Annotated in this window: 54 protein-coding genes (2 of these 54 running past the window's edge); 33 read left to right on the forward strand and 21 right to left on the reverse strand. The window is 69.4% G+C overall.

Going from position 1 to position 55,495, the window contains the following annotated elements; all coding sequences use genetic code 11:
• The 4 genes in view from GGQ63_RS02560 to uvrC are tightly spaced (at most 7 nt apart) and all read left to right on the forward strand, a layout consistent with a single transcriptional unit that may run on beyond the window.
• Positions 1 to 109: the 3' portion of a type II toxin-antitoxin system Phd/YefM family antitoxin gene (locus tag GGQ63_RS02560; RefSeq protein ID WP_183852154.1), read on the forward strand. It extends 134 nt beyond the left edge of the window; 109 of the gene's 243 nt are visible here — the last part of the coding sequence; its start codon lies off the left edge, out of view; the stop codon is at positions 107 to 109.
• A 5-nt stretch (positions 110 to 114) separates the two neighbouring features.
• Complete coding sequence (locus tag GGQ63_RS02565) at positions 115 to 564, forward strand: PIN domain-containing protein (protein WP_183852156.1); 450 nt, start codon at positions 115 to 117, stop codon at positions 562 to 564.
• A gap of 7 nt (positions 565 to 571) precedes the next feature.
• On the forward strand, positions 572 to 1,324 hold the full coding sequence (locus GGQ63_RS02570) for an SDR family oxidoreductase (protein WP_246429565.1): 753 nt from the start codon (positions 572 to 574) through the stop codon (positions 1,322 to 1,324).
• Positions 1,321 to 3,273 carry an excinuclease ABC subunit UvrC gene (gene uvrC / locus GGQ63_RS02575; protein ID WP_425502040.1) on the forward strand — a complete coding sequence of 651 codons (1,953 nt, stop codon included), beginning with the start codon at positions 1,321 to 1,323 and terminating at the stop codon, positions 3,271 to 3,273. Before GGQ63_RS02570 ends, uvrC begins: the two co-directional genes overlap by 4 nt.
• 404 nt (positions 3,274 to 3,677) lie before the next feature.
• Here the strand turns inward: uvrC and GGQ63_RS02580 are convergent, their stop codons facing one another.
• The gene (locus GGQ63_RS02580) at positions 3,678 to 4,040 is read right to left on the reverse strand and encodes a diacylglycerol kinase (RefSeq protein ID WP_183852160.1); all 363 of its coding nucleotides are present in this window, start codon (positions 4,038 to 4,040) and stop codon (positions 3,678 to 3,680) included.
• Between the two features lie 188 nt (positions 4,041 to 4,228).
• Between GGQ63_RS02580 and pgsA the strand changes: the two genes are divergently transcribed.
• The 3 genes from pgsA to GGQ63_RS02595 are packed head-to-tail and all read left to right on the forward strand — an operon-like array spanning position 4,229 to position 5,594.
• Positions 4,229 to 4,840, forward strand: coding sequence for a CDP-diacylglycerol--glycerol-3-phosphate 3-phosphatidyltransferase (pgsA, locus tag GGQ63_RS02585; RefSeq protein WP_183852162.1), 612 nt, complete (start codon positions 4,229 to 4,231; stop codon positions 4,838 to 4,840).
• A complete protein-coding gene (moaD, locus tag GGQ63_RS02590) occupies positions 4,837 to 5,088 on the forward strand; it encodes a molybdopterin converting factor subunit 1 (RefSeq protein WP_183852164.1) in 252 nt (83 codons plus the stop codon). The genes pgsA and moaD overlap by 4 nt, the downstream gene beginning before the upstream one ends.
• Before the next feature lie 20 nt (positions 5,089 to 5,108).
• Complete coding sequence (locus GGQ63_RS02595) at positions 5,109 to 5,594, forward strand: molybdenum cofactor biosynthesis protein MoaE (protein ID WP_183852166.1); 486 nt, start codon at positions 5,109 to 5,111, stop codon at positions 5,592 to 5,594.
• A 41-nt stretch (positions 5,595 to 5,635) separates the two neighbouring features.
• Here the strand turns inward: GGQ63_RS02595 and ndk are convergent, their stop codons facing one another.
• Positions 5,636 to 6,058, reverse strand: coding sequence for a nucleoside-diphosphate kinase (gene ndk / locus GGQ63_RS02600; protein WP_183852168.1), 423 nt, complete (start codon positions 6,056 to 6,058; stop codon positions 5,636 to 5,638).
• A 156-nt stretch (positions 6,059 to 6,214) separates the two neighbouring features.
• On the opposite strand from ndk, the gene GGQ63_RS02605 reads away from it, so the two are divergent.
• The 4 genes from GGQ63_RS02605 to GGQ63_RS02620 all read left to right on the forward strand — a co-directional run bounded on the left by GGQ63_RS02605 (position 6,215) and on the right by GGQ63_RS02620 (position 10,605).
• Positions 6,215 to 6,730, forward strand: a complete 516-nt coding sequence (locus GGQ63_RS02605; RefSeq protein WP_183852170.1) for a DinB family protein — start codon at positions 6,215 to 6,217, stop codon at positions 6,728 to 6,730.
• A 158-nt stretch (positions 6,731 to 6,888) separates the two neighbouring features.
• Positions 6,889 to 7,701 carry a DUF4344 domain-containing metallopeptidase gene (locus GGQ63_RS02610; RefSeq protein ID WP_183852172.1) on the forward strand — a complete coding sequence of 271 codons (813 nt, stop codon included), beginning with the start codon at positions 6,889 to 6,891 and terminating at the stop codon, positions 7,699 to 7,701.
• A 67-nt stretch (positions 7,702 to 7,768) separates the two neighbouring features.
• Positions 7,769 to 9,652 (forward strand): ABC-F family ATP-binding cassette domain-containing protein, encoded by a 1,884-nt coding sequence (locus tag GGQ63_RS02615; RefSeq protein WP_183852174.1) that lies wholly within the window; start codon positions 7,769 to 7,771, stop codon positions 9,650 to 9,652.
• A 125-nt stretch (positions 9,653 to 9,777) separates the two neighbouring features.
• Positions 9,778 to 10,605, forward strand: a complete 828-nt coding sequence (locus tag GGQ63_RS02620) for an FkbM family methyltransferase (RefSeq protein ID WP_183852176.1) — start codon at positions 9,778 to 9,780, stop codon at positions 10,603 to 10,605.
• A gap of 14 nt (positions 10,606 to 10,619) precedes the next feature.
• On the opposite strand, the gene GGQ63_RS02625 is transcribed toward GGQ63_RS02620, so the two are convergent.
• Positions 10,620 to 11,069: a DNA polymerase III subunit chi gene (locus GGQ63_RS02625; RefSeq protein ID WP_183852178.1), complete on the reverse strand. Its 450-nt coding sequence runs from the start codon at positions 11,067 to 11,069 to the stop codon at positions 10,620 to 10,622.
• A 90-nt stretch (positions 11,070 to 11,159) separates the two neighbouring features.
• On the opposite strand from GGQ63_RS02625, the gene GGQ63_RS02630 reads away from it, so the two are divergent.
• The 4 genes from GGQ63_RS02630 to GGQ63_RS02645 all read left to right on the forward strand — a co-directional run bounded on the left by GGQ63_RS02630 (position 11,160) and on the right by GGQ63_RS02645 (position 14,675).
• Positions 11,160 to 11,921 (forward strand): glycosyltransferase family 25 protein, encoded by a 762-nt coding sequence (locus GGQ63_RS02630; protein WP_183852181.1) that lies wholly within the window; start codon positions 11,160 to 11,162, stop codon positions 11,919 to 11,921.
• Positions 11,918 to 12,748: a glycosyltransferase family 25 protein gene (locus tag GGQ63_RS02635; RefSeq protein ID WP_183852183.1), complete on the forward strand. Its 831-nt coding sequence runs from the start codon at positions 11,918 to 11,920 to the stop codon at positions 12,746 to 12,748. The genes GGQ63_RS02630 and GGQ63_RS02635 overlap by 4 nt, the downstream gene beginning before the upstream one ends.
• 401 nt (positions 12,749 to 13,149) lie before the next feature.
• Positions 13,150 to 13,932 (forward strand): hypothetical protein, encoded by a 783-nt coding sequence (locus tag GGQ63_RS02640; RefSeq protein WP_183852186.1) that lies wholly within the window; start codon positions 13,150 to 13,152, stop codon positions 13,930 to 13,932.
• Positions 13,929 to 14,675 carry a glycosyltransferase family 25 protein gene (locus tag GGQ63_RS02645; RefSeq protein ID WP_183852188.1) on the forward strand — a complete coding sequence of 249 codons (747 nt, stop codon included), beginning with the start codon at positions 13,929 to 13,931 and terminating at the stop codon, positions 14,673 to 14,675. The genes GGQ63_RS02640 and GGQ63_RS02645 overlap by 4 nt, the downstream gene beginning before the upstream one ends.
• Here GGQ63_RS02645 and GGQ63_RS02650 read toward each other — a convergent pair.
• Positions 14,663 to 16,201 (reverse strand): leucyl aminopeptidase, encoded by a 1,539-nt coding sequence (locus tag GGQ63_RS02650; RefSeq protein WP_183852190.1) that lies wholly within the window; start codon positions 16,199 to 16,201, stop codon positions 14,663 to 14,665. The genes GGQ63_RS02645 and GGQ63_RS02650 overlap by 13 nt on opposite strands.
• 243 nt (positions 16,202 to 16,444) lie before the next feature.
• Between GGQ63_RS02650 and lptF the strand changes: the two genes are divergently transcribed.
• The 6 genes from lptF to rsmA all read left to right on the forward strand — a co-directional run bounded on the left by lptF (position 16,445) and on the right by rsmA (position 24,049).
• Positions 16,445 to 17,602, forward strand: a complete 1,158-nt coding sequence (lptF, locus tag GGQ63_RS02655) for an LPS export ABC transporter permease LptF (RefSeq protein WP_183852192.1) — start codon at positions 16,445 to 16,447, stop codon at positions 17,600 to 17,602.
• Between the two features lie 3 nt (positions 17,603 to 17,605).
• The gene (gene lptG / locus GGQ63_RS02660) at positions 17,606 to 18,709 is read left to right on the forward strand and encodes an LPS export ABC transporter permease LptG (RefSeq protein WP_183852194.1); all 1,104 of its coding nucleotides are present in this window, start codon (positions 17,606 to 17,608) and stop codon (positions 18,707 to 18,709) included.
• 65 nt (positions 18,710 to 18,774) lie between these two features.
• The gene (locus GGQ63_RS02665; protein WP_183852196.1) at positions 18,775 to 21,105 is read left to right on the forward strand and encodes an LPS-assembly protein LptD; all 2,331 of its coding nucleotides are present in this window, start codon (positions 18,775 to 18,777) and stop codon (positions 21,103 to 21,105) included.
• 102 nt (positions 21,106 to 21,207) lie between these two features.
• Positions 21,208 to 22,137 (forward strand): SurA N-terminal domain-containing protein, encoded by a 930-nt coding sequence (locus GGQ63_RS02670; protein WP_183852198.1) that lies wholly within the window; start codon positions 21,208 to 21,210, stop codon positions 22,135 to 22,137.
• Positions 22,138 to 22,145: 8 nt separating this feature from the next.
• Positions 22,146 to 23,189 (forward strand): 4-hydroxythreonine-4-phosphate dehydrogenase PdxA, encoded by a 1,044-nt coding sequence (gene pdxA / locus GGQ63_RS02675; protein WP_183852200.1) that lies wholly within the window; start codon positions 22,146 to 22,148, stop codon positions 23,187 to 23,189.
• Positions 23,186 to 24,049, forward strand: a complete 864-nt coding sequence (gene rsmA / locus GGQ63_RS02680; protein WP_183852202.1) for a 16S rRNA (adenine(1518)-N(6)/adenine(1519)-N(6))-dimethyltransferase RsmA — start codon at positions 23,186 to 23,188, stop codon at positions 24,047 to 24,049. The genes pdxA and rsmA overlap by 4 nt, the downstream gene beginning before the upstream one ends.
• Before the next feature lie 31 nt (positions 24,050 to 24,080).
• Here rsmA and gmk read toward each other — a convergent pair whose 3' ends face one another.
• The 7 genes from gmk to fabD all read right to left on the reverse strand — a co-directional run bounded on the left by gmk (position 24,081) and on the right by fabD (position 30,577).
• Complete coding sequence (gene gmk / locus GGQ63_RS02685) at positions 24,081 to 24,734, reverse strand: guanylate kinase (protein WP_425502041.1); 654 nt, start codon at positions 24,732 to 24,734, stop codon at positions 24,081 to 24,083.
• Positions 24,731 to 25,618, reverse strand: coding sequence for a YicC/YloC family endoribonuclease (locus GGQ63_RS02690; protein WP_183852204.1), 888 nt, complete (start codon positions 25,616 to 25,618; stop codon positions 24,731 to 24,733). Before GGQ63_RS02690 ends, gmk begins: the two co-directional genes overlap by 4 nt.
• A 105-nt stretch (positions 25,619 to 25,723) precedes the next feature.
• A complete protein-coding gene (gene mltG / locus GGQ63_RS02695) occupies positions 25,724 to 26,905 on the reverse strand; it encodes an endolytic transglycosylase MltG (RefSeq protein ID WP_183852206.1) in 1,182 nt (393 codons plus the stop codon).
• A 130-nt stretch (positions 26,906 to 27,035) separates the two neighbouring features.
• Complete coding sequence (fabF, locus tag GGQ63_RS02700) at positions 27,036 to 28,298, reverse strand: beta-ketoacyl-ACP synthase II (protein WP_183852208.1); 1,263 nt, start codon at positions 28,296 to 28,298, stop codon at positions 27,036 to 27,038.
• A gap of 89 nt (positions 28,299 to 28,387) precedes the next feature.
• The gene (locus GGQ63_RS02705; protein ID WP_183852210.1) at positions 28,388 to 28,624 is read right to left on the reverse strand and encodes an acyl carrier protein; all 237 of its coding nucleotides are present in this window, start codon (positions 28,622 to 28,624) and stop codon (positions 28,388 to 28,390) included.
• Positions 28,625 to 28,881: 257 nt separating this feature from the next.
• Complete coding sequence (fabG, locus tag GGQ63_RS02710; protein WP_183852212.1) at positions 28,882 to 29,619, reverse strand: 3-oxoacyl-[acyl-carrier-protein] reductase; 738 nt, start codon at positions 29,617 to 29,619, stop codon at positions 28,882 to 28,884.
• 16 nt (positions 29,620 to 29,635) lie between these two features.
• Complete coding sequence (gene fabD / locus GGQ63_RS02715; RefSeq protein WP_183852214.1) at positions 29,636 to 30,577, reverse strand: ACP S-malonyltransferase; 942 nt, start codon at positions 30,575 to 30,577, stop codon at positions 29,636 to 29,638.
• Positions 30,578 to 30,759: 182 nt separating this feature from the next.
• On the opposite strand from fabD, the gene GGQ63_RS02720 reads away from it, so the two are divergent.
• From GGQ63_RS02720 to GGQ63_RS02745, 6 genes are all read left to right on the forward strand, one after another.
• Positions 30,760 to 31,374 carry a DJ-1/PfpI family protein gene (locus GGQ63_RS02720; RefSeq protein WP_183852217.1) on the forward strand — a complete coding sequence of 205 codons (615 nt, stop codon included), beginning with the start codon at positions 30,760 to 30,762 and terminating at the stop codon, positions 31,372 to 31,374.
• A 793-nt stretch (positions 31,375 to 32,167) separates the two neighbouring features.
• A complete protein-coding gene (gene rpsF / locus GGQ63_RS02725; RefSeq protein ID WP_183852219.1) occupies positions 32,168 to 32,635 on the forward strand; it encodes a 30S ribosomal protein S6 in 468 nt (155 codons plus the stop codon).
• A 2-nt stretch (positions 32,636 to 32,637) separates the two neighbouring features.
• Positions 32,638 to 32,889: a 30S ribosomal protein S18 gene (gene rpsR / locus GGQ63_RS02730; RefSeq protein WP_183852220.1), complete on the forward strand. Its 252-nt coding sequence runs from the start codon at positions 32,638 to 32,640 to the stop codon at positions 32,887 to 32,889.
• A 127-nt stretch (positions 32,890 to 33,016) separates the two neighbouring features.
• A complete protein-coding gene (locus GGQ63_RS02735) occupies positions 33,017 to 33,958 on the forward strand; it encodes a DUF2232 domain-containing protein (protein WP_183852223.1) in 942 nt (313 codons plus the stop codon).
• An 18-nt stretch (positions 33,959 to 33,976) separates the two neighbouring features.
• Entirely contained in the window at positions 33,977 to 34,534 is a 558-nt protein-coding gene (gene rplI, locus GGQ63_RS02740) for a 50S ribosomal protein L9 (protein WP_183852225.1), read from the forward strand.
• 202 nt (positions 34,535 to 34,736) lie between these two features.
• The gene (locus GGQ63_RS02745) at positions 34,737 to 35,999 is read left to right on the forward strand and encodes a cyclopropane fatty acid synthase (RefSeq protein ID WP_183852227.1); all 1,263 of its coding nucleotides are present in this window, start codon (positions 34,737 to 34,739) and stop codon (positions 35,997 to 35,999) included.
• Between the two features lie 3 nt (positions 36,000 to 36,002).
• Here the strand turns inward: GGQ63_RS02745 and GGQ63_RS02750 are convergent, their stop codons facing one another.
• Together GGQ63_RS02750 and GGQ63_RS02755 are read right to left on the reverse strand one after the other, a co-directional pair.
• On the reverse strand, positions 36,003 to 37,217 hold the full coding sequence (locus tag GGQ63_RS02750; RefSeq protein ID WP_183852229.1) for a DUF1501 domain-containing protein: 1,215 nt from the start codon (positions 37,215 to 37,217) through the stop codon (positions 36,003 to 36,005).
• A gap of 2 nt (positions 37,218 to 37,219) precedes the next feature.
• Positions 37,220 to 38,590: a DUF1800 domain-containing protein gene (locus tag GGQ63_RS02755; protein WP_183852231.1), complete on the reverse strand. Its 1,371-nt coding sequence runs from the start codon at positions 38,588 to 38,590 to the stop codon at positions 37,220 to 37,222.
• A 235-nt stretch (positions 38,591 to 38,825) separates the two neighbouring features.
• On the opposite strand from GGQ63_RS02755, the gene GGQ63_RS02760 reads away from it, so the two are divergent.
• Entirely contained in the window at positions 38,826 to 40,310 is a 1,485-nt protein-coding gene (locus tag GGQ63_RS02760) for a replicative DNA helicase (protein ID WP_183852633.1), read from the forward strand.
• Here the strand turns inward: GGQ63_RS02760 and GGQ63_RS02765 are convergent.
• A complete protein-coding gene (locus GGQ63_RS02765; RefSeq protein WP_183852233.1) occupies positions 40,301 to 41,014 on the reverse strand; it encodes a ribonuclease activity regulator RraA in 714 nt (237 codons plus the stop codon). The two genes, GGQ63_RS02760 and GGQ63_RS02765, sit on opposite strands and share 10 nt — an antisense overlap.
• Positions 41,015 to 42,279: 1,265 nt before the next feature.
• Here GGQ63_RS02765 and GGQ63_RS02770 point away from each other — a divergent pair.
• Positions 42,280 to 43,419 carry a porin gene (locus GGQ63_RS02770; RefSeq protein WP_183852235.1) on the forward strand — a complete coding sequence of 380 codons (1,140 nt, stop codon included), beginning with the start codon at positions 42,280 to 42,282 and terminating at the stop codon, positions 43,417 to 43,419.
• Between the two features lie 123 nt (positions 43,420 to 43,542).
• On the opposite strand, the gene GGQ63_RS02775 is transcribed toward GGQ63_RS02770, so the two are convergent.
• Complete coding sequence (locus tag GGQ63_RS02775) at positions 43,543 to 44,979, reverse strand: aldehyde dehydrogenase family protein (protein ID WP_183852237.1); 1,437 nt, start codon at positions 44,977 to 44,979, stop codon at positions 43,543 to 43,545.
• 166 nt (positions 44,980 to 45,145) lie between these two features.
• Positions 45,146 to 45,907, reverse strand: a complete 762-nt coding sequence (locus GGQ63_RS02780) for a FadR/GntR family transcriptional regulator (RefSeq protein WP_183852239.1) — start codon at positions 45,905 to 45,907, stop codon at positions 45,146 to 45,148.
• A 257-nt stretch (positions 45,908 to 46,164) separates the two neighbouring features.
• On the opposite strand from GGQ63_RS02780, the gene GGQ63_RS02785 reads away from it, so the two are divergent.
• Positions 46,165 to 47,961: an IlvD/Edd family dehydratase gene (locus GGQ63_RS02785; RefSeq protein ID WP_183852241.1), complete on the forward strand. Its 1,797-nt coding sequence runs from the start codon at positions 46,165 to 46,167 to the stop codon at positions 47,959 to 47,961.
• 21 nt (positions 47,962 to 47,982) lie between these two features.
• Positions 47,983 to 48,276 (forward strand): hypothetical protein, encoded by a 294-nt coding sequence (locus GGQ63_RS02790; protein ID WP_183852243.1) that lies wholly within the window; start codon positions 47,983 to 47,985, stop codon positions 48,274 to 48,276.
• 15 nt (positions 48,277 to 48,291) lie between these two features.
• Here GGQ63_RS02790 and GGQ63_RS02795 read toward each other — a convergent pair whose 3' ends face one another.
• Both GGQ63_RS02795 and GGQ63_RS02800 read right to left on the reverse strand, forming a co-directional pair.
• On the reverse strand, positions 48,292 to 48,948 hold the full coding sequence (locus GGQ63_RS02795; RefSeq protein WP_183852244.1) for a sulfotransferase family 2 domain-containing protein: 657 nt from the start codon (positions 48,946 to 48,948) through the stop codon (positions 48,292 to 48,294).
• Positions 48,949 to 49,097: 149 nt separating this feature from the next.
• Positions 49,098 to 50,174, reverse strand: coding sequence for an NAD(P)-dependent alcohol dehydrogenase (locus GGQ63_RS02800; RefSeq protein WP_183852246.1), 1,077 nt, complete (start codon positions 50,172 to 50,174; stop codon positions 49,098 to 49,100).
• A gap of 220 nt (positions 50,175 to 50,394) precedes the next feature.
• Between GGQ63_RS02800 and GGQ63_RS02805 the strand changes: the two genes are divergently transcribed.
• Positions 50,395 to 52,710, forward strand: a complete 2,316-nt coding sequence (locus GGQ63_RS02805; RefSeq protein ID WP_183852248.1) for a heavy metal translocating P-type ATPase — start codon at positions 50,395 to 50,397, stop codon at positions 52,708 to 52,710.
• An 81-nt stretch (positions 52,711 to 52,791) separates the two neighbouring features.
• Positions 52,792 to 53,175 (forward strand): DUF2147 domain-containing protein, encoded by a 384-nt coding sequence (locus GGQ63_RS02810; RefSeq protein ID WP_183852251.1) that lies wholly within the window; start codon positions 52,792 to 52,794, stop codon positions 53,173 to 53,175.
• 21 nt (positions 53,176 to 53,196) lie between these two features.
• On the opposite strand, the gene GGQ63_RS02815 is transcribed toward GGQ63_RS02810, so the two are convergent.
• The 3 genes in view from GGQ63_RS02815 to GGQ63_RS02825 are tightly spaced (at most 2 nt apart) and all read right to left on the reverse strand, a layout consistent with a single transcriptional unit that may run on beyond the window.
• Entirely contained in the window at positions 53,197 to 54,393 is a 1,197-nt protein-coding gene (locus tag GGQ63_RS02815) for an SAM-dependent methyltransferase (protein ID WP_183852635.1), read from the reverse strand.
• 2 nt (positions 54,394 to 54,395) lie between these two features.
• Positions 54,396 to 55,196: a DUF1365 domain-containing protein gene (locus GGQ63_RS02820; protein ID WP_183852253.1), complete on the reverse strand. Its 801-nt coding sequence runs from the start codon at positions 55,194 to 55,196 to the stop codon at positions 54,396 to 54,398.
• Positions 55,193 to 55,495 carry the 3' end of an NAD(P)/FAD-dependent oxidoreductase gene (locus GGQ63_RS02825; RefSeq protein WP_183852255.1) on the reverse strand. It continues 1,038 nt past the right edge of the window, so 303 of the gene's 1,341 nt are visible here — the last part of the coding sequence; its start codon lies off the right edge, out of view; it ends in the stop codon at positions 55,193 to 55,195. The genes GGQ63_RS02820 and GGQ63_RS02825 overlap by 4 nt, the downstream gene beginning before the upstream one ends.

Consider the following 55,495-nt stretch of genomic DNA (forward strand, 5'->3'; position numbering starts at 1 on the left):
GCAGCTCAACCGAGCCGCCACCTTCGGCGCGCTGCTCGGTTCCTTCCCCGACGGCACCGGTGAATTCGTGATACGCGACGACCGGCCTGCGCGCTCGACAGAGCTCTAGCGCCCGTGTTTCTCGTCGATACGGACGTGCTGTCGGCATCTTCTCCGATCCAGGGCGACCCGACCCGGATCGCCCGGCTCTGGCTCGTTCAAAACGCACCACGGATCTACCTCTCGGCCGTCACGGTGATGGAACTGGACAGCGGGATCGCCAAGGCCCGGCGGCTCGGCCAGGGCCGCAAGGCCGGCGAGCTTGCGGCCTGGACCGAGCGGCTCTTGGCCCTCCACGCGGATCGGATTCTGCCCGTATCGCTCGATGTCGCCCGGCTCGCCGGCGCCCTCATCGACGCGGCGCGCGCTGCCGGCCATTCCCCGGGGCTGGCCGATGTTCTGATCGCCGCCACGGGCGAAGCTCACGGCCTCAGGATCGCGACGCGGAACACGCGCCACTTCGAGCCGCTCGGCCTCGGACACCGTCTGATCAATCCCTTCGAGGCCGCACGCGATGAGGAATGACGACGCCATGAAGGTCGCCCTCGTCACCGGGGGCGCGCGGCGGATCGGGCGGGCGATCGTCGAGGCGCTCGCCGAGGCCGGCTGGGCGGTGGCGATCCACTGCAACAGCGCCCGCGACGAGGCCGAGGCGCTCGCGGAAGCGATCCGCGGGGCCGGCGGCCGGGCGGCGGTGGTCGTCGCCGATCTCGCCGATCCGCAGGCCGTTCGGGCGCTCGTGCCGGCCGCGGCCGCGGCGCTCGGCCCGGTCACCCTCCTCGTCAACAACGCCTCGCTCTTCCTGCCGGACGGCATCGGCACGCTCGATCCGTCCGTCTGGCGGCGCCAGATGGCGGTCAATCTCGACGCCCCGGTCTTCCTCGCCGACGCGCTCGCCACGGCTCTGCCGGCGGGCGAGACGGCGAATGTCGTCAACATCCTCGACCAGCGCGTCCTGAAGACGACGCCGCTCTTCCTCTCCTATCAGCTCTCGAAATCGGCGCTCTTCACGGCGACGCGGGTGCTCGCCCAGGCGCTCGCACCACGCGTCAGGGTGAACGGCATCGGCCCCGGGCCGACGCTCGCCTCCGTGCGGCAGGCGCCGGAGGATTTCGCCCGCCAGAGCGCCGCCGTGCCGCTCGGCCGCGGGCCGGACCTTTCCGAATTCGGCCGGACGATCCTATATCTCGTCGGCACGCCGTCCGTGACGGGCCAGATGATCGCGATCGACGGCGGCCAGCACCTTGCCTGGCAAACGCCCGACATCGTAGGCATTCCCGAGTGAACGACATACCCGACCCGATCGAAACCGACGATTCCTCCTCCGGCGTTGAGGCGGGTTCCCCCGCCTCCGCGACGCCGCGCGGCCGCGGCCCGGCCGTCATCGCCGATTTCGTCAAGCGCCTGCCCAACGCGCCCGGCGTCTACCGCATGTTCGACGCCGAGGAGAACGTCCTCTATGTCGGCAAGGCGCGGAACCTCAAGAAGCGCGTCGCCAACTACGTCAAGGTCGGCCAGTCGAACCGCATCGCCCGCATGGTCCAGGCAACCGCGACGATGGAGTTCGTGACGACCCGGACGGAGACCGAGGCGCTCCTCCTCGAGGCCAATCTTATCAAGAGGTTACGGCCACGATTTAATGTCTTGCTGCGAGACGACAAATCGTTCCCCTATATCCTGATCACGGGCGATCACGAGGCGCCGCAGCTCGTCAAGCATCGCGGCGCGCGCAGCCGCAAGGGCGACTATTTCGGCCCCTTCGCCTCGGCGGGCGCGGTGAACCGCACCGTGACTGCGATGCAGCGCGCCTTCCTCATCCGCACCTGCACCGACAGCGTCTACGAGACGCGCACGCGCCCCTGCCTGCTGCACCAGATCAAGCGCTGCTCGGCACCCTGCACCGGCGAGATCGCGCTCGACGACTATGCCGAGCTGGTGCGCGAGGCGAAGGGCTTCCTCTCCGGCAAGTCGACCGCGATCCGCGGCCAGCTCGCGGCCGAGATGGAGGCCGCCGCGGCCGAGCTCGATTTCGAGCGCGCCGCCATCTACCGCGACCGCATCGCCGCGATGAGCCACGTCCAGGGCCATCAGGGAATCAACCCGCAGGGCGTCGAGGAGGCCGACGTCTTCGCCGTGCATCAGGCGGGCGGCCAGACCTGCATTCAGGTGTTCTTCTTCCGCACCGGACAGAACTGGGGCAACCACGCCTATTTCCCGCGCGCCGACAAGAGCCTGTCGGCGGCCGAGGTGCTCGGCGCCTTCCTCGTCCAGTTCTACGAGGACAAGCCCTGCCCCCGCCTCGTGCTCCTGTCCGAAACGGTCGAGGAGGAGGAGCTGATCGGCGAGGCGCTGTCCGAGCGCGCGGGCTATCGCGTCGAGATCGCCGTGCCGAAGCGCGGCGAGAAGAAGGATCTCGTCGATCACGCCCTCACCAATGCACGCGACGCACTCGGCCGCCACCTCGCCGAGACCTCGAGCCAGATCCGGCTGCTCGACGGGCTCGCCGAGGTGTTCGGGCTGGAGGCGCCGCCGCGCCGGATCGAGGTCTACGACAACAGCCACATCATGGGCACCAATGCGGTCGGGGCGATGATCGTCGCCGGGCCGCAGGGCTTTGCCAAGAACCACTACCGGAAATTCAACATCCGCTCGGAAGACCTTGTTCCGGGTGATGATTTCGGGATGATGCGCGAAGTCCTGACGCGCCGCTTCTCGCGCCTCGTTCGCGAGGCCGGGCCGCGCAGCGAGGCCCCGCGCGACGAGAACGGCTTCGGCCCCTGGCCCGATCTCGTGCTGATCGACGGCGGCAAGGGCCAGCTCGCCGCGGCGCGCGAGGTGATCGCGGCGCTCGGGCTCGAGGACGACGTGCCGCTCGTCGGCGTCGCCAAGGGGCCGGACCGCGACGCCGGCCGCGAGGTGTTCCACCGCATCGGCGCCGACCCCTTCATGCTGCAGCCCCGCGATCCGGTGCTCTATTTCGTCCAGCGCCTGCGCGACGAGGCGCACCGCTTCGCGATCGGCTCCCACCGGGCGAAGCGCAAGGCCGACATGGCGCGCAATCCGCTCGACGAGATCGCCGGCATCGGCCCGACGCGAAAGCGCGCCCTGCTCGCCCATTTCGGCACGGCGAAGGCGGTCAGCCGCGCGAGCCTCGGCGATCTCGCCGGCGTTCCGGGCGTTTCGGAACAGATGGCGCGCGCCATCTACGACCATTTCCACGAGAGCACGCCGTGACGCCCGACCCGGCGACGGGCGACCCGAAGGCCGCCGGAACGACGGCCGGGGACGAGCCGGCCGAGCGCTTCGCCGCGCTCGCGCTGGCTTTCGCGGACGAGCCTGGGGTGGCCCGCACCCGCGCCTTCGGCTGCGAGGCGCTGACGGTCGGGGCAAAGATCTTCGCGATGGTCGCCCGCGGGCGGCTCGTGGTGAAGCTGCCGAAGGAGGAGGTCGACCGCCTGATCGAGACGGGCGCTGCCGGGCGCTTCGATCCCGGTCACGGCCGCCCGATGCGCGAATGGGCCGACATCCGGTCGGAGGACGCCGACTGGGCCGCCCTCGCCAACCGCGCCCACCACTTCGTTGCGGCGGGGTCGGGCGGGCGCCGTCCGCAGGCGTCCGCCGGACGAGACGCGCTCGCGCTAACGGCCGAGCGTCGCGACGGAGACGGCGATGACGTAGATCGCTGTGCCGGAGAGGCCGAAGAACACGGCCGCCGAGCCGAGATCCTTGGCATGGCGGGCGAACTCCGCATAGGCGGGCGAGAGATGGTCGACGAGCACCTCGATCGCCGTGTTGAGCGCCTCGAGCGCGAGGACGAAGGCCGAAAGCACCACGAAGCCGGCGATCCACGGCCAGCCGGCGCCGATCAGGACCAGCCAGACGAGGCCCGCGGCGAGCGCGCCGAGCTCCATCCGCGCCGCGATCTCGCTGCGGAACAGATAGATAACGCCGGCAGCGGACCATCGGCTCGCCGCGAAGAAATGGCTGATCCATGACGGCATGAAACGGTTTCCCCCGGTATGTCCTCGTCGCGGCGACCACCGCGGCACGGGCGCAGGCTCGCTGGATTCTGTTTTCGACAGCAAGTTCATGGCGAAGTCGCAATCGAGGGGTTTACTATCCAGCCGATTCCGAATTCCGGTTCCCATGGTGCGCGGCGATTAGCGCCTCCCGCCTTCAGGAGTGTGACATGACCGAGCTCCAGAGCTTCGGCACGCCGGGCGCCCAGCGCGCCCTCCTCCTGTCGCTGCCGAACATCCTCACCTATGCGCGCATCGTCGCCGTCCCGATCGTCGTCTTCTGCATCGTCGGCGGGCAGGAAGGATGGCGGCTCGCCGGCTTCCTCATATTCGTCGCGGCGAGCGTGACGGATTACTTCGACGGCTGGCTGGCGCGGCTGTGGCAGCAGCAGAGCTCGATCGGCCGCATGCTCGATCCGATCGCCGACAAGCTGCTCGTCGCCGCCTCGCTGCTCGCCCTCGTCTATGAGCGGACCATCGGCGGGGTGACGATCTGGGCGGCGGTGATCATCCTGTCGCGCGAGATCCTCGTCTCGGGCCTGCGCGAGTATCTCGCCGAGCTGCGCGTCAGCGTGCCGGTCACCCGGCTCGCCAAGTGGAAGACGACGATCCAGCTCGTCGCCGTCGCGCTCCTCGTCGCGGGGCCGGCGGGCGACCGGCTGTTCGCCTATACGACCGACACCGGCCTCGGCCTGCTCTGGATCTCGGCGATCGTCACGCTCTATACGGGCTACGATTATTTCCGGGCCGGGCTCGGCCACATCCTCGAGGAGAAGCCGTGAGGCTCGTCTATTTCGCCTGGGTGCGGGAGCGGATCGGCCGTCCCGAGGAAATCGTCGAACCGCCGGAGGGCGTCGAGACGGTGAGCGATCTGCTGCGCTGGCTCAGGACGCGCGGCGAGGAATACGAACACGCGCTCGAACATCCCGCGACGATCCGCGTCGCGCTCGACCAGACCCATGCCGACCACGACATGCCGATCGGCGGCAGCCGCGAGATCGCGCTGTTCCCGCCGATGACCGGCGGCTGACGGCCGATCGGGAGCCGCCGATGGCCTGCCGCATCCATGTCGCCGTCAGCGCGGCGCCGTTCGATCAGGCCGCCGAGCTGGCGGCGATCACCGCGGGCCGCACCGATATCGGCGCCGTCGTCACCTTCACCGGCCTCTGCCGCGACGAGGACGGCCGCCTCGCGGCGCTCGAACTCGAGCATTATCCGGGCATGGCGGAGGCGGAACTCGGCCGCATCGCCGCGCAGGCGGCGGAGCGCTGGCCGGTCCAGGCGCTGACGATCGTCCATCGCCACGGGCGCATGGAGCCCGGCGCGCCGATCGTGCTCGTCGCCGCGGCCTCGCCGCATCGCCATGCGGCGTTCGCGGTGGCGGAGTTCGTGATGGATTTCCTGAAAACCCATGCGCCCTTCTGGAAGAAGGAGCACGGCCGCGCCGGGGACACGGGGTGGGTCGCGGCGAAGGATGCCGACGACGATGCGGCGTCGCGCTGGCGGGAGGCCGGCGTCGAGGACGCCGGCCGCTAGGCGACCCGCCGCTCAGCCGCGGCGGGAAAAAGTGCGAGGCCTCAGCCGACGAGCTCGACGCCCGAGAACCAGTAGGCGATCTCCTGCGCGGCCGTCTCCGGCGCGTCCGAGCCGTGCACCGAGTTCTCGCCGATCGACACGGCGAATTCCTTGCGGATCGTGCCTTCGGCGGCGTTCGCCGGGTTGGTCGCGCCCATCACTTCGCGGTTCTTGAGGATGGCGTTCTCGCCCTCGAGCACCTGCACCACGGTCGGGCCGGAGGTCATCGTCTCGACCAGCTCGCCGAAGAAGGGCCGATCCTTGTGGACGGCGTAGAAGCCCTCGGCCTGCGCCTTCGACATCCACACGCGCTTCGAAGCGACGACGCGCAGGCCGGCCTCTTCGAGCTTGGCCGTGATCTTGCCGGTGAGGTTGCGCTTCGTCGCGTCCGGCTTGATCATCGAAAAGGTGCGTTCGATCGCCATGTCTTGCTCGCTTCCTTGATTGGTCGGGAAAGGTGGCGGACCGTATAGCGGCGGCGCATGACGGCGGCAAGGCGGAGGCCGGCCCCGCGCGCCGGGGCTTGCCCGACCGTGCCCCGCCCGGGCACCCTCGCGCGCATCGGATGACGGGAGGATGCCGTGACCAACCCCTTCGTGATGCTCGCGGGCTACAATGCCTGGGCCAACCGCCGCCTCTATGCCGCCGCCGGGGCGCTCGACGACGCCGACTACCGCGCCGACCGCGGTGCCTTCTTCGGCTCGCTGCACGGCACGCTCAGCCATCTCCTCGTCACCGACCGGATCTGGATGCGCCGCTTCACCGGCGACGGGCCGCTCCATCTCACCCTCGACGAACAGCCCTACAGCGCCCTCGCCGCTCTCGCCGAGGCGCGCTTCGCCGAGGACGCCCGCATCCTCGCCTTCGCCGAGGGGCTCGACGCGACCCGGCTCGCCGGCCTCTTCACCTACCGCACCGTCACCAATCCGCGCGACATCACCCAGCCGCTCGCCCCCGCCCTCTTCCACCTCTTCAACCACCAGACCCATCACCGCGGCCAGGCGCACGCCGTCCTGACGGCGATCGGCGGCCGCGACGCCGCGCCCTCGCTCGATCTCCTCGCCTATCAGCGCGAGACCGGCATCGGCATGAGCTGACCGCCGGCGCCCTCCCTCCGGCGACGGAAGCTCTCGATTCACCACGGCGCCATTCATCCGGGGACGTGTGAAGAAGGTCTCTTGTCTCCCTTCTCGCGGCAGCGCAGCATGACGATATTCCCGCATCGTTCTGCCGCCTCCGGCGTTTGTGAGTCGCCATGCTTCGCGCTGCCTTCACAGCTCTTCTCCTCGGCACCGTGCCTGCGGCGGCGGTGCCGGTCGATGCGCTTTCCGAATCGCGAAGGATGACGCAGGCCGAGATGGCGGAGACGGTCGATTTCATGGTCGGCAACGCCGTCTTCGCGCTGCTGCAGGCGGCCGGCCACATGGCGGCCGATGTCTTCCGCCTGCCCGTGGACGGCGAACGCGGCGCGGATGATTTCGCCACCTTCACCCTGCTCGAACCACGCTCGGCGGCGGGCGACCAGACCCTCGTGAATGCGATCGACACCTGGTATCTGTCGGACCGGCTGACCGCCTCGAACGATGGCTCGTCCGTGCCGATCGGGCCGCACGCGCTCGACCTCACCCGCGCCAACGCGATCACCTGCCGGATGGTCGGCGCCGATCCGCAGGGCTTTTCCGACATCGCCGACGCCGTCGCCCTTGCACCGGCGGCGCGGGACCGTTGCGTCGCCGACTATGCGCGCGACCGCGCCGCCTTCGACGCGATCCTCGCGCCCTTCCGCCGGCCCGCGGCAGCCGCGAAGTCGGCCGTGCGGACGGTCTACGACCCCGCTCCCGACGACCTTGAGCTCGAGGCGACGGTGCTCTCCGACAACCGGGTGCTCGAGGAAGTCGGCGATCGCCTCGCCGACCACTACCTCCTGCCGGACGGTGTCACCGTCCGCGCCGCGCCCTGCGGCAGCCCGACGGCGGAATGGAAGGCCGGGGAGAAGGAGCTCGTGCTCTGCTACGAGCTCTCCGCCATCCATGCCGCCCTGATCATCGACGACATCAGGCAGCGCTGAAGGGCGATCGCGGATCGGCCTCTCCGGCCTCTTGCCTCGCCCGCCCGGCCGGGGCACATCAGCGGCCATGCTCCACGTCAACGACGTCACCTATCGCATCGCCGGACGGACCCTGCTCGAAGGCGCGACCCTCGCTCTGCCCGACGGGGCGAAGGCCGGCTTCGTCGGCCGCAACGGCACCGGCAAGACGACGCTCTTCAGGCTGATCACCGGCGACATCGCCGCGGAGAGCGGCACGATCGTGCTGCCGAAAGGCGTGCGCATCGGCCAGGTGGCGCAGGAGGCGCCGGCGACCGAGGACAGCCTCCTCGATACCGTGCTCGCCGCGGACCGCGAGCGCGCGGCGCTGCTCGCCGAGGCCGAGCGGGCGACCGACCCCGAGCGGATCGCGGCGATCCAGATCCGCCTCGCCGACATCGAGGCGCATTCGGCGGAGGCGCGTGCCGGGGCGATCCTCTACGGCCTCGGCTTCGATGCGGCGGCGCAGCGCCGGCCCTGCTCCTCCTTCTCGGGCGGCTGGCGGATGCGCGTCGCGCTCGCCGCCGTGCTCTTCTCCGCCCCCGACCTCCTGCTGCTCGACGAGCCGACCAACTATCTCGATCTCGAAGGGACGCTCTGGCTCGAGACCTATCTCGCCCGCTATCCGCACACCGTCTTCCTGATCAGCCACGACCGCGACCTGCTCGACCGGGCGGTCGGCATGATCGTCCATCTCGACCAGGGCAAGCTCACCACCTATCGCGGCGGCTACGAATCCTTCGACCGCCAGCGGCGCGAGCGGCAGGCGCAGCAGATGAAGGCGCGCGAGAAGCAGGAGGAGCAGCGCAAGCATCTGCAGGCCTTCGTCGACCGCTTCCGCGCCAAGGCCTCGAAGGCCCGGCAGGCGCAGTCGCGCGTCAAGATGCTCGAGAAGCTGCAGCCGATCGCGGCGCTGGTCGACGATGCCGTCACCCCCTTCGCCTTCCCCGATCCGAAGCGGATGCTGGCGCCGCCGCTGATCGCGCTCGACGGCATCGCGGTCGGCTATGCGCCCGAAGCCCCGGTGCTGCGCCGGATCGACCTCAGGATCGACACCGACGACCGCATCGCGCTCCTGGGCGCCAACGGCAACGGCAAGTCGACCTTCGCCAAGCTGATCTCCGGCCGCCTGCCGCCCCTTTCGGGCACGATGCGGCGGGACGAACGGATGGAGATCGCCTATTTCGCGCAGCATCAGCTCGACGAGCTCGATCCGAACGGCTCGGCCGTCGATCATGTCCGGCCGCTGATGCCGGACCGGCCGGAGGCACAGGTCCGCGCGCGGGTCGGCGCGATGGGCTTCCCGACCGCCAAGATGGACACGCCCGCCAAGGACCTGTCGGGCGGCGAGAAGGCGCGGCTGCTGCTCGGCCTCGCCACCTTCGGCGGGGCGAATCTCCTGATCCTCGACGAGCCGACCAACCATCTCGACATCGACAGCCGCGAGGCGCTCGTCCACGCCCTCAACGATTACAAGGGCGCCGTGATCCTGATCAGCCACGACCGCCATCTGGTCGAAGCGACCGTCGACCGCCTGTTGCTGGTCGCGGACGGCGCCGTCCGCGCCTTCGACGGCGACATGGAGGATTACCGCCGGCTGATCCTGTCCGGCGGGTCCGAGGAGACGCGCGAGGCCCGTGAGGCCGAGAGCCGCGCCTCGGCGCAGGATCGCCGCCGCGACGCGGCGCAGCGCCGGGCGGAACTCGCCCCCTTGCGCAAGCGCATCCGCGGCCTCGAAGACGAGATGGAGAAGCTGCGCGTCGCGATCGCCAGGGCCGACACGATCCTCGCCGACGGTGATCTTTATCTGCGCGATCCGGCAAAGGCGACCGCGACGGCGAAGGCCCGCGCCGAAGCCGAGCGCCGTCTCGCCGCGGCGGAGGAGTCCTGGCTCGAGCTTTCGGCCGAATACGAGGCCGCCGAGGCCGGCTGACCTCCGTCCGTCCCTCTCGCCCCCGAAGCCGGAGGGGCGGCGAACGCCCCGCAGGAAGGGCGGCGAAGGTTGCACGGAGGCGGCTCTTCGCGCAGGATGACGCCGCCGCGCACCGGGGGACGCCATTGAAAATCCACGCCTTGAAGGCGCTCGAAGAGGCATTCCAGGATGCCAAGCGCCGGTTCGTCTACCAGCCGCTCGCCCGCTCTGCCAAGCTCGACCGCTACCGCACGGTGCCATTCGACATCGTCGTCAAGACGTTCTCCGACCACCGGATGGCGTTCGACCCGAACGATTTCATGGGTCGGACGCTTATGGATCAGGGTCACTGGCAGCGCGACGACCTGGACTGGGTGGTCGAGCGACTGGGGAGCGGACCGCGCGGCCGCGTCTTCCTCGATGTCGGCGCCCATGTCGGAACGCAATCGGTCTATGCGCTGATCGGCGGCGCCTTCGACCGGGCCATCGCGATCGAACCGATGACGGACAATATCGAGACGATCCGGCTCAACGCCTTGCTGAACGATCTCCCGATCACCGTCGTCCCCTCGGCGGCGGGCGCAGAGGCCGGGCGCTTGCCCTTCAACCCGGACCCGCAGAACTCCGGCGGCGGCAGCCTGCACCATTCCCTCCGCGGTCAGCGCGGCGCCGATATCGAAGTCGAGGTCGAGCGGGTCGACACGATCCTCGACCGCCTCGCCGTCGAGCCGGCCGAGATCGGCCTCGTCTGGATCGACGTGGAGGGCTTCGAGCGGCAGGTGCTCGCCGGCATGCCGGCTCTCCTCGAAGCCCGCGTACCGCTGTTCATCGAGGTGCTCGATCACCTCTACAGCCCGGACGACTTCGCCGCGCTGAAGCGGCTGCTCGGCAATTATCGCTGCGCGGTGACGCGCGACGGGTCCACGGAGCTCCAGACCGTCCGGCACTTCTCCGGCGATATCCTCTTCCTCTGAGCCCCGCGGCCGTCTCAGGCCTTCCGCTCCCAGCGGCCGCGCTCCGACTGCTGCCAATAGGTCGAGTCGTGGCCGGCCGCCTTCGCCCGCTTCCAGGCGTCGCGCGCCGCGGCGAGCGCGTCCCGATCGTTGCCGTCGAAGATCACCACCAGCCGCTCATAGCCCTCCGCGCTCGCGAACGGCGCGCCATCGACGAGGAAGCGGACCGCCGCCCCGTACGGATTGTCGGGTGCCGTGGTGAGGAGGATCGGCTGCAGCGCGGCCTGCGCGTCGCCCGCTGTGCCATGCGGCAGGAACGAATCCTCCCGGTAGGTCCACAGATGGGCGTCGAGGGCCTCGAGCCGCTCCCGCGATCCCGCCTCGACCACCACCCGCCAGCCCCGCTCGATCGCCTTCTCGAGCAGGCCCGGCAGCACCGCTTCGAGGCTCTGCTTCTGCAGGTGGTAGAAAAAGACCTCAGTCATCGGTTGCACCGTTGCGGTGGGGAATGGCAAGATCGCCGCGGGGGGCGGAAGGGCGGCACCCGGGGAAACCGGGCGCTGCGAGGGGGTCGTTTGCGTTCCGATATAGACATTCTCGTCGTCAATCTCGAACGCTCCACCGAGCGCCGCACCCTTATGGCGGAACAGCTCGATCGGCTCGGCGTCGTCTATCAGTTCTTCCCGGCGTTCGACGGCCGCAAGGGCGAACACGCGAGAGAGTTCCGCTACGATCCGGCAATCGCGGCACGTCACGGTCTCAGGCCGCTGACGCCCGGCGAGCTCGGCTGCGCGGCGAGCCATGTCGCCATCTGGCGACGGTGCAGCGAGACCGGACGGCCCGTCATCGTGCTCGAAGACGATGTGATCACCGAGGACCGCTTCGCCGAAGACGTCCCCTTGATTCGCGATCTCGTCGAACGCTATCCGCTGCTGCGCATCGCCGCGATCCGGGAACGGCCGGGCCGGGTGGTCGAGAGCCTGCCGCGGGGGCGTCAGGTCGTGCGGCTGTCGAACGGGCCGCGCGGCACGATGGGCTACGCCCTCTCGCCGCAGGGTGCCCGGGCCCTGCTTCACGAGATCGACACGCTCGCCGAGCCGATCGACCACTACATCGACATGTTCTGGCTGCACGGCCTGCGCATCATGGCCCTGAAGCCCTATCCGGTATGGGAGCGTCCCTCGGACGGGCTGCCCTCCACCATCGAGTCGATTCGCTGGGACCACAGGGCGTCGTTCCCGAACAAGATCGCCCGCGAGGCGCACCGGCTGCTCGGCGAGGTCATGCGCGTCTCGTACAACGCGTCGGATTATTTCACTTCGATCGGACGGTCATGATTCCTGCCTATGTGATCAATCTCGACCGCTCGCCGGAGCGGCTCGAGGAATTCATGGCCGAGGCCCGGCGCGTCGGCGTTGCGGTCGAGCGTTTCGCTGCCATCGACGCCAGGACGCTGCCGGATCCGATTCCCGGCCAAGCCTTTCCCGACTGGGTGCGCAGCGGCCATCGCGGCCACACCGCGGCCGTCCTTTCGCACGTAAGCGTCTGGCGGCTGATCGCGAAAGGCGATGCGCCCTGGGGCGCCGTCTTCGAGGACGATGCGGTCTTCAGCCTCAGCCTGTCCGCCTATCTCGACGATACAGGCTGGGTTCCGCCGGGAATCGGCCTGGTCAAGCTCGACACGATCGGCGATCGCGAGTTTTTCGGCCTCGGAGGCCTGCCGGCGCCGGCCGGCCGGCGACTGCGCCGGGTCGTCTCCCGCCATCTCGGCGCCGCCGGATACCTGATTTCGCGTGACGCCGCGCGCCAGTTGGTGGACCAGGCCGACCCGCTCCGGATGCCGATCGATCATCTCCTCTTCGGATACGAGGCGCACCGGCAGCACCGCCTCCGCTTTCTGCAGGTCGACCCCGCGCTCTGCATCCAGCGGCAGTTCGCTCCTGCCGCGCCCGTGAATAGCGCTGCGACGGTGAGCACGATCGATTACCAGACGGTCGCCACCGCCCCGCCGCGCCTGCGCCCCGCCGCGAAGCTCGCGCGCGAGGCCGCCCGGCTCGCCGCCCAGCTCGGCTGGATCGCCCGCGGCGGCATCCGCCGCACCATCGCCTTCGCCGACGCGACCGGCGCCGCTCCGCCACAAGGAGCGGGACGGTCCGATCTGTGATCGAATCGCCCGGCCTCGGCACCGACCGGAGCGCGGCTCGCCGCAGCTCGACGCCACACGCCGGACACTCGCCCGGAGCGTTCCTCAGGTCCGGGTTGAGACGAGAGCAGCAAGAATGTCAAGGTCGCGGGATCGGCAAGCGCGATTCCTGCGCGCCACGACCACCGGGGGCAGAGTTGAAGACCGCGAACCATCCTGCCGGGCCGAGCGTCCTCACGCCTCCCCCGCTGCCGCGCGGAGGAGGCCGGCGGGTCGCTTCCGCGCGGCCGCGGCCACGCGGCGCTCTGCGGCGGAGCATGGCCAGGAGGGCGGGGCCTCCTCCCACCGGGCCGGACCGTCTGCGACGCCTCATCGCCGTCGAATGGCCACGGCGCTCCGGCAGCGCGGGACATCGCTGAACAATGGCGCACGCTCCAACCGAGATCGCGCCCTACAACGACCGGCCGCTCGGGTTGTCGGCGTTCATTCGCGCCAAAGACGAGCAGCGATGGATCGGGCCGGCGATCGCATCGATCGTCGACGACGTGGACGAGGTGGTCGTCTGTCTTCAGCCTTCACGGGACCGCACCGAGGCGATCGTCCGGGGCTTCCGCAGCGACAAGGTCCGCATCGTTCCCTATCCCGTCGAGACGCGCGCCTTCGGACCCGGCTTCGACACGCAGGACCCCCGGCAGCCCGATTGCTGGACCTATTTCTGCAACTGGTCCCTGGCCCAGACCCGTTTCAGCAGTGCCATCCGGTGGGATGCGGACCACATCGCCCTTCCCGGGGCCATCTCGCGCATACGCGGCCTGCTCGCCGATTACGACGCGGTCTTCGATTTCGGCGTGAATGTGGTGACGCGCGACCTGCATCTGTCCCGAGCATTGCCGCGGACCTTCGTCGAGGCGCGCAATTTTCGTGTCCTGCCCGGCTTCTCGTTCGAGAGCGGAAGCCATACCGAGGTGTTCCGGCTCGGCAAGTTCCACAGGCACGGCTGGCGAATCTGGAAGGCGAGAAAGTATTTTCTGCCGACGCCGACCTTCCTTCACCTCAAATGGCTGAAGACCGATGACGAGATGAGGGGTTGGCCGGAGAATTGGCGGGACGTGCCCTATTTCGCCAAGGCCGACAGACGCGAGGCCGGCGCACTCTATGACGGGCCGCGGCCCGCCTTCGACTTCCTGTCCATGGAGGCCGCTTGAAGATCCTCGTCATCAACCTCGAGCGATCGACGGACCGGCGGAACCGGATGGCGCAGGCGCTGTCACGGCTCGGGCTCGACTTCGAGGTGCTGCGGGCCGTCGACGGACGCCGGGGCGAGCATCGTGCCGTCTCCCGCTATGACGAGGCGGCGACGCTCCGCCGGTTCGGACATCGCCTCAACGAGGGCGAGGTGGGCTGCTATGCGAGCCACTATGCCGCCTGGCAGCGTGCCGTCGACCGGGCCACGCCGATCCTCGTGATGGAGGACGACCTCACGCTCGAACCCGGTTTTCCCGCGGCCCTTGCCCATGCCGAAGGCGCGATCGGTCGGCTCGGCGTGCTCCGGCTCGCCGCGCTCTCGGAGCGCAAGGCGCTCGCCGAGGAACAGCTCGACGGCGGCTATCGGCTGGCCCGGCTGGAGAAGGGCGGCATGGGGACGCAATGCTATGCCGTTTCACCGGCGGCGGCGCGGACCCTGCTCGACCATTCCGCGGTCTGGACCATGCCGGTCGACTATTTCCTCGACGCGTTCTGGCTGCACGGCATTCCGAGCTATGCGCTCCTGCCCTATCGCGTGACCCATGTCGAGGCCGCGATCGAGGCGACCGATATCGGCGCGCGGGAGCCCTACGGCCCCCGCGGTCTGTCCGATTACCGACGCCACTGGGCCAAGCAGCGCGACTGGCTGCTGCGCAAGGCCTACAATATCCGTCACCGCCGCGCCGGGCTTCAGCCCTCGTAGCGGTCGGCGACGAGGCGATCGAGCAGACGGACGCCCCAGCCCGAAGCCCAGGAGCGGTTGATCTCGGTCGGCGCCGAGCCCATCGCCGTGCCGGCGATATCGAGATGCGCCCAGGGGGTGCCCTCGGGAACGAAGCGCTTCAGGAACGCCGCCGCCGTTGCCGAGCCCGCGTCGCGGCCGCCGGTGTTCTTGATGTCGGCGAATTTCGATTCGATCTGCTTGTCATAGGCCGCCCCGAGCGGCATCCGCCAGACCGGCTCGCCGGTCGCCTCCCCTGCCGCCGAAAGCGCCGCGGCGAGCGCGTCGTCGTTCGAGAACAGGCCCGCATTGTGATGGCCGAGCGCGACGATGATCGCGCCGGTCAGCGTCGCGAGGTCGACGATGGCGCGCGGCTTGTATTCTTCAACCGTCCACCACAGCGCATCGGCGAGCACGAGCCGGCCCTCGGCATCGGTGTTGATGATCTCGATCGTCGTGCCGGAGGCCGCGGTGACGATGTCGCCCGGCCGCTGCGCCGCGCCGTCCGGCATGTTCTCGACGATGCCGACGACACCGACGACATCCGCCTTGGCCTGGCGGGACGCGAGCGCGTGCATCAGACCGATCACGGCGGCGGCGCCGCCCATGTCGCCCTTCATGTCCTCCATGCCGCCGGCCGGCTTGATCGATATGCCGCCGGTGTCGAACACGACGCCCTTGCCGACGAAGGCGACCGGGCCGGGCGCGTCCTTCCCCTTCGTCTTGCCGAGCCCGTTCCAGCGCATGGCGACCAGCCGCGGCGGCCGTACCGAGCCCTGCGCGACGCCGAGCAGGGCGCGCATGCCGAGCTTCTTCATCTTCTTCTCGTCGAGCACCTCGATCTCGACGCCCAGGCTCGCGAGCGCCTCCGCCCGTTCGGCGAGTTCGACCGGACCGAGCACGTTCGGCGGCTCGTTGACGAGGTCCCGGGCGAGCTCGATACCGCCGGCGAGGCCGGATGCGTCGCTCCACGCCTTTTTCGCCTTGCCGGTCTCGGCCGTGACGACCGTGAGCGCGAAGGCCTTCTTCACCACCGTCTCCTCGCCGGCCTTCGCCGTCTCGGCCTCGCGTTTCGCGCCGCTCGCGCTCTTGTAGCGGTCGAAGCCATAGGCGCGGAGCCGCGCGCCGAGGGCCAGTTCGGCGAGCTGCTCGGCCGAGAGCGCGGTGCCATCCGGCCATTCGGCGAGCAGCGAAGCCGTCTCGCCCTTCCGCAACGCGCCGGCGATCACCCCGCCGAGCCGGGCATAATCGCGCCGGACAAGGTCCGCCGTCTTGCCGAGGCCGACGACGATCACCCGATCGCGCGCGACATCACCCGGCGCGATGAGATCGAGCAGAGCGAAGCCCTTGCCCTTGAAGTCGGCGATCCGCGCCGCCCGCTCGACGAGCGGGCCGATGCCGGCGGCCTGCGCGGCCGTGCCCAGCTTCAGCGTCTCGTCGGCCAGCACGACGAGCGTGCCGCCCTCGGGCAGGGCCTTGGCGAAGGTGATTTCGGGGAGCGCGGACATCGGAACTCTCGACGGAACGGCGGCCGGAGAGCCGCGGGAACGGACAGTTTGCCGCCCCTTCGCCGACGATGGCAAGCGACGCGGCCGTCTCGATCGGCGTCAGGACGCCGCGCCCCCCGGCTCCCGACTGCGCCCACCGCGACACCGCCGGCGCGGGCCGCGACGGCGAGGCGCTTGCCAGCGAGGCCTGCGCGGCGATAATTCCGCTGCCGAGGCGGACAGGAAAGGCCGGCCGATTCCGCGATGAAGCTCATCGAGCGCCACATCTTCCGCCGGATGCTCGGCGCCTGCGTGCTCAGCCTCGTCGCGCTGTCGGGCACCGTTTGGCTCAGCCAGGCCTTGCGCGAGCTCGATCTCGTGACGGCGAAGAGCCAGAGCTTCGTCATCTTCTTCCAGATCACCGCGCTCATTCTGCCGGGCCTGATCCTCGTTGTCCTGCCCGTGGCGGTGATCATCGCGGTCCTGTTCACGCTCAATCAGCTGAACGCCGATTCCGAACTCGTCGTGATCAATGCGAGCGGCGCCTCGCAGATGACGGTGCTGCGCCCGGCGCTGCGGCTCGGCATCCTCGCGACCGCCGTCTCGGCCGTGATGTCGCTGTGGCTGGTGCCGGATTCGCTTCGGTCCTGGCGCGAGATGATGACGCAGGTTACGGCCGACGTGATCTCGACGGTGATCCGCGAGGGCCAGTTCATGCCGCTCGGCAAGGATCTCGTCTTCCATGTCCGCGAGAAGCGGCCGGACGGCACGATGCGCGGCATCTTCGTGCTCGACGAGCGCGATCCGGCACAGCAATCGGTCTACATCGCCGAGCAGGGCGCGCTGTTGCGCAATCCGATCGGCACCTTCCTCATCATGCACAACGGGACGATCCAGCAGCAGTCGCGGGCGAGCGACGCCGTCTCGATGATCGCCTTCGAATCCTACGCCTTCGATCTGTCGAGCTTCGCGACGCGCGACGGCCCGGCGCGCTACCAGGCGGCCGACCGCTCGACGCTCTGGCTCCTCTCGCCCGATCCCAAGGACCCGGGCTATCGCAAGGATCCGGGCCGCTACACGGCCGAGCTGCACGAACGGCTGTCCTCGCCCTTCTATGCGTTCCTCTTCGCGCTGATCCCGGTCGCGGCGCTCGGCCAGGCGCGCACGACCCGCCAGGGACGCGGCATGACGATCCTCGGCGCGGTGCTCATCGCCTCCGGCGCGCGCGTCGGTGGCTTCCTCGCCTCGGGCGTCGTCAGCGGCGACCTCGCCCTCGTGCCGCTCCTCTACGCGATCCCGATCGGGCTCTCGGCGCTTGCCCTCGCACTCGTGCTGACCGGGGTGCGGATCGACGGGCCGGAAGCGCTCGGCGCCTTCCTGCGGGATCGCGCCGACCGGCTGTTCGGCCGCGGGTCGGGGTGAGCGATGCTCGGCGGCTCCTCCACCCTTTCGCGCTATTTCGCGCTCCGCTTCCTGCGGACCACCCTCCTGATTTTCCTCGTCTGCTTCGTGCTGATCGCGGTCGTCGACTATGTCGAGCTGGCGCAGCGCTGGGCCGGCGACGACACTTTCAGCGCCGGTCGCACCTTCCTCGTCTCGATCTTCCGCGTGCCGCAGGTGATCGAGCGTGCGCTGCCCTTCACCGTGCTCTTCGCCGCGATCTCGACCTTCGTGATGGCGAACCGCAAGCTCGAACTCGTCGTCACACGCGCCGCCGGCCTTTCGGCCTGGCAGTTCCTGCTCCCGGCGACGATCGTCGCGCTCGGCATCGGCGTGTTCGCGACCACCGTCTTCAATCCGTTCTCGGCCATGCTCAAGGAGCGCTCGCTCGAGATCGCCGCGAGCCTCAGAGCGAGCGGCGGCGGCCTCACGCAGCGCGACCAGTCGAACGGCGCGCTGTGGCTGCGCCAGAGCGGCAAGGACGGCGCCTCGATCATCGGCGCGAAGGATTCGACCGATCAGGGCCTCACGCTGATCGACGTGACGGCCTTCGTGTTCGAGAACGACGGCGCCTTCCGCAGGCGGATCGACGCGGGAAAGGCGCTCTACGCCGACGGCAGCTGGCGATTCGTCGACGCCACCGTGACCGAGCCGGGCAAGCGACCGGAGCCTGTTGCCGAAACGCGACTCGCGACGAATCTCGGCCCCCGCGAGGTGCGGGAAGCCTTCGCCAATCCCGAGACGATCTCGTTCTGGTCTCTGCCGAGCCTGATCGCCATCGCCCGTACGACGGGCCTGCCTTCCCATCAATTCGAGCTGCAATATCAGACACTTCTGGCACAGCCCCTGTTCCTCCTGGCGATGGTCCTGGTGGCCGCGACGGTGTCCCTTCGGTTCTCCCGTTCGCGCGAGATCGGTCAGGTAATTGTCACTGGCGTGGCCATCGGCTTCGTGCTTTATGTCATCGGGGAAATTGCTCGTGATCTCGGGGGGAGCGGCGTCGTGCCTGCAACTGTCGCAGCGTGGACGCCCGCAATCATCGCAGCGCTGATGAGTGTAACCGTGTTGCTGCATCGTGAGGACGGATGATCGCAGTTGCCGCTGTTGAGCCGTCCTCATCGCCGCGTGGCGTGCTCCGCACGATACGGGCGGCGTTGCTCGGTTCCGCCCTCGTCGTGGCCGGGCTCGCCGGGGCGGCCGTTCCGGCCTTCGCTCAGACCGGCAGCGGGCAGCTCGGATTCGGATTCGACCGTGTCGGCCGGCCGGCCGGCAACGCGCAGATGCTGCTCGACGCCGACCAGCTGATCTACGATTACGACGCCCAGAAGGTCTCCGCCGCCGGCAGCGTGAAGATCTATTACGACGGCTACACGCTGGAGGCCGACAAGGTCACCTACGACCAGAAGAGTGGTCGGATGACAGCCGATGGCCGGGTCAAGATCGTCGACCGCGAGGGCTCGATCGTCACGGCCGATTCGATCGACGTCACCGATTCGCTGAGCGACGGCTTCGTCGAGGCGCTCCGGCTCGACACGCCGACGCAGACCCATTTCGCCGCCGAACGCGCACGGCGCGACGAAGGCAAGCGAACGACCTTCTATCGCGGCGTCTATACGGCCTGCGAACCCTGCCGCGACCGCCCGAACAAGGCGCCGCTCTGGCAGGTCAAGGCGGCGCGCATCGTCGTCGACCATGTCGAGCATCTCGTCCACTTCCGCAGCGCGCAGCTCGAATTCCTCGGCGTGCCGGTCGCCTGGGTGCCGGTCTTCTCGGCGCCCGATCCGACGACCAAGCGCAAGAGCGGCTTCCTGCCGCCGAGCGTCGGCTACACGTCGAATGTCGGCGCCTATGCCCGGGTCCCCTATTTCTGGGCGCTGGCGCCGAATTACGACCTGACGCTGTCGCCGACCGCCTATACGCAGCAGGGCTTCCTCGCCCTCGCGGAATGGCGCCATCGCCTCGACAACGGCCAGTACACGCTGTCGATGGCCGGCATCTCGCAGTCCGATCCGGACGCCTTCTACGACGCCGACAGCCGCAATTCCGGCGTCAAGGATTTCCGCGGCGGCATCCGCACCACCGGCGAGTTCTACCTGAACGACAAATGGACGTTCGGCTGGGACACGACGGTCACCTCCGACCGGACCTTCACGCGCGACTATGACGTGCTGAACAGTGAGAAGACGGTCGCGGTCTCCTCGATCAATCTGACCGGCGAGAGCGAACGGAACTGGTTCGACGCGCGGGGCTATTATTTCCAGGTCCTGTCGAACGACAAGGACCCGCGCTACGACCAGGAACGGCAGGCCGTCGTTCATCCGGTCATCGATCACGATTATACCGTCGATCACTCGGTCTTCGGCGGCGAGGTTTCGGTCAAGTCCAACTTCGTCAGCCTGTCGCGCGACGAGACCGACTTCGTCGATCGGGCGGGCGGCGCGACGGGCGTCTATGATCCCGGCATCGACCGCGTGCTCGGCGCCTCGGGTCTCTACAACCGGCTCTCCTCGCAGGTGACGTGGGAGCGGACCGTGATCGGCCCGATGGGCGTCGTGCTGAAGCCGTTCGGCTATCTGCGCGGCGACGCCTATTATGTCGACCCCGACAACAATATCGCCGGCCTGTCGGATTCGGAGGGCACCTTCCGCGGCATGCCGGCGGTCGGTCTCGAGGCGCGCTGGCCGATCATGACCTCGGTCGGCGCGACCGCCCACATTTTCGAGCCGATCGCCCAGGCGATCGTCCGGCCGAACGAGCAGGACGCCGGCTATCTGCCGAACGAGGATGCACAGAGCCTCGTTTTCGACGATTCGAGCCTCTTCGACTGGGACAAGTTCTCGGGCTACGACCGGATCGAGGGCGGCACGCGCGTCAATGTCGGCCTGCACTATCTCGGCACGTTCGGCACACTCGCCTCGGTCGATGCGCTGGTCGGCCAGTCCTTCCAGGTCGCCGGCCAGAATCCCTATGCGGTCGACGATCTGACGGGGACCGGTCTCGTTTCCGGCCTCGAGACGGACCGGTCGGACTACGTGGGTCGCGTGACCCTCGATACCGGCTACGGCTATTTCCTGACCGCCCGCACCCGGCTCGACGAGAGCGATTTCACCCTCAACCGGGCGGAGCTGACGGCGACCGGCCGGATGGGGGCGGTGACGGCGTCGACCTCCTATCTGTTCCTCCGCGACGATCCGGAGACGAGCGATTCCGAGGCGACCGAAGCCGTCAGCGTGCGCGGCTCATGGCAGTTCGCGGAGTATTGGCGCGCCTTCGGGTCGGTCGGCTACGACATCCACGAGAAGACGCTGGCGAGCAGCTCCGTGGGCCTCGCCTATGACGACGAATGCACCACCTTCTCGATCGCCTACAGCCAGGTCGACAAGGACTACTCCAGCATCGAGACGACGAAGAAGCTGATGATGAAGCTCGAGCTGCGGACGCTGGGTGGCGCCGGCGTTCAGACGGACCTCTCCAACCTGAACTGACGGTTTCACGCTTTCGCCGGATTTCTGGGGCATCTCGCCGCGTTCCGGATGCCGATGCGCCGTACCGGACGGCGGCGCGCCGTCGGGAGGACCCGAAGAGATATGTTGAAGACAACGCGAGCTGCGGCGGTTTCGGTGGCGATGGCGCTGCTGGCCGGGACGATCGTCGCCCCCCACCCGGTCGCGGCGCAGAGCGCGATCCGTATGCTGGTCAACGATCAGCCGATCACCAGCTATGCCGTGTCGCAGCGCTCGAAGCTGAACCGCCTGACCGGCGGCAAGGGCGGCGAGAAGGTCGCCCTCGACGAACTGGTCAACGAGGCGATCCAGCAGACCGAGGCGAAGCGCCGGGGCATCAGCATTCCCGATGCGCAGTTGGACGCCGCGGTCGCCCAGATCGCCAAGCAGGTGAAGCTCTCGCCCAAGCAGCTCGAGGCGGCGCTCGGCCAGCAGGGCATCCAGATCCAGTCGCTGCGCGAGCGCATCCGCGCCCAGATCACCTGGAGCCGGCTCGTTCAGGCGAAGGTCCGTTCCTCCCGTTCGGTCGGCGAGCGCGATATCACGGCGCAGATCCTGGCGCGCGGCGATCAGGCCGCGTCCCGCACGATCCGCGAATTCATGCTGCAGCAGATCATTTTCGTCGTGCCCCGCGGCTCGGCGCAGGGCGCCTATGCCAAGCGGCGGCAGGAGGCCGAGTCCTTCCGCAACCGGTTCCCCGGCTGTGACGGCGCGCTTCCCTACGCGCAGACCTTCAAGGGCGTCGTCGTCAAGCCGATGGGCCGCCGCGACACGACGCAGCTCACCGGGCCGCTCGGCGACGAGTTGATGAAGACCTCGGTCGGAACGACGACGAAGCCGCAGGTGACCGAGAACGGCGTCGAGATGCTCGCCGTCTGCGCGACGGAGGACGTCGCCAGCGACGCCGGTGCCCGCGCCGAGATCCAGAGCGAGCTGAGCTCGGAGGAGGCGAAGAAGCTCGCCGACGACTACATGGCCGAGCTGAAGGCGAAAGCGAAGATCGAGCAGCGCTAGGAGCCCCGATGCCGGCAGAGGCGACGCCCGCCCTTCCCCTTGCCCTCACAGTTGGGGAGCCGGCCGGGATCGGTCCGGATGTGACGCTCGCCGTCTGGCAGGCGCGCGAGGCACTCGGCCTGCCGCCCTTCTACGTGCTCGCCGACCCCGCCGGCATGGCCCGCAGGGCGCAACGAATCGGCATCGACGTGCCGATCGTGCGCGTCTCGCCGGGCGACGCCGTCGACGTCTTCGCGCGCGCCCTACCCGTGGTGCCGCTCGAAAATCCGGCCGATGCCGAACCCGGCATCCCCGACCGCGCCTCGGCCCGGGGTGTCATCGAGGCGATCGCGCGGGCTGTGGGCGATGTCCGCGCCGGCTTCGCGGAAGCGGTGGTCACCAATCCGATCAACAAGAAGGCGCTCTACGACGCGGGCTTCCAGCATCCCGGCCACACCGAGTTCCTCGGCGTGCTGTCGGCTGCCTGGCAGGGTTCGCCGGCCCATCCGGTGATGATGCTCGCCGGACCGGCGCTGCGGGCGGTCCCCGTCACCATCCACGTGCCGCTCGGCAGCGTGCCCGGCCTCCTCACCACCGACCGGATCGTCCAGACCGCGCGCATCGTCGATCGCGACATGCGCCGCCGCTTCGGCATCGCGCTGCCGCGGATCGCCGTCGCCGGGCTGAACCCGCATGCCGGCGAAGGGGGCGCGATGGGCCGCGAGGACGAGGCCGTGATCCGGCCGGCGGTCGAGATCCTGCGCGCCGAGGGCGTCGAGGCCTTCGGGCCGCTGCCGCCCGACACGATGTTCCACGCCGCGGCGCGTCAGCGCTATGACGTGGCGCTCTGCATGTATCACGACCAGGCGCTGATCCCGGCGAAGACGCTCGCCTTCGACGAGACGGTCAACGTCACGCTCGGCCTGCCTTTCGTTCGTACCTCGCCCGATCACGGCACCGCCTTCGACATCGCCGGCACCGGCAAGGCCGATCCGACCAGCCTCGCGGCAGCGCTGCGGCTCGCCGACGCGCTCGCCCGGCAGGAGCGCGCCAGCCGGGCGCGGGTGGCGTGAGCGAGCCCTCCCCGCCGGGCGGCCTCGTCGCCTTCGACGGCCTGCCGCCGCTGCGCGACGTCATCGCCCGGCACGGGCTGCAGGCGCTGAAGGCGCTCGGCCAGAATTTCCTGCTCGACCTCAACCTGACCGGCCGGATCGCCCGCGCCGCCGGCCCGCTCGCCGGCGTCACGGTGATCGAGGTCGGCCCCGGCCCGGGCGGCCTCACCCGCGCCCTGCTCTCGGAGGGCGCGAAGACGGTGATCGCCATCGAGCGCGACCGTCGCTGCCTCGACGCGCTCGCCGAGATCGCCGCGCATTATCCCGGCCGTCTGGAGATCGTCGAGGGCGATGCGCTCGAGACCGACATGGCGGCGCTCGCCGACGGGCCGACACGCATCGTCGCCAACCTCCCCTACAACATCGCGACGCCGCTGCTGATCGGCTGGCTGAAGGCTGAGCCCTGGCCGCCCTGGTACGAGAAGATGGTGCTGATGTTCCAGCGCGAGGTGGCGGAGCGGATCGTCGCCTCGCCCGCCGACGGTGCCTATGGCCGGCTCGGCGTCATCGCCGGCTGGCGTACGGAGGCGCGCATCCTGTTCGACATCGCCCCGCGCGCCTTCACGCCGCCACCCAAGGTGGTCTCGTCGGTGGTCGAACTGGTGCCCCGTGCCGTCCCGCTCGCCTGCGACGTCGCGCAGCTCGAGCGGGTCACCACCGCCGCCTTCGGCCAGCGCCGCAAGATGCTGCGCCAGAGCCTCAGATCGCTCGGCGTCGAGCCCGCGCTGCTGCTCGACGCCGCGGGGATCGAGGGCACGCGGCGGGCGGAAGAGATCGACGTCGCCGGCTTCGTCCGCATGGCCGGCGCCCTGCCCCGTTAGACCGGCAAGCAAGCCGGCAGGGCGCGCGCGGCTAGTCCTGCGTGAGCAGGTCGGCGACGAAGGCCTCCAGCCAGGTGTGGCGGGCGCGCTTCATGCGCTCGGCATAGAGGATCGCCTTCGCCTTCTCGAGCGAGGTCTGCAGGTCGCGGTTGATGACGACATAGTCGTAGTCGCGCCAATGGGCGATCTCGGCGCGCGCGTTGAGGAGCCGCTGCCGGATCACGTCCGGCGTGTCCTCGGCGCGCCGTTCGAGCCGGGCGGCGAGCTCGCGCATCGTCGGCGGCAGCACGAAGATGCGCACGAGATCCTCGGGCATGGCGTGCGCGACCTGATCGGCGCCCTGCCAGTCGATGTCGAAGAGCACGTCCTTGCCGGCCTCGAGCAGTGCCTCGACGGGCCCGCGCGGCGTGCCGTAGAGATTGCCGTGCACCTCGGCCCATTCGAGCAGCGCGCCTTCGTCCCGCATCTTCGCGAAGGCGTCCTTGCCGATGAAGTGATAATGCACGCCGTCGATCTCGCTCGGCCGCCGGCCGCGCGTCGTCACCGAGATCGACAGCCGGATGTCGGGGTCCTGGTCGATCAGATGCCGGGCGATGGTCGACTTGCCGGCTCCGGAGGGCGAGGACAGCACGAGCATCAGCCCCCGCCGTGTGCTGGTCTTGTCGATATCGGCCATGGGGGTCACTCGAGGTTCTGGATCTGCTCGCGAAACTGATCGACCACGGCCTTCAAGTCGAGGCCGATCGCGGTCAGGGAGCGATCATTCGCCTTCGAGCACAGCGTGTTGACCTCGCGGTTGAATTCCTGGGCGAGGAAATCGAGCCGCCGGCCGACGGGTCCGCCGGCCCCGATGAGATCGCGCGCCGCGGCGACATGGGCCGTCAGCCGGTCGATCTCCTCGCGGATGTCGGCCTTGGTGGCGAGAAGCACCGCCTCCTGGTGCAGCCGGTCGACGTCGAAGCTCGCCGAGGCCTCGACGAGCAGGCGGACCTGGTCTTCGAGCCGCCGGCGGATCGCCTCGGCTGTGCGTGCCGGATTGCGCTCGGCGGCCGCGGCGAGCGCCTCGATCTCGGCGAGATGACCGGCGAGCACGGCGGCGAGCGCGTCGCCCTCGCGCCGGCGGGCGGCGACGAGCGCGGCGAGCGCGGCGTCGAGATCCTCGACCATGCGCGCGGCGAGCGCCGCCTTCAGCTCGCCGTCATCCTCGGCCTCGACCGTCTCGACGACACCGCGCAGCGCGAGCAGCCCGTCGAGGGTCGGCGGCGCCGCGTCGATCTCCCGGCCGATCCGCCGCATCAGCGCCAGAACCTCGCCGAGCAGCGCCTCGTTGATCCGCAGCGTCGCGGTCGGCGCGTCGCGCTGGACGGCGAGCCCGACCTGCAGATTGCCGCGGGTGAGCGTCGTGCCGACCCGCTCGCGCACCGTCGTTTCCATCGCTTCGAAGCCGGGTGGCAGCCTGAGCCGCAGGTCGAGTCCCTTGCCGTTGACGCTGCGCAGCTCCCAGGTCCACCGCGTGCCCGCATGGGCGCCGTCGACCCGGGCGAAGCCGGTCATGCTCATCAGCGCCATGATCGCTCCCTGGCCTCCACGGCCCGCGAATCCGGGCGCGCGAGGAAGTTAGGCGGGCGCCGGAAGGCGCTCAAGTCCGGGATCATAGGGCGCGACCTGTGTCGATCAGGGCTCGGCCGGCTCTTCGGCCGCTTCCGCCTGCGCCTGATCGTCATCGCCCTGCTCGCGACGCTTGGCTTCCACCTGGCGCCAGCGCTGGACGTTGCGGTTGTGGTCGGCGAGCGTCTCGGCGAAAACGTGGCCGCCCGTCCCGTCGGCGACGAAATAGAGGTCCTTGGTGCGCGACGGGTTCGCCACCGCCTCGAGCGAGGCGCGGCCGGGATTGGCGATCGGCCCGGGCGGCAGGCCGGTCACCTTGTAGGTGTTGTAGGCGTTGTCGTCATCGAGGTCGGAGCGGCGCACCGGCGTGTCGGACGGCTTTCCGGCACCGCCATAGACGCCATAGATCACCGTCGGGTCGGATTGCAGCCGCATGTTCCGCCGCAGACGGTTGATGAACACGGCAGCGACACGGCTGCGCTCGTCCGCGATGCCGGTTTCCTTCTCGACGATCGAGGCGAGCGTCACGAACTGCTTCTGATCGGTGATCGGCAGGCCGTCCTCGCGGCGGTTCCAGATCTCGGTGACGACGCGGTCGTGGTCCCGGCGCATCCGGTTGATCAGGTTCTGCCGGGTGTCGCCGCGCGAGAAGCGATAGGTGTCGGGCAGCAGCGTCCCCTCGTCGGGCACCTGCTCGATGGCCCCGGTCAGCACCGGATCGGACTGGATACGGGCGATGATCTGCTGTGTGGTCAGGCCCTCGGGAATGGTGATCGAATAGAGGATGGCCTTGCCGCTGACCATCGTCTCCATGATCTCTTCCATGCTCGCGCGGGCCGGGATGAGATATTCGCCGGCCTTCAGCTCGTCCTGCGCGCCGTTCGCCCGCACGCCGGCGATGAAGATCCACTTGGAAGTGATCAGTCCGCTCTTCTGGAGCTGTTCGGCGATGTCGCGCAGCCCCATGCCGCGCTCGACCACGAAGGTGCGCGGCTCGCGGAAATGCGCCGCCTGTTCGAAGCGCAACTTGCCGAAGGCGACCATGCCGGCGGCGCCGAGAAGCGCGACGACCACCACGGTGAGAAGAAAGTTCATGAACACGACGGCCGGGTGCCGCGCCTGCTGCGAGCGCGGCGGCGGCGGCGGCGGCCGTTCGGGACGCAGCGCCTCTCCGGGGCTGCGCGGGCTGATCCGGCTGCTGAAATCGGCGAGCCGCCCCTCGTCGCCGGATCTGTTCATGTCGCTCATGCCAATCCGCTGCTTCGGCCGCCGCGCCCGAAGCGGCAGCCCGGGCCGGTGCGACTGTAGGAAGGAATATGGCGAAAGCGGGAAGCCCGGCGCCGCGGCGCCCGCCCGTCACGCCGGGCGGCGGCCTCCCTCATGCGGCGTGGCGCCGGAAAACCAGGGATGCGTTGGTTCCGCCGAAGCCGAAGGAGTTCGACAGCGCCACATCGATCGGCCGCGCGCGCGCCACCTTCGGCACCAGGTCGAGCGCCGTTTCGACATCGGGATTGTCGAGATTGATCGTCGGCGGGGCGATGTTGTCGCGAATCGCGAGCAGCGAGAAGATCGCCTCGATCGCCCCGGCGGCGCCGAGCAGATGGCCGGTCATCGACTTGGTCGAGGACATCGAAGCCTTGCCGGCGGCATTGCCGAGCACACGCTCGACCGCCGCGAGCTCGATTCCGTCGGCCATGGTCGAGGTGCCGTGCGCATTGATGTAGTCGATCTCGTCGGCGGCGATGCCCGCCCGCTTGATCGCCGCCTTCATGGCGCGATAGGCGCCGTCGCCGTCCTCGGACGGGGCGGTGATGTGATAGGCGTCGCCCGACAGGCCGTAGCCGATCACCTCGCCATAGATCCTGGCGCCGCGGGCGAGCGCATGCTCGCGCTCCTCGAGCACCACGACACCGGCACCCTCGCCCATCACGAAGCCGTCGCGGTCGCGGTCATAGGGCCGCGACGCCATCTCCGGACGATCGTTGAAGGCGGTGGCGAGTGCCTTGCAGGAGGCGAAGCCCGCCATCGAGATCCGGCAGATCGGGCTCTCCGTGCCGCCGGCGAGCATCACATCGGCATCGTCGAGCGCGATCAGCCGGGCCGCGTCGCCGATCGCGTGCGCGCCGGTCGAGCAGGCGGTGACGACGGCGTGATTCGGTCCCTTGAAGCCGTGCCGGATCGACACCTGGCCGGAGGCGAGATTGATCAGCCGGCCGGGAATGAAGAACGGGCTGACGCGGCGGGGACCCTTGTCGCGCAGCGTATAGCCCGCCTCGACGATACCCTCGATGCCGCCGATGCCCGAGCCGATCATCACGCCGGTGCGGGTCAGGCCCTCATAGTCCGTCGGCGCCCAGCCGGAATCGCGCACCGCCTGCTCGGCGGCCGCGACGGCATAGACGATGAAGGCGTCGACCTTGCGCTGCTCCTTGGGCTCCATCCACTCGTCGGCATTGAACTTGCCTTCGGATGCGGAGCCCTTCGGCAGCTGGCAGGCGATCTGGCAGGCGAGATCGTCGATCTCGAACCCTTCGATCCGCGCCGCGCCGCTCTTGCCCGCGAGCACGTTCGACCAGGTCGTTTCGACGCCGCAGCCGAGCGGCGTGACCATGCCCAGTCCGGTGACGACGACCCGCCTCATGACATTTCCCTGTTCCGGATCCCGCGGACGGGACCCGGTTTCTGACCGATGGGTGGAAAGGGCCGATCGCGGCGACCGGCCGGCCGGCCTCAGCCGGCGTTCTTCTCGAGGAAGCTGATCGCGTCGCCGACCGTCAGGATGGTCTCGGCCGCGTCGTCCGGGATCTCGACGCCGAACTCTTCCTCGAAAGCCATCACCAGCTCGACGGTGTCGAGGCTGTCGGCGCCGAGATCGTCGATGAAGCTCGCCCCTTCGGTGACCTTCTCGGCATCGACGCCGAGATGCTCGACGACGATCTTCTTAACCCGGTCGGCGATGTCGCTCATTCTCTCAAACCTCGGTTTCGTTCTTCGTTAGTCGACGGCTGCGACGCGTCGTCCTGAGTGACTTCCCCGACCGTCGGCGAGGGACTGCTCCACACGGGCCTTTCGCGGTGTCGCGCCGATGATGCTCCGACGCTCGTCGCGGCGGAGCCACGGCATCGATGGCGGTCGGTCCTAACATAGTTTCCAGACCTTGAGAAGGCGCGGAAAACCGCCCTTCCGGGCCGGCTCCGGCGGCCTCTCCGCCACCGATTCGTCGCTCAGATCATCGCCATTCCGCCATTCACGTGCAGCGTCTGGCCGGTGACGTAGCTCGCCTCGTCGGAGGCGAGGAAGACGACCGCGGCCGCGATTTCCTCGCCCGTGCCGAGCCGTTTCGCCGGCACGCGCTCGAGGATCGAGGCGCGAATCTTGTCGTTCAGCACGTCGGTCATCGGCGTCTCGATGAAGCCCGGCGCGACGCAGTTGACGGTCACGCCGCGCGCCGCGACCTCCTGCGCCATCGACTTCGACATGCCGATCAGCGCCGCCTTGGAGGCGGTGTAATTGCCCTGGCCGGGATTGCCGGTGACGCCGACGACCGAGGTGATCGAGACGATCCGGCCGGCGCGGCGGCGCATCATGCCGCGCAGTGCGGCGCGCGACAGGCGGAACGCCGCCGTCAGATTGACGTCGAGCACGGTCTGCCAGTCCTCGTCGGAGATGCGCACGAACAGCGCGTCGCGCGTTACGCCGGCATTGTTGACGAGGATGTCGATCTCGCCGAGCGCCTCCTCGGCGCGCGGAACGAGCGTCTCGACATCGGCGGCGTCGGCGAGGTTGCAGGGCAGAACGTGGACGTTCGTTCCGAGTTCGACGGCGAGCGCCTCGAGCGCCTCGCGCCGTGTCCCCGAAATGGCGAGCGTCGCGCCCTGGCGGTGCAGGGCGCGGGCGATCGCGCTGCCGATGCCGCCGCTCGCGCCGGTGACGAGCGCGCGCTTTCCGGTCAGGTCGAACATGTTGGGATCCTCCGGCTCAGGCGAGCGCCTCGAGCAAAGCGTCAATCTCGGCCGGCGCCCCGACGGCGATCGCCTTCGCCTCGGGGGCGATCCGCTTGGCGAGCCCGCTCAGCACCTTGCCCGCGCCGATCTCGACGAGCGTGTCGACCCCGTCCCCGGCGAGCCAGGCGACCGATTCGCGCCAGCGCACCATGCCGGTGACCTGCTCGACCAGCCGGTTGCGGATCTCGGCCGGATTGTCGATCGGCCCGGCGAGCACGTTCGCCACCAGCGGAACGGCCGGCGGGTGAATATGGGTTTCGGCGAGCGCCTGCGCCATGATCTCGGCGGCCGGCTGCATCAGGCGGCAATGGAAGGGCGCGCTCACCGGCAGCAGGATGGCGCGCTTGGCGCCCTTCTCCCTGGCGATCTCGAGCGCCCGCTCGACCGCGGCGCGATCGCCCGAGACGACGACCTGACCGGGCGCGTTGTCGTTGGCGACATCGCACACATCGTGTTCGGCCGCGGCTTCCGCGACGGCCTTCGCCTCCGCGAGGTCGAGCCCCAGCAGGGCCGCCATCGCCCCGGCACCGACCGGCACGGCGGCCTGCATCGCCTCGCCGCGGATCCGCAGCAGCCGCGCCGCATCCTCGATCGACAGGCTGCCGGCGGCGGCGAGCGCGGAGTATTCGCCGAGCGAATGGCCGGCGACATAGGCCGCCTTGTCGCGCAGCGACAGGCCGCGCGCCTCGAGCACGCGCATCGCCGCCATCGAGACCGCCATCAGCGCCGGCTGGGCGTTGCGGGTCAGCGTCAGCGTCTCGAGCGGCCCGTCCCACATCACGGCGGAGAGTTTCTCGCCGAGCGCCGCGTCGACCGCGTCGAACACGGCGCGCGCCTCGGGATAGGCCTCGGCGAGCGCCTTGCCCATGCCGACCGCCTGGCTGCCCTGTCCGGGAAAAGTGAATGCCGTCTTCATCGTTCTCGCGCCAGCGGTGCCGCCGAAATCGTTGCGCGCGCTCATGAGGGCTCGGGCCGCCCGTGTCAAGCGGCGCCGCGGTTTCGGGCTCGCCTTTCGTCGCGGAGCGGGGCACACTCGCGACGCGAGGCGTCCCACAACCGACAGAAGGCGCCGCAGGACACGTTCGAGGAGGAACAACCATGCCCGGCAAGAAGATTCTCATGCTCGTGGGCGATTTCAGCGAGGAATACGAGATTTTCGTCTTCGAACAGGCGATGCATGCGGTCGGACACACCGTCCACGTCGTCTGCCCCGGCAAGAAGGCCGGAGATCTCGTGAAGACCTCGCTGCACGATTTCGAGGGCGACCAGACCTATACCGAGAAGCTCGGCCACAATTATTACGTCAACAAGACGTTCTCGGAGGCGAACCCGGCCGACTATGACGCGATCTATGTCGCCGGCGGGCGCGGCCCGGAATATATCCGGATCGACAAGGGTGTGCAGGCGCTGGTGCGGCACTTCCACGAGACCGGCAAGCCGATCTTCACGATCTGCCACGGCGTCCAGGTGCTGATCGCGGTCGACGGCGTCGTCACCGGCCGGGAGGTCGCGGGTCTGCAATATTGCGAGCCGGAAGTGCGGCTCGCCGGCGGCATCTATATCGACGTGCCGGCGGACGGCGCCCATGTCGACGGCAATCTCGTCTCGGCGAAGGGCTGGCCCGGCCTCTCCGCCTTCATCCGCGAGTGCCTGACCGTGCTCGGCACCGAAATCCGCCACGGCGAAACCGTCCGCCGCCTCCAGGCCGCCTGACTTCTTCGCACACCCGGCGCCGCGCCCCTCTCCCGCCGCGCGGGAGAGGGCTTCGCCTCTTGGCGAGCGCAGCGAGCCTGGATGCGAAGGGTGAGGGCGCCTTCGTTCTCTCTTCGCCGATCGGGGAGAACACCCTCACCCGCCCTCTCCCGCGAGCGGGAGAGGGGCTCGTCGCGCCCGGGTCGTCCGAGCTCCCGACAGGATGCACCGGGATCGGGCACCCCTCGCCCGCTTGCGGGAGAGGGCTTCCGGCCTTGGCGTCGCAGGACGCCGCAGGCGGCCGAGACGCGTAGGCCGGAAGGGTGAGGGTGCGCCTTTTCTTCACCGGCCAAGAGAAGACCCCTCACCCGACCTCTCCCGCGAGCGGGAGAGGGGCTCGTCGCGCCCGGGTCGTCCGAGCTCCCGGCAGGATGCACCGGGATCGGGCACCCCCTCTCCCGCTCCGCGGGAGAGGGCTTCCGGCCTTGGCGTCGCAGGACGCCGCAGGCGGCCGAGACGCGTAGGCCGGAAGGGTGAGCGTGCGCTTTCTTCTTCGCCGGCCAAGAGAAGACCCCTCCCCCCGCGAAACCACGGCCGTCCTTGCCTTTCCCCGACTTTCCGCCTATAGGACGCGCCGTCGCGCAACTGCGACACCCGGCTGGTGGCTGAACGGAAGGCTGCGGAGCGATCCGCTGCGCAGGGGTCGAAACGGACCCGGCTTCCCGTGTCTCCGCTCTCGAAGAACCGTCCGAAACGCCTTTTCTCGAGGCTTCGGAGAGGCTTGGCGCCGGGAGATCACGAGGAAAGGCAAGACATGCCTCTTTATGAACACGTGTTTCTGAGCCGACAGGACGTGTCGGCCCAGCAGGTCGAGGCGCTGACCGACCAGTTCAAGACCATCATCGAGCAGAACGGTGGCTCGGTCGCCAAGGTCGAGCAGTGGGGCCTCAAGTCCGTCGCCTTCCGGATCAAGAAGAACCGCAAGGCGCATTTCACGCTCCTCAACATCGACGCGCCGCATCCGGCGGTGGCCGAGATGGAGCGTCAGATGGGCATCAGCGAAGACGTGCTCCGCTTCCTGACCATCAAGGTCGACACGCACGAGGAAGGCCCCTCGGCGATGCTGCAGAAGCGCGACCGTGACGACCGCGACGGCCCGGGCGGCCGTGGCGATCGTGACCGCGGCGAGCGCCGTGGCGGCGGCGGGTTCCGGGGTGGCGATCGCGGTGGTGACCGCGGCGAGCGGCGTCCCCGCTTCGAAGAATCGGAAGGGAGCGAGTAATCATGGTCGAAGTCGTCTCGAGCTCCGGCGGCCGCCGGCCGTTCTTCCGTCGCCGCAAGACCTGCCCGTTCTCGGGCGCCAACGCGCCGAAGATCGACTACAAGGATGTGCGTCTGCTGCAGCGCTACATTTCCGAGCGCGGCAAGATCGTGCCGTCCCGGATCACCGCCGTGTCGGCGAAGAAGCAGCGCGAGCTCGCCCAGGCGATCAAGCGCGCCCGCTTCCTCGGCCTGCTGCCCTACGTGATCAAGTGACGACCGGCGGGCCGCTCGCCCGCCCTTGACAATGCGGACCGGCCGCCCGCCGGTCCGTTCTTCCTCGAGTTGGGGCCGGCGCGACCGGTCTCTAACCGCAGCGGACGCGCTCCGCCGGGACAGCGACATGACGAGACGAATCCTGATCGGCCTCGGCGCGGGCCTCGCGAGCGCGCTGATGTTCATCGCGCCGGCCTTCGTGGCGCTGCTCGCGTTTCCGCTCTTCGTGCTCGCCGCCCTGCCCGTCGCGATCGCCGGCATCGGCTGGGGCACGTTCGCCGGGGCGCTCGCCGCGCTGTCCGCCGCCGCCATCCTCGGCGCCGCCTTCACGCCGCTCTCCGGCCTGATCTTCCTCATCCTGTTCGGTGCCCCCTCCGCCTGGCTCGCCCATGCGGTCGGCCTGTCGCGCGCGACGGAGGACGGCCGCACCGAATGGTTTCCGCTCTCGGCGATCTTCTTCCGCGCCACCCTCGCCGCCGCCGCGGCGGTGATCGTCGCCGGGCTGCTGCTCGGCTATACGCCGGCCGCGGTCGAGGCGGCGATGACCGAGGCCTATCAGGCGCTGCGCTCCGGCGGGGCCGGAACCGAAGCGCCGGATCTCGCAACGGTCCAGCCGCTCATCGCGCTCAATGTCGCGATGCTGCCGGTGACGAGCGGCGCCTTCACCCTGCTCTCCCTCGTCCTGTCGCTCTGGCTCGGCGGCCGGATCATCCGCCGTTTCGGCCTTCTCGCCCGCCCCTGGCAGCCGCTCTCCGTCGCCTCGCTGCCGCCTCTCGCGGCGGCGCTCTTCGCGCTGTCGGCGGTCGCCGCGGCGATGGGCGGCACGCTCGGCCATGCGGCCGGCCCGGTCGCCGGCGCGCTCGGCGCCGCCTTCGCCCTTTCGGGCTATGGCGCGATGCATCTCGCCCTCACCGGCAGCGCGCTGCGCGTCGGCATGCTGCTCCTCCTCTACGCGCTCAGCCTCGTCTTCCTCCTGCCGATCCTCGTCATGGCGGCGATCGGGGTGGCGGACGCGCTGACGCAGTTCAAGGCCCGGCGCTACGCCGCGCTCTCCTCACACGACGGTTAAGGATCAAGGAGAACCCCGATGGAAGTGATTCTGCTCGAACGCGTGGCCAAGCTCGGCCAGATGGGTGAGGTCGTCCGCGTTCGCGACGGCTTCGCCCGCAATTTCCTGCTGCCGCAGGGCAAGGCGCTGCGCGCCACCGAGGCCAACCGCAAGCGCTTCGAGAACGAGCGCCATCACCTCGAGGCGCGCAATCTCGAGCGCAAGAAGGATGCCGACAAGGTCGCCGCGGCGCTCAAGGGCGCCTCCTTCGTCGTCGTCCGCCAGGCGGGCGAGACCGGCCAGCTCTACGGCTCGGTCTCCTCGCGCGATCTCGCCGAGATCATGGCCGGCGAAGGCTTCTCGGTCGCCCGCAACCAGGTCGTGCTCGAGCAGCCGATCAAGACGATCGGCCTGCATTCGGTGGTGATCTCGCTCCATCCGGAAGTCGAGATCGCGGTGACCGTCAACGTCGCGCGGAGCGCCGACGAGGCGACCCGCCAGGCGCGCGGCGAGGATCTCACCCAGCGCGAGACCTTCGAACTCGAGCCGCTCGCCGAGGAGGACACCCTCGCGCTCGGCGACGACGAAGAGATCTGACGGCCGGAAAGCCAAGGATTCCTTACGGTTTCCGCAGGCGGCGCACCATTCCGGTGGTGCGCCGCTTTTTTATGTGATCTCAGGGCCTTGATGACACACGGATTTCAGGACTAGGATTTTGAATGAGGGTGCTGTCCGCGGCTGGCCGGCGCCCCGCCGGCAGCACGTCGCACCGGTGTTTCGAGGTGAAGTGGGGCTCGCCATGAACCCGATTTTGGCGGGATATCTGCGCCGTATCGTTCGACGCGGTGCATTGGAAGTGGTCGATCCGGCGGGGAAGGTCGCCGTGTTCGGCGACGGCAGCGGCCAGAAAGTCCGGGTCCGCATCAAGGATGCGGCGACCGAGCGCGCCCTGACGGCCAATCCCGAGATGAAGCTCGGAGAGGCCTTCATGGACGGCGGTTTCGTCGTCGAGGAGGGCACGATCTATACCTTCCTCGAGACGGTGCTGCAGAACACCGGCGGTGCGAACCGGTCCTGGTGGATGGGCGCCATTCTCGCCTATCGCAACCTGACGCGAGTGTTCCGGCAGTGGAACAACCGCGCGGCGGCCCGGCGCAACGTCGCGCATCATTATGATCTCGACGGGCGGCTCTATTCGCTCTTCCTCGACAATGACCGGCAATATTCCTGCGCCTTCTACGAGAGCTCCGAATCGACGCTCGATGACGCGCAGCTCGCCAAGAAGCGCCATCTCGCGGCGAAGCTCGCTCTGTCGCCGGGCCAGAAGCTGCTCGACATCGGCTCGGGCTGGGGCGGCCTCGGCCTCTATCTGGCGAGCCAGGCGGATGTCGACGTCACCGGCGTGACGCTGTCGGAGGAGCAGCACAAGGTCTCGAACGCCCGCGCCGCCGAAATGGAGATGGCCGCGCGCGCGCGTTTTCTCCTCACCGACTACCGGGCGTTGACGCAGCGATTCGACCGTATCGTTTCGGTCGGCATGTTCGAACATGTCGGCCGGTTCCATTACGCCGAGTTCTTCAACAAGGTGCGCAATCTGCTCACCGATAGCGGCGTCATGGTGCTGCATTCGATCGGCCGGTTCGACGGGCCGTCGGAGACCAATTCCTGGGTGCAGAAATACATCTTCCCCGGCGGCTACATTCCGGCCCTCTCGGAGGTTCTGCCGGAGATCGAGAAGGCCGGCCTCCTCGTCACCGACATCGAGATCCTGCGGCTGCATTACGCCGAGACGCTGCGGGCCTGGCGCGACCGGTTCATGGCGCGGCGGGCCGAGGCGGCTGCGCTCTATGACGAGCGTTTCTGCCGGATGTGGGAGTTCTATCTCGCCGCCTCGGAAACGGCCTTCCGTTACCAGGGCATGATGAACTTCCAGATCCAGATCACGCGCAACCAGCACGCTCTGCCGATGACGCGGGACTATATGTTCCGCGCCGAGGAAGCGCTGCGCGCCCGCGACAGCCGGGCGGGTCAGCGCCCTCCCCTGAAGATCGCCGGCGAATAACGCTCACGCGACGAGACCGTCGATCGGCCTGACGCCGATCGCATCGGGGAAGACCCGCGTCGCGAGCGTCCGCGCGTCGAGACCGAGATGGTCGCGCAACACGCCCATCAGCACGGCGCGCAGGTCAGTCGTCGGGGCGAGGTCGCGGCCCTGATAGAGCGCGGCCGTGGCGAGCCCCGGCCAGTCGGCGAGCACCCGCCCGCCGCGGACCGCGCCGCCGAAGAGCAGCGCCGTCGTCGCCGTGCCGTGGTCGGTGCCTTCCGTGCCGTTGATGCGGGCGGTGCGGCCGAACTCCGTCACCACGACGACGACCGTCTGCCGCCAGACGGGAGAGAGCCCGCCGGCGATGCCGTCGAGCGCCTGATCGAGCGCGCCGAGCAGCTTCGCCAGCCGCCCATCCTCGGCGCCTTCATTCGCATGGGTGTCCCAGCCGTCGAAGGAAAGCGCGGCGATGCGCGGCCCGCCATCCTCCGCGAGGAGGCGCGCCGCCCCCTCGGCGACGCGCCGGAAATTCGCCGCGAGGTCGGCGCCCCTCCCCTTCTCCATGCCGCCGGCGAGCGCGTCGACCTCCTGGCCTCGGGCGAAGGCGTCCGCGAGTTCGGGGTCGCTGTGGCGATAGAGGTCGAGAAGCCGCGCCGCGGTGTCGGCGCCGGCGGGCTTGTAGCCGGGCGGCGTCCAGGTCAGCACCGGCGCCGTGCCGCGCATGACGAGCGGCACGGTGGGCGACACGGCGAGGCCGCCCGGCGCCGCGCGCTCGGCGACCGGCAGCGCCGCGACCGCCCGGTTGAGCCAGCCGCTCGCCGAGAGCCGCGGTCCGCCCATTCCCGATTCGAGCACGTCCTGGCCGTCGAAATGGGAGCGGTCGCGATAGGCGGTCGCCGCGGCGTGGACGAAGAGCGCCTCGCCGGCGCTGTAGCGGGCGTGGAGGCGCGGCATCGCGCCGTTGAGCGCGAAGAAGCCGTCGAGCGGCAGCACCTCGTCGGCCCGCAGCGCCCCCGCGCCACGGAGCGCGCCATAGTCGGGATCGCCGATCGGCGGCACGGCGGCGAGCCCGTCGAGCGCGCCGCGCAGGATGACGAGCAGGAAGCGCGGATCGGCCGGCGTCGCGGCGCGGGCATGGCCGGGGATCTGCGCCCAGGCGGCGAGGCCGCCGAGCGAGGCGAGAACGAGCCGCCGGCTCGGGCGGAAGAGCGGCGGATGGGCGGTGCCGTCGGTCATCGTCAGCTCCTCTGGAATTCGGGGCTCATCAGCGCGAGCACGAAAGCCTGCCGCTCCGATTCGGCCCGCGCGATGGCGGTCGCGGTGTCGGCGGAGAGGGTCGCCCCGAAGATCGCCTGCGCCCAGTCGGCCGGCTCGTCGGCGATCGCCGCCCGGCCGGCGAGCCGCTCGGCGATCTCGAGCCGGGTGGTGATCGCGTCGGGCGCGAGCCAGGTCGCCCGGTCGTCGTGAAACCCCTCCGGCGATGGCGGGTCCCAGAGCGGCTGGCCGAGCGCCTGCAGCGCCCCGATCACCATTTGCGGCTCGACCTCCGCATCGAGCGCGCGGAGCGCCGACCAGATGAAGAGCTGCGGCGTCTTGAACTTGTCGCGGCCGGTCCAGGCCTCTTCGTCCTCGACGAGCGCCCGGGCGAGGGAAGCGAGATCGCCTCCGGTGTCGGTGAACCGGCCGGCGAGCCGCTCGACCAGCCCGGCCGGCGGATCGTCGGCGACGAAGGCGCGCGCGAATTTCAGCGCGATATGGCGCGCCGTCTCCGGCCGGCCCGCGAGATCGCGCAGCACCGCTTCGCCCTGGTCGCGTCCCTCCTGCGCATAGCGCCGGCCGAGCACGGTCTGAGTCCCCGGCTCGTGCGCCCGCGCCTCGAATACGAAGCGCCCGGCATCCTCGGCCTCGACGTCGCGCACGAAGGACCAGCCGGTGAGGATCTTCGCGAGCGCGACGACGTCGTCCTGCGTGTAGCCGCCGTCGCCCCCCACCGTGTGCAGTTCGAGCAGCTCGCGGGCGTGGTTCTCGTTGAGCCCCCTGTCGCGCCGCCGGCCGGCCGGCGAAGCGGGACCGACGGAGAGCACGTTGTCGAGCGAGACGAGCATCGCCGGATGGGTGGTGGCGGCGAGCAGCATGTCGCTGAAGCGGCCGAGCACATGTGGCCGGATCGCCTCCCGCTCGAACGCGCCGGCGAGCCCGCGGACGAGCTCGCCCTTGCTCGCCTGAACGGCGAAATGATTGGCCCAGAACATGACGAGCCGGTCGACGAAGCCGATCTGCGCCCGCCCCACGCGGTCGAGCCGGGCGGCGAGTTCGGCGCGATAGAGCCGGTGCGCCGCCGAGGGCCCGTTCTTCATCGCCATGCCGGCGGCCCCCTCGGCCATCGCCGGCGCAGCTTCGGCGCGGCGCTCGGCGCGCGCCATCTGGTCGTCGCGCAGCGTGCCATAGGCGGCGCGCGAATCCGGCAGATCGCCGGCGAGCCGCAGCGCGGCGGGCGCGAGCTCGGCGACGAGCGCGGCGCGCATGTCGGCGGGGGCTCGCTCCATATCGTCGGGGCGCGGGCCGAGCCCGAAGCGGTGATAGGCGACGAAGGCGGCGTCTGCCGTCATGAGCAACTCCCATGTCGCGCGCCCCGCCACGCCGCGATGCGAGAGGAACGCGGCAGGGGCCGCCATCCGTCGCGGCGATCCATGTCGATTCCCTGCGGCACGGCGTCGTAAGATCGTCACAGGCAAGCCGGAAGCCGCGGTGAGTCTCCGCCTGTTGATTGCGGGATCGACGGGTGAAAAGCGCGGGCGGACCGGGCCGGCACGGGCTATGAAGGGTCCGGACGAGGACGAGACCATGAACTTTCCGGCACGGGCGGTCGCCCCCGTCGACAGCTATCGACAGGTCCCCCACAACATCGAGGCGGAGCAGGCCCTGCTCGGCGCCATCCTCGTCAACAACGAGGCGTTCTATCGGGTCACCGATTTTCTCGAGCCCGATCATTTCTATGAGCCGATCCACCGCCGCATCTACGAAGTGACGGCGCAGATCATCCGCTCGAACAAGATCGCCAATCCGGTCACGCTGAAGACGTTCCTGCCGGCCGATTTCGCGATCGGCGACCTCAACCTGCCGCAATATCTCGCCCGGCTGGCGGCCGAGGCGACGACGATCATCAATGCCGAGGACTACGGCCGCACGGTCCACGATCTCGCGCTCCGCCGCTCGCTGATCGGCATCGGCGAGGACGTCGTCAACATCGCCTATGACGCGCCGGTCGACATGCCGCCGCGCGCCCAGATCGAGGACGCCGAGCGGCGGCTCTTCGCGCTCGCCGAGACCGGGCGCTACGATGGCGGCTTCCACTCCTTCGAGGAGGCGCTGAAGAACGCCATCGACATGGCCTCCGCCGCCTATCAGCGCGACGGCCATCTGTCGGGCATCGCCACCGGCCTCGACGATCTCGACCGCCAGATGGGCGGCCTGCAGCCCTCCGACCTGATCGTCCTCGCCGGCCGTCCGGCGATGGGCAAGACCTCGCTCGTCACCAACATCGCCTTCAACATCGCCAAGGCCTATCGCGGCGAGGTTCAGCCGGACGGCTCGATGAAGACGGTGAATGGCGGCATCGTCGGCTTCTTCAGCCTCGAAATGTCGGCCGAACAGCTCGCCACCCGCATCATCGCCGAACAGTCGGGCGTCTCCTCCTCGCATATCCGGCGCGGCTCGATCGACGAGCGGCAATTCGCGCAGGTGGTGACGGCGAGCCGCGAGATGGCCCGCATCCCGCTCTATATCGACCAGACCGGCGGCCTCTCGATCGCCCAGCTCGCCGCGCGCGCCCGCCGGCTGAAGCGCCAGCGCGGCCTCGACGTGCTGATCATCGACTACCTCCAGCTCCTCCAGGGCTCGGGCAAGCGCTCGTCCGACAGCCGCGTGCAGGAGATCACCGAGATCACCACCGGTCTGAAGGCGCTTGCGAAAGAGCTCGCCGTGCCGGTCATCGCCCTCTCCCAGCTCTCCCGCCAGGTCGAATCGCGCGACGACAAGCGGCCGCAGCTCTCCGATCTTCGCGAATCGGGTTCGATCGAACAGGACGCCGACGTCGTCATGTTCGTCTATCGCGAGGAATACTATCTGAAGGGCAAGATGCCGAAGGAGGGCTCGGAGGAGTTCTTCAAGTGGCAGGCCGAGATGGAGCGCGTCGCCGGCGTCGCCGAGGTGATCATCGGCAAGCAGCGCCACGGCCCGACCGGCACGGTGCCGCTGCAGTTCGAGGCCGAGATCACGCGCTTCTCGAACCTCGCCCGCACCGACTACGTGCCGCCGAGCTACGAGTAAGGCTCCGGTCCGTCCTCCGCCGTCCGCGCCGCCGCGTAGCGCGCCCGCGTCTCGGCATCGGGCGGATAGAGGCCGGGCAGCGGCACGCCGCGCTCGACCTCGGCGAGGATCCAGGCCTCGAGCCGCTCCTGCTCGACCGCGAGCATCGTCACCTCGTCGACCATCGCCTGCGGGATCACCACCGCGCCGTCGCCGTCCGCGACGATGATGTCGCCCGGCATCACCGCGACGCCGCCGCAGCCGATCGGCTCCTGCCAGCCGGCAAAGGTGAGCCCCGCCACCGAGGGTGGCGCCGCCGCGCCGCGGCAGAACACCGGCAGACCGGTCGCCCGCACGCCCGCCGCATCGCGCAGCACCCCGTCCGTCACCAGCCCGGCGACGCCGCGCTTGACCATCCGGGCGCACAGGATGTCGCCGAAGATACCGGCATCGGTGATCCCCATCGCGTCGGCGACGGCGACGGCCCCTTCCGGCATCGCCTCGATCGCGCCGCGGGTCGAATGCGGCGACGACCAGGATTCGGGCGTCGCGAGATCCTCGCGCGCCGGCACGAAGCGCAGCGTGAAGGCCGGCCCGACGATCCGCCCGCCCCCTCCCCCATCGAGCGGCATGGCGCCGCGAATCCAGACGTTCCGCAGCCCCTTCTTGAGCAGCACGGTTGTGAGCGTCGCCGTGGTGATCCGGCGCAGGATATCGAGGTTCATGGCGCCTTCCCGGCCCGTTCGCGTGACGCCTTTTGTCGCCGCAGCGCCGCCCGCGCACAAGAGCGAGGGCGCGCTTTCTTCATCGGCCAAGTGAAGGCCCTCACCCTGCCCTCTCCCGCTCGCGGGAGAGGGTGGCCCGGCCGGCGCTCTCATCCGTTTCCGCCCGCCGATCCGGTCGCGTCGTCCGGCAGCCACGCGACGGCCGGCGCCCCCTCTCCCGCTTGCGGGAGAGGGCTTCCGGCCTTGGCGTCGCAGGGAGCGCAAGCGACCGAGACGGTTAGGCCGGAAGGGTGAGGGTGGGTTCTTGCCTTCGCCGATCCGAAAGAAGGCCCTCACCCAACCTCTCCCGCGCCGCGGGAGAGGGGCTCGTCGCGCTTGCGGGAGAGGTGATCTGAGCTGCCGGTCGGGATTTCCTCTCCCGCCCGGCGGGAGAGGGCTTCCGGCCTTGGCGTCGCAGGACGCCGCAGGCGACCGAGACGGTTAGGCCGGAAGGGTGAGGGTGGGTTCCTGCCTTCGCCGATCCGAGAGAAGGCCCTCACCCAACCTCTCCCGCGCGGCGGGAGAGGGGCTCGTCGCGCTTGCGGGAGAGGTGATCCGAGCTGCCGGTCGGGATTCCCTCTCCCGCCCCGCGGGAGAGGGCTTCCGGCCTTGGCGTCGCAGGGAGCGCGAGCGGCCGAGACGGTCAGGCCGGAAGGGTGAGGGTGCGCCTTTCTTCATCGGCCAAGTGAAGGCCCTCACCTGCCCTCTCCCGGCGCGGGAGAGGGAGGCGCAAGCGTGGAGCTCGTCTTTTCGACGCGTCCCGGTCTCAGGTCCGCGCAGCCGGCGCCGCGCCCTCTGCCGAAGCGGGAGATCCCCGCCGCTGCGCCCTTCCGGCCGGGCCGCCCTCCGCCGAGCAACGTTTTTCGCCTTGGCCGCCCTCGCCATTTCTTTCGTTCTCAGCAACGCCCAATCAACGCGACACCATTGTCGATGACATAATTATTACATAACGATTATACCTGCGCTTTAAAGGAATTATGACGTTGCCGATCCGCAACGGACTCCGGCAATGAACTTGATCGAAGAGTAAAACCATCGAAGTGACGTTGAGTTCGCGGTTCGACTCGGTAATTTGGCGATGTGCCGACGGGGGTCGTCCGGCATGTCGCATCCGGCACCAAGAGGGGGCGGGGGCGCGGCGAACGAATGGGGCGGACGAGACGGTCCCGCGCACCGGCAAGGGCGCGGCGGACCGGACGGTTGCCCAAACCATTTTGGAGAATACGATGAGCCTCAAGTCTCTGCTTCTGGGCTCCGCGGCCGTGATGATGGTCGCCGGTGCGGCTCAGGCGGCGGACCTGACGGTCGCCGAGCCGGTCGACTACGTCAAGGTTTGCGACGCTTTCGGCAAGGGCTACTGGTATGCGCCCGGCACCGACACCTGCATCAAGATCGGCGGCTGGGTTCGCGCCCAGGTCGGCTTCGAGAAGAACCTCGACAAGCTGGTCGACAACACCTCGCCGGCTGAAGACGAGTTCAACGACTACCAGTTCCGCACCCGCACCTCGCTGACGGTCACCGCCTCGTCGATGACCGAATACGGCCCGCTGACCTCGTTCATCGACTACCGCATGGAGTCGTATGGCAGCCAGGACGGCGTTTCGAAGCTCGACAGCGCCTGGCTGCAGCTCGGCCCGGTCCAGGCCGGCAAGTACACCTCGTCCTTCGACTTCGGCGGCGGCTACACCGACGACGGCGGCTATCGCTCGGACGAGACCACCGACCACATCGCCTTCACCTATGCGCTGAACGGCTTCGGCATCGTGCTGTCGGTCGAAGACCCGCAGGACCGCACCGAAGAGTTCGGCACCGGCGGCTCGCTGTCCGGTGACGAAGAAGAGTTCCCGGATCTGGTCGCGGCGCTCACCTATTCGGCGGGCATCGTCAGCGCCAAGCTCTCGGGCGCCTATGTCGACGCTTCCAACTCGAACGACGACTCTTGGGCGGTCCAGGGCGGCGTCGAGCTCGCGCTCGACAGCTTCTCGAAGGGCGACAAGTTCAAGCTCCTCGCCGGCTACGCCCAGAACGCTCCGTCCTTCGTCGGCGCCACCAACATCAGCGGCACCACCGCGACCGGCGCGAACTCCAAGGTCGGCGGCAACGAAGACGGCGAAGCGTGGAACATCCTGGCGTCCTACAAGCACGTCTGGAACGGCCAGTGGAACTCCTCGATCACCGGTTCCTACGTCTCGTTCAACGGTGACACCACCGCCGACATCGACGCCTGGAAGGTCGCCTTCGATACCGCCTTCACGCCGGTCGCCAACTTCACCATCCTCGGCGAAGTCGGCTACTACGAGAACGACGGTCGCGGCGATGTCGACTCCTTCTTCGGCTTCGCCCGCCTGCAGCGCAGCTTCCCGTAAGCTTCGCCTCTCCTGAATTGAAAGAGCCCGGCGGATCGCTCCGCCGGGCTTTTTTGTTGACCAGACTTCAGCCGTCGCCGGTCGAGAAGGAGCGGACCGCGTCCGCCCCCTCCCCGTCCGTCCTTACGGCTGGGTATAGGCCGTCTTCACCGTGGTGAAGAACTCCGCCGCATAGCGTCCCTGCTCGCGCGGGCCGTAGGACGAGCCCTTCCGGCCGCCGAACGGCACGTGATAGTCGACGCCGGCGGTCGGCAGATTGACCATCACCATGCCGGCCTGCGAATTGCGCCGGAAGTGCGAGGCATATTTCAGGCTCGTCGTGACGATGCCGGCGGACAGGCCGAACGGCGTGTCGTTGGCGATCTCGAGCGCCTCCTCATAGTTCTTCGCGCGGATGACCGAGGCGACCGGGCCGAAGACCTCTTCCTTGTTGATCGTCATGTCGCGCGTCGTCTCGGTGAAGAGCGCCGGCTGCAGATAGAAGCCGGGATTCTCCCGGTTGAGCCGCTCGCCGCCGAAGGCGAGCTTGCCGCCTTCTTCCCGGGCGATCTTGATGTAGCGCTCGTCCTGATCGAGCTGGCTCTGGTCGACCACCGGGCCGATATGGGTGCCCGCCTTCACGGCATCGTCGACGACCAGCTCCTTGATCCGGGCGGTCAGCGCCTCGACAAACCTGTCGTGGATGCCCTCGGTGACGATCAGCCGCGACGAGGCGGTGCAGCGCTGGCCGGTCGAGAAGAAGGCGCTGTTGGCCGTCGATTCGACCGCCACCTTGAGGTCGGCATCGTCGAGCACGACGGTCGGGTTCTTGCCGCCCATCTCGAGCTGGAACTTCCGCATCACCGCGATCGAAGCCTCGGCGACCTTCTTGCCGGTGCCGACCGAGCCGGTGAAGGAGAGCGCGTTCACCTTCGGCGATTCGAGGATCGCCTGGCCGACGACCGAGCCCTTGCCCATCACGAGGTTGATGACGCCCGCCGGCAGGCCGTTCCTCACCAGGATGTCGACGATCGTCCAGGTGCAGGCGGGCACGAGGTCGGCCGGCTTGATCACCACCGTGTTGCCGTAGCAGATCGCGGGCGCGATCTTCCAGGCCGGGATGGCGATCGGGAAGTTCCACGGCGTGATCAGCCCGACGACGCCGACCGGCTCGCGGGTGATCTGCACGTCGATGCCCGGGCGCACGCTCGGCACCACCTCGCCCGACAGGCGCAGCGCCTCGCCGGCGAAGAACAGGAAGATCTGTGCCGCGCGGACCGTCTCGCCGATGCCCTCGGCGAGCGTCTTGCCCTCCTCGCGGGAGAGCAGCCGGCCGATCTCCTCCTTGCGGCGCAGGATCTCGTCGCCGGTCCCCTTCAGGATGTCGTGGCGCTGCTGGATGCCGGAATGCTGCCAGCTCTTGAACGCCTCGGCGGCGGCGTCGATCGCCCGGATCGCGTCGTCCCGAGTCGCGCGGGCGAACTCGCCGATGACCTCGTTGGTGTTCGACGGGTTGATGTTGGGAACGGCTTCGCCGCCGACCCATTCGCCGCCGATATAGTTCTTGTGCAGCTCGGTCATGGGACCTCCTCGGATGCGTTCGTTGGGATTGGGCTGAGGGGCGGCCGCACGCCCTTCGCGGTGAAGGCGGCCGGTTGAGGCCGGCGGTGCGGCCGGCATGCGATTGTGTCGACGACCTCTTAGCCCCGTTGCCGGCCGAGGCCAACCGTTTCGACGCGAGGACCGCTCATCCGGGACGCGCCTCCTCGGGCTCGGCCTCGGCGCCGATCCGGCTCTGCCAGAGCGCGTCGAAGACGTCGCCCTTGGCGTTGCGCAGCAACCGCCGCATCATCAGATAGGCTTCCTCGCTGTTGCGGTCGCGGATCGCCTCGTAGACGGCGCGGTGCTGCAGGATCGAGCCGTCGTCCATCGCCACCCGCCAGCCGATCGAGAAGCTGAACAGGAGCGCCGATTCGATCATCGCGCCGACCGAGCGCAGCATCGGATTGTGCGACGCTTCCAGAATCGTCATGTGAAATTCGAGATCGGCCTTGATCTGTTCGGCGCTCGCCCGCGGCCGGCGCGTGATGTCGTCGACCGCCGCGGTCAGCCGCTCGAGCTCTTCCTCGGTGCGCCGTTCGGCCGCCCGCGCCGCCGCCGCCGGCTCGATGATCTCGCGCATCTCGAACAGCGCATAGATGAACTCGTCGCTCGGCTTCTGGTCGATCTGCCACTTCAGCACGTCCGGATCGAGCATGTTCCATTCGCTGCGCGGCCGCACCCGCGTGCCGATCTTCGGCCGCGAAACCGTCAGGCCCTTGGCCGAAAGGAGCCGGATCGCCTCGCGCACCGCGGTGCGCGAAACGCCGAACTCCTCCTGCACGCGGGGCTCGGTTGGCAGCGTCTCGCCGGGCGGATAGAGACCGGAGACGATCCGCCGGCCGATCTCCGCCGCGACCCGGTCGGAGAGGCTCCCCTGGCGGTCCGCGATGCGTGGGCTCCGGTTCATCACGTCCACCTGCGCGCTCGTTGCGGGCGCTTCGGACCCCGCCTCGGCCGGACGATCTGCGCCTCCCACTTTCATATTATGTTTGCGGTGACATTGTTTCAACCCGCCGTCCGATCGCCGCTTTGCTGCGCCGCAAAACGAGGGGTGGAACGATCTGGCGGTGCAGCAGAGAATGCGACGCTTCGGCCCTCTTCAACCGATTGAAATCATCGTATGTTTGCCATATCGATGAGGGCGACCTCACCTCGGAGAAGATCATGTCGTCCGATAAGCCCGCCCGTCGGCTCCGTTCGCAGGAATGGTTCGACAATCCCCACAATCCGGGCATGACCGCGCTCTATCTCGAGCGCTACCTGAATTTCGGCCTGACGCGCGCCGAGCTTCAGTCGGGCAAGCCGATCATCGGCATCGCGCAGACGGGCTCCGATCTCTCCCCTTGCAACCGCCACCACCTCGATCTCGCCAAGCGCGTCCGTGAGGGCATCGCGGCGGCCGGCGGCATCCCCTTCGAGTTCCCGGTCCATCCGATCCAGGAGACCGGCAAGCGGCCGACCGCCGCGCTCGACCGCAACCTCGCCTATCTCGGCCTCGTCGAGACGCTCTACGGCTATCCGCTCGACGGCGTGGTGCTGACGACCGGCTGCGACAAGACCACGCCCGCCTGCATCATGGCGGCGGCGACCGTCAACATCCCCGCCATCGTGCTGTCGGGCGGCCCGATGCTGAACGGCTGGTGGAAGGGCGAGCGGACCGGCTCCGGCACCGTCGTCTGGAAGAGCCGCGAGCAGCTCGCCGCCGGCGAGATCGGCTATGACGAGTTCATGGACATCGTCGCCTCCTCGGCGCCCTCGGTCGGCCATTGCAACACCATGGGCACGGCCTCGACGATGAACGCGCTCGCCGAGGCGCTCGGCATGAGCCTGCCCGGCTGCGCCGCCATTCCGGCGCCCTATCGCGAGCGCGGCCAGATCTCCTACGAGACCGGCAAGCGCATCGTCGACATGGTGTGGGAGGACCTGAAGCCGTCCGACATTCTCACCCGCGAGGCGATCGAGAACGCCATCATCGTCAATTCGGCGATCGGCGGTTCGACCAACGCGCAGATCCACATCCAGGCGATCGCCCGCCACGCCGGCGTGCCGCTCGAGGTCGAGGCCTGGCAGGAGATCGGCCACAAGATCCCGCTGCTCGTCAACATGCAGCCGGCCGGCAAATATCTCGGCGAGGAGTTCCATCGCGCCGGCGGCGTCCCCGCCGTCGTCTGGGAACTCGTCAAGGCCGGCAAGATCCGCAAGGCCCTCACCGTCAACGGCAGGACGCTCGCCGAGAACGCCGAGGGCCGCGAGAGCATCGACCGTGACGTGATCTTCCCCTATGAGGCTCCGCTCGTCGCCGATGCCGGCTTCATCGTGCTGAAGGGCAATCTGTTCGACTCGGCGATCATGAAGACGAGCGTGATCTCGGACGAGTTCCGCAACCGCTATCTGTCGAACCCGAACGATCCGGAAGCCTTCGAGGGCAAGGCCGTGGTGTTCGACGGTCCGGAGGACTACCACCACCGGATCGACGATCCCGCGCTCGCGATCGACGAGCACACCCTGCTCTTCATGCGCGGCACCGGTCCGGTCGGCTATCCCGGCGGCGCCGAGGTGGTGAACATGCAGCCGCCGGCCGCCCTCATCAAGCGCGGCATCCACTCCCTGCCCTGCATCGGCGACGGCCGCCAGTCCGGCACGTCGGGCAGCCCGTCCATCCTCAACGCCTCGCCCGAGGCGGCGGTGGGCGGCGGTCTCGCGCTTCTGCGCACCGGCGACCGGGTCCGCATCGACCTGAAGAAGGGCACCGCGGACATCCTCATCTCCGACGAGGAGCTCACGGCCCGCAAGGCGGCGCTCGCGAAGGACGGCGGCTATCACTTCCCGGGCAACCAGACGCCCTGGCAGGAGATCCAGCGCATGCTCGTCGACCAGTTCGACGAGGGCATGGTGCTGAAGCCCGCCGTCAAGTATCAGCAGGTCGCGCAGACCAAGGGCATTCCGCGCGACAATCACTGATCCCCGACGAGGAGACCGGCCTTGCCGCATCTGCGCATCGCGCCCGAAGGGCTCGGCCGGCATCTCTTCATCGTCCCGGAGAGCGGCGCACCGCGCGCCGTCGATCTCGACGACCTGCCGATCGGCGAAGATCTCGCCGATCGGCTCGAAGCCTGGGGCGACGCCTTCGACGCGACGCTCGACAGCGACGACACCGCCGATCCTCTGTGGCCTTCGGCCGAGGCCGAGGCCTACTGGCGGGCCGAGGGCGCGCTGCTCGCCGCGGCGCTCAAGGTCGCGCTCGGTGCGGAATGGACGGTCGAATCCCGCTTCTGACGCCCGTCGGCCGCGTCAGGCCGTGAGGGCCGGATCGTAGCCGAAACGCTCGAAGTCGGCGCGATAGAGCGACGCGACGAGTTCGATCGCGCGGGGTGTGATCGTGACCTCGGCCCCAGCCGGCACGCCGCGGGCTTCGATGCGTGCCTCGTAGCTGTTCGTCGAGCCGATCTCCCGCCCGCCCCGCTCCGCGCCCTCGAGCGCGTCGAGCCAGGCGATCAGCGGCGCGAAGCCGTCTTCCAGACGAAACACCGTCGCCCCCTCCGGCACCAGTTCGGTGGCGGGGTGCGCATGGTTGTCGAGATAGTGCCGCTCCCGGCTCCGGGCCTCGGGCAGTGCGGCGAGCCAGTCCTCGAAGCCGACGGCCGGGTCGATCCCGCGCGCGACATCGCGGTTGAAGCGGTAGACGCTGATCGCCCGCCGCATCGGATGGCGGACCACGGTGAAACTCGCCGCGAAGAAGCCCGGCGGGAACAGCCGCACCAGGGACACCACCCTGATGTGCTGGGGCGAGGAATGGCACCACAATGAATCGTGCCCCGTGCCATGGCTTCGATCGAGCATGGCGAGCGGCCCGAACCGTGCGGCGAGGTAATCCTCGACCGACGATCCGCCGCAACGCGGCACGTGCGCGAAAAAGACCGGCCGGCCGGCCAGAATGAAGAAGGGCATCCGATCTTGTGCCGAGCTCGAAGGTGGCAGATGGGCAGATACTAGGCGGGAGACGGCACGTAGCGCCAGCGCCCGGAAGCCGGACCAAGCCGAAATCGCTGGAAAAGAGGTCCGCCGGCCGCGCCGGCGGACCCTCCTGCCCGCATGCCTCAGGGCGTGATCGCCACCTTGAGCACGCCGTCGCGCTGGTGCGAGAACAGGTCGTAGGCCTCCTCGATCTGGTCGAGCTTGAAGCGGTGGGTGACGAGCGGCCGCGTGTCGAGCCGGTGCGACGCGATCACCTCCATCAGGCGGCGCATCCGCTCCTTGCCGCCCGGGCAGAGCGTCGTGACGATCGTCTGGTCGGCGAGGCCCGCGCCGAAGGCGTCGAGCGGGATGCGCAGATCCGTCGAATAGACGCCGAGCGATGACAGCGTGCCGCCCGGCCGGATCACCCTGAGCGCCGCCTCGAAGGTCTGCTGCCGGCCGAGCGCCTCGATCGCCACGTCGACGCCGCGACCGTCGGTCAGTTCGAGGATCGCCTCGACCGGATCGACTTTCGAGAAATCGACGACATGATCGGCGCCCATCTTGCGGGCGATCTCCATGCGGGCGGGCACCGATTCGACCGCGATGATCGTCGTCGCGCCCATCAGCCGGGCGCCGGCGGTGGCGCAGAGCCCGATCGGCCCCTGCGCGAACACCGCGACCGTGTCGCCGATCCGCACCTTGCCGCTCTCGGCGCCCGAAAAGCCCGTCGACATGATGTCGGGGCACATCAGCACCTGCTCGTCGGCGAGCCCGTCCGGGATCGGTGACAGATTGGTCATCGCATCGGGCACGAGCAGATATTCCGCCTGCGCCCCGTCGATCGTGTTGCCGAAACGCCAGCCGCCGAGCGGCTTGAAGCCGTGTTTCGTGCCGGCGCCGTCCTGGGAATGGCAGCCGCAGAGGCAGGCCGCACTGTGGCCGCTCGGCGTGATCGCGCCGGCGATCACCCGCTGCCCCTCCTGATAGCCCTGGACCGCCGAGCCGAGCTTCTCGATCACGCCGACCGGCTCATGGCCGATGGTCAGCCCGCGGGCCACCGGATACTCGCCCTTCAGGATGTGGACATCGGTGCCGCAGATCGTCGTCGTCGTGATGCGGATCAGCGCATCGAGCGGCCCGACATCGGGGATCGGCTTCTCATCGAGCACGATCCGGTTCGGTTCGACGAAGATCGCCGCCTTCATCTTCTGTGCCATGTCGCTCTCCTCTCGGAGCGGGTCCCCGCGGCCCGCTTCCTCTCCGCCGCCAGTGTCGCCATCCCGCCGCCGGCGGCCTTGATGCGGGTCAATTGCCGTTCAGTCGCGGGAACGGCCCCCGCGCGTGAGCCAGATCAACACCCCGCGCGCCGCCCGATCGCATAAGGTGAGGCGCCGGTCGGAGCGTTCTCGAAGAGCCGGTCCACCAGGGATGCCCGTCATGTCCGCCGTCCCCGCTGCCGCGCCGCCGCGTGATGTCGGCCGGCTCGCCCGCCGCGCCCTGATCGCCGTCGCGCTCGCCGGTCTCGCCGCCGGGCTCGGTGCCACCGTGCTCGGCCGCTCGGGGCTCGCCGCCGGGCTCTTCGCGGCGGGCACCGTGCCGGTCGTCGCCGCCCTCCTCGTCTCGATCGGCCGCGACCTCCTCGCCGGCCGGATGGGCGTCGACGCCGTCGCGCTCGTTTCGATGAGCGTCGCGCTGCTCCTCGGCGAGGAGCTGGCCGGCGCGGTGGTCGCGGTGATGTATGCCGGCGGCAATGTGCTCGAGGATTTCGCGGTCGCCCGGGCGGAGCGCGATCTGCGCGCGCTGATCGACCGGGCGCCGCGGACGGCACACCGCCGGACGGCCGACGGTATCGCCGACATACCGGTCGAGACGGTCCAGCCGGGCGACCGCCTGCTCGTCCATTCCGGCGAGGTGGTGCCGGTCGACGGCGTGATCGCCGGCTCTTCTGCGCTGATCGACGAATCCGCCCTGACCGGGGAGCCGATCCCGGTTTCCCGCGGCGAGGCCGAGCCGGTCCGCTCCGGCAGCGTCAATGCCGGGCCGACCTTCGAACTTCGCGTCACAGCCGCGGCCGGAGACAGCACCTATGCCGGCATCGTCCGCATGGTCACCGCGGCGCAGACCGCAAAATCGCCCTTCATCCGCCTCGCCGACCGCTATGCCCTCGTGCTCCTGCCGGTGACGCTCGTCGTCGCCGGAGGGGCCTGGCTCCTCTCCGGCGATCCGGTGCGCGGCCTCGCCGTGCTCGTCGCCGCGACCCCCTGCCCGCTGATCCTCGCCGCACCCGTCGCCTTCATCGCCGGCGTTTCGCGCGCCGCCCGGCATGGCGTGCTGATCAAGGGCGGCCGCGCGCTCGAGGCGCTCGCCCGCGCCCATACCGTGATGTTCGACAAGACCGGCACGCTGACGGTCGGCGGCGCGCGGCTGCTCGCGGTCGAGACCGCGCCCGGCGAGAGCCCCGATCGCGTGCTGCGGCTCGCCGCCTCGCTCGAACAGGTCTCCCACCATGTGCTGGCCGCCACCGTGGTCGAGGCGGCGCGGGCGCGCGGCCTGTTGCTCACCCTGCCCGACGAGGCGCAGGAGGCGCACGGCTCCGGCCTCACCGGTTCCGTCGAGGGGGCGCGCGTCAGCGTCGGCTCGCAGCCGCTCGTCCTCGGCACGCGCCGGCTGGAGCCATGGGCGAGCCGGGCGCTCCGCCGGGCGGCCTGGCGTTCGGCGCTCGCCGTCTTCGTCGCCGTCGACGGCCGGCCGATCGGCGCGCTGCTGCTCGGCGACGAATTGCGCCGCGAGACGCCGCGCGCCATCCGAAAGTTGCGCAGCGCCGGCGTCGCGCGGATCGCGATGGTCACCGGCGACCGGGCCGATGCGGCGCAGACGATCGCCGCCGCGCTCGATCTCGACGCCGTGCTCGCCGAGCGGTCGCCGGCCGAGAAGGTCGAGGCGGTGGCGACCGAGCAGCGGCTCCATCCGACCGTCATGGTCGGCGACGGCATCAACGACGCGCCGGCCCTCGCAAGCGCCGATGTCGGCATCGCGATGGGCGCCCGCGGCGCCAGCGCCTCGTCGGAGGCGGCGGACGTGGTCGTGCTCGTCGATCGTCTCGACCGGGTGGCGGATGCGCTCGCCATCGCCCGGCGGGCGCGCCGCATCGCGCTCCAGAGCATCCTCGTCGGCATGGGCCTCTCGGGTCTCGCCATGGCCGCGGCGGCGGTCGGCTGGCTGACGCCCGTCGCCGGCGCGGTGATCCAGGAGGCGATCGATGTCGCCGTCATCCTCAATGCGCTGCGCGCCGTCGGGCCGGGCCATGCCTTCGGCCGCCGCCGGATGCCGGCTGCCACCGCCTCGGCGTTGCACGAGGATCACGAGCGGCTCGGCACGGCCCTCGACCGCCTGCGCACCATCGCCGATGCGCTCGACGACGCCGCGCCGGCCGACGCCGCGATGCTCATCGCCGAGGCGGAGCGGCTGGTGGCCGAGCGCATCGTCGCGCACGAGGAGGAGGACGAACGCGTCGTCTATCCCCGCCTCGCCGCCTTCCTCGGCGATGGTCACGGCCTCGGCGCGATGAGCCGGGCCCACCGCGAGATCCTGCACGAGGCGCGCCAGCTCGGCCGGATCGCGGCGAGCCTCGCCACCGACACGGCCGATCGCTATCTGGTCCGCGACGCGCAGCGCGTCATCGAGTCCCTCGAGGCGCTCGTCCGCATCCACATCGCGCAGGAGGAGGACATCTACGAACACGCCGTCGGCTGACCGCGGCGGCATTGATCCGCTCCGCCACGGCGGTCGTAAGCGAAGACGTCAGCCCCTTCTGTCTTCGCATGGTGACCGTTCATGGCCGGCCCGACGACGCTCCGCCCCCTCCTCGCTTTCGCCGTCGCGCTCGTCGCGGGTCCGGCGATCGCGGCCGAGCCCGATCCGCGCGGAATCTGGGCGCGCGACGACGGCAATGCGCGGGTGCGCATCGCGCCCTGCGGCGCGGCGCTCTGCGCCACCAATCTGTGGATCCGCGACACCAGCAAGGGCGAGGCGGTCGGCGACGTGCTGATCATGGATGTCGAGCCGGCGGGCGCGACGCTCCGCGGCACGGCGCAGGACCCCAAGCGCGGGCTGCGCTATTCCATCCGCATCTCGCGCTCGGGCGACCGGCTGCAGACGCGCGGCTGCATGCTCGGCGGACTGCTCTGCAAGACGGTGGGCTGGTCCCGCCTGCCTTGAGGCCTGTGCGGTCGCCGGGCCTCACTCCAGTACATACAGCCCGACATCGATCGTGCCGCGGCGGAAGCCGGCCTCGCAATAGGCGAGGTAATATTCCCAGATCCGTTTGAAGCGCTGGTCGAAGCCCATCGCCTCGATCATCGGCCACACCTCGAGGAAGCGACGCCGCCATTCGGCGAGCGTGCGGGCATAGCTCGCCCCGAAGAACTCGGCTCCCGTCAGCCGCAGCCCGGCGCGCGCCGCCTCGTCGGCCATGATCGTCTTGGTCGGCAGCATGCCGCCCGGGAAGACATAGCGCTGGATGAAGTCCGGCCGCCGCCGGTAATCCTCGAAGCGCGCCTCGTCGATGGTGATCGCCTGGACCACGGCACGGCCGCCGCGGGCGAGCCGGGCGCGCAACGCGCCGAAATAGTCCGTCCAGTACCGCGCGCCCACCGCCTCGATCATCTCGATCGAGACGATGCGGTCGAAGCTCTCCGTCACGTCGCGATAGTCCTGCAGGCGGACCTCGATCCGGCCGGCGAGGCCGAGCCGGGCCGCCCGCGCCTCGGCCTCGGCCTTCTGCTCGGTCGACAGCGTGATCGCGGTGACGTGCGCACCCGCCGCGGCGAGCCGCGCCGCGAGCGCGCCCCAGCCGCAGCCGATCTCGAGCACGCGCTGACCCGGCTCGAGCGCCAGCAGGGTGGCGATACGGGCGATCTTCGCATCCTGCGCCGCCTCGAGGGTCTCGACCCGCGCATGCTCGTAGAGGGCCGAGGAATAGGTCATGCTCCGGTCGAGCCAGAGCCGGTAGAACTCGTTGCCGAGATCGTAGTGGAAGGCGATGTTGCGCCGGCTGCCCGCCCGGGTGTTGGTGCGGCGGAAGTGGCCGATCCGGCTCGCCAGCGCGGCGAAGGGGTTGCGGGCGACCGTGCGGCCGACCGCACCGAGATTGGCGGCGGCGAATTCGAGCAGGCGCGGCAGGTCGGGGGTCGACCAGTCGCCGGCGAAATAGCCCTCGGCGAAGCCGAGATCGCCGTTCCACAGCATGCGGCGGAACAGCCGGTGAGAATGAAGCCGCAGCTCCGCCTCCGGGCCGTCCATCCGCCCGCGGCCAACCAGCCGGTCGCCCTCGGGGGTGACCACGATCAGCCGGCCATACTCGATCCGCGCCAGCAGCCGAGCCAGCACGGGGTGCCCTGGCTGCCGCGCGGCATCCGCCGTACCGATATCGTCCATGCTCACCGCCGCCGCTCCACGGGCAGAGCGACCGGTTCGCCGACGGTGACGAACTGCGCGGGCGCCGGCGGGCGCCGGCGGAAGCCGATCCCCTTCAGCCGGATCTTCAGCGCCTCCCAATGGATGCCGACGATCACCTTCAGCGTCATCGCCGGGAAAGCGAAGAAGGCGGCGAGCAACGCCCTGTCCGAAAGAGCCCGCCGCTCGCCGCGGAAGGCGGCGGCGAGCACGGGCTCCCCGGCGCTATAGGCGCCGATCGACACCGAAAGCGAGCTGCCCGGAGGGCGGATGGCGAATCGATAGGTCATGTCCATGTCGAGAAAGGGCGAGACATAGAAGCTCTTGTCCACCGTCTGCCGGATCGTCTCCTCCTCCGGCCGGTCGACGGCGATGAGATAGGCGTGCCGCTCCCCGAAGGTGTTGTTGACCTCGTAGACGATGGCCCGGAGCCGTCCTGCGGTTGTATAGCAGAAATAGAGGGTGAGCGGGTTGAAGGCGTAGCCGAGAAGCCGCGGCATGGCGACGATGCGGATCGCCCCGATCGGGTCGGCGATGCCCGCCTCGACGAGATGGCCCTCGATCTGCGTCCGGAGCGGCGCGCCGCTGCCGTCGCCATGGTCCGCATCGTGGAAGCTGAACAGGTTGAACCGTCCGCGCGAGAAGAAGAGCAGCCGCCGGTCGAGCGCATCGAGCTCGTCGAGATCGATGAGCATCCAGAACATGCGGTAGTCGAGCCGGTGCCGGCGCGGGCTGATCCGCTGGTGCCAGACCCGGCCGGCATAGAGGGCGGAGACCTCGCTCATCCGGCGAGCCCGAGCGGTGCGGGGTGGAGCGCCGGCCGGGTGATGCGGATGCGGTCGGATTCACCCGCCACCTGCCACGGCCGCCGCACGCCGCCGAGATCCTCGGCGACCGCGAGGCCGGATTGCAGCCCGTCTTCATGGAAGCCCGATCCGAAATGCGCGCCGCAGAACCAGGTGTTGCCGACGCCCTGCAGCGACCACAGCCGTTCCTGCGCGGCGATCGCCGCCTGATCGAACAGCGGGTGCTGGTAGGTCTCGCGGCGGATCACGCTGTCCTCGCGCGGTGGCCGGAGCGGGTT

This window comes from Prosthecomicrobium pneumaticum, from assembly GCF_014199915.1.
GTDB classification, from domain to species: domain Bacteria; phylum Pseudomonadota; class Alphaproteobacteria; order Rhizobiales; family Kaistiaceae; genus Prosthecomicrobium; species Prosthecomicrobium pneumaticum.

Coding starts and splice junctions, on each gene's coding strand:
- GGQ63_RS02765 (WP_183852233.1), bottom strand. CDS start 41,014: ATGAACCTCGATATCCTGCGCCGGATCACCACGGCGACGCTCACAACC.
- fabG (WP_183852212.1), bottom strand. CDS start 29,619: ATGTTCGACCTGACCGGAAAGCGCGCGCTCGTCACCGGCGCGAGCGGC.
- GGQ63_RS02760 (WP_183852633.1), top strand. CDS start 38,826: ATGAACTTTCCGGCACGGGCGGTCGCCCCCGTCGACAGCTATCGACAG.
- GGQ63_RS02775 (WP_183852237.1), bottom strand. CDS start 44,979: ATGACCGAGCTGCACAAGAACTATATCGGCGGCGAATGGGTCGGCGGC.
- lptG (WP_183852194.1), top strand. CDS start 17,606: ATGCTCGGCGGCTCCTCCACCCTTTCGCGCTATTTCGCGCTCCGCTTC.
- pdxA (WP_183852200.1), top strand. CDS start 22,146: ATGCCGGCAGAGGCGACGCCCGCCCTTCCCCTTGCCCTCACAGTTGGG.
- GGQ63_RS02815 (WP_183852635.1), bottom strand. CDS start 54,393: ATGGACGATATCGGTACGGCGGATGCCGCGCGGCAGCCAGGGCACCCC.
- GGQ63_RS02705 (WP_183852210.1), bottom strand. CDS start 28,624: ATGAGCGACATCGCCGACCGGGTTAAGAAGATCGTCGTCGAGCATCTC.
- GGQ63_RS02650 (WP_183852190.1), bottom strand. CDS start 16,201: ATGTCCGCGCTCCCCGAAATCACCTTCGCCAAGGCCCTGCCCGAGGGC.
- mltG (WP_183852206.1), bottom strand. CDS start 26,905: ATGAGCGACATGAACAGATCCGGCGACGAGGGGCGGCTCGCCGATTTC.
- fabF (WP_183852208.1), bottom strand. CDS start 28,298: ATGAGGCGGGTCGTCGTCACCGGACTGGGCATGGTCACGCCGCTCGGC.
- GGQ63_RS02570 (WP_246429565.1), top strand. CDS start 572: ATGAAGGTCGCCCTCGTCACCGGGGGCGCGCGGCGGATCGGGCGGGCG.
- pgsA (WP_183852162.1), top strand. CDS start 4,229: ATGACCGAGCTCCAGAGCTTCGGCACGCCGGGCGCCCAGCGCGCCCTC.
- ndk (WP_183852168.1), bottom strand. CDS start 6,058: ATGGCGATCGAACGCACCTTTTCGATGATCAAGCCGGACGCGACGAAG.
- GGQ63_RS02640 (WP_183852186.1), top strand. CDS start 13,150: ATGGCGCACGCTCCAACCGAGATCGCGCCCTACAACGACCGGCCGCTC.
- GGQ63_RS02690 (WP_183852204.1), bottom strand. CDS start 25,618: ATGGCGCTGATGAGCATGACCGGCTTCGCCCGGGTCGACGGCGCCCAT.
- GGQ63_RS02810 (WP_183852251.1), top strand. CDS start 52,792: ATGGCCGGCCCGACGACGCTCCGCCCCCTCCTCGCTTTCGCCGTCGCG.
- GGQ63_RS02595 (WP_183852166.1), top strand. CDS start 5,109: ATGGCCTGCCGCATCCATGTCGCCGTCAGCGCGGCGCCGTTCGATCAG.
- rplI (WP_183852225.1), top strand. CDS start 33,977: ATGGAAGTGATTCTGCTCGAACGCGTGGCCAAGCTCGGCCAGATGGGT.
- GGQ63_RS02615 (WP_183852174.1), top strand. CDS start 7,769: ATGCTCCACGTCAACGACGTCACCTATCGCATCGCCGGACGGACCCTG.
- fabD (WP_183852214.1), bottom strand. CDS start 30,577: ATGAAGACGGCATTCACTTTTCCCGGACAGGGCAGCCAGGCGGTCGGC.
- GGQ63_RS02770 (WP_183852235.1), top strand. CDS start 42,280: ATGAGCCTCAAGTCTCTGCTTCTGGGCTCCGCGGCCGTGATGATGGTC.
- GGQ63_RS02805 (WP_183852248.1), top strand. CDS start 50,395: ATGTCCGCCGTCCCCGCTGCCGCGCCGCCGCGTGATGTCGGCCGGCTC.
- GGQ63_RS02635 (WP_183852183.1), top strand. CDS start 11,918: ATGATTCCTGCCTATGTGATCAATCTCGACCGCTCGCCGGAGCGGCTC.
- GGQ63_RS02610 (WP_183852172.1), top strand. CDS start 6,889: ATGCTTCGCGCTGCCTTCACAGCTCTTCTCCTCGGCACCGTGCCTGCG.
- GGQ63_RS02795 (WP_183852244.1), bottom strand. CDS start 48,948: ATGCCCTTCTTCATTCTGGCCGGCCGGCCGGTCTTTTTCGCGCACGTG.
- GGQ63_RS02820 (WP_183852253.1), bottom strand. CDS start 55,196: ATGAGCGAGGTCTCCGCCCTCTATGCCGGCCGGGTCTGGCACCAGCGG.
- GGQ63_RS02755 (WP_183852231.1), bottom strand. CDS start 38,590: ATGACGGCAGACGCCGCCTTCGTCGCCTATCACCGCTTCGGGCTCGGC.
- GGQ63_RS02625 (WP_183852178.1), bottom strand. CDS start 11,069: ATGACTGAGGTCTTTTTCTACCACCTGCAGAAGCAGAGCCTCGAAGCG.
- GGQ63_RS02780 (WP_183852239.1), bottom strand. CDS start 45,907: ATGAACCGGAGCCCACGCATCGCGGACCGCCAGGGGAGCCTCTCCGAC.
- rpsR (WP_183852220.1), top strand. CDS start 32,638: ATGGTCGAAGTCGTCTCGAGCTCCGGCGGCCGCCGGCCGTTCTTCCGT.
- GGQ63_RS02735 (WP_183852223.1), top strand. CDS start 33,017: ATGACGAGACGAATCCTGATCGGCCTCGGCGCGGGCCTCGCGAGCGCG.
- GGQ63_RS02785 (WP_183852241.1), top strand. CDS start 46,165: ATGTCGTCCGATAAGCCCGCCCGTCGGCTCCGTTCGCAGGAATGGTTC.
- GGQ63_RS02800 (WP_183852246.1), bottom strand. CDS start 50,174: ATGGCACAGAAGATGAAGGCGGCGATCTTCGTCGAACCGAACCGGATC.
- lptF (WP_183852192.1), top strand. CDS start 16,445: ATGAAGCTCATCGAGCGCCACATCTTCCGCCGGATGCTCGGCGCCTGC.
- GGQ63_RS02720 (WP_183852217.1), top strand. CDS start 30,760: ATGCCCGGCAAGAAGATTCTCATGCTCGTGGGCGATTTCAGCGAGGAA.
- rpsF (WP_183852219.1), top strand. CDS start 32,168: ATGCCTCTTTATGAACACGTGTTTCTGAGCCGACAGGACGTGTCGGCC.
- GGQ63_RS02580 (WP_183852160.1), bottom strand. CDS start 4,040: ATGCCGTCATGGATCAGCCATTTCTTCGCGGCGAGCCGATGGTCCGCT.
- GGQ63_RS02745 (WP_183852227.1), top strand. CDS start 34,737: ATGAACCCGATTTTGGCGGGATATCTGCGCCGTATCGTTCGACGCGGT.
- GGQ63_RS02750 (WP_183852229.1), bottom strand. CDS start 37,217: ATGACCGACGGCACCGCCCATCCGCCGCTCTTCCGCCCGAGCCGGCGG.
- GGQ63_RS02670 (WP_183852198.1), top strand. CDS start 21,208: ATGTTGAAGACAACGCGAGCTGCGGCGGTTTCGGTGGCGATGGCGCTG.